Source organism: Pedobacter sp. HDW13 (assembly GCF_011303555.1).
Classification (GTDB): Bacteria; Bacteroidota; Bacteroidia; order Sphingobacteriales; family Sphingobacteriaceae; genus Pedobacter.
Genome location: NZ_CP049868.1, coordinates 6,284,902 through 6,342,572 on the forward strand (window position 1 = coordinate 6,284,902; position 57,671 = coordinate 6,342,572).

Consider the following 57,671-nt stretch of genomic DNA (forward strand, 5'->3'; position numbering starts at 1 on the left):
CGAAGATAAACTGTGCTTCGCAGCTGTTTTTGAGCTCGATGAGCAGGCGAACATCCAAAATGAATGGTATGGCAGAACAGTTATCCATTCCGACCGGAGATTTGCATATGAAGAAGCTCAGGAAGTGATTGAAAGTAAAACCGGCGATTACGTAACCGAAATACTGAAACTGAATGAGTTGGCCTATATTCTCCGCGACCGCAAGTTTAAAAATGGTGCCATCAGCTTTGAGAGTACCGAAGTAAAATTTAAGCTCGATGAAACTGGTAAACCTATAGGCGTGTATGTGAAAGAGCGTAAAGATGCCCATAAACTGATTGAAGATTACATGCTTCTGGCCAACCGCAAAGTGGCCGAGTTTATTGCCAAAAAGAGCAAGGGTAAGCAAAAATTAACTTTTGTTTACCGGGTGCACGATTCGCCAAACATGGAAACCCTTAACACATTTGCCAACTTTGCTTCCCGTTTTGGCTATAAAATCAACACCAAATCGGATAAGGAAATTGCCAAATCGCTAAACCATTTAATGAGCGAGGTGGAAGGCAAAAAAGAGCAGAATATTTTAACCTCACTGGCCATCCGTTCTATGGCCAAAGCAATTTATACGACTAAAAAAACCAGCCATTACGGCCTGGCTTTCGAATATTATACACACTTTACCTCGCCTATACGCCGTTACCCCGATGTGATGGCCCACCGTTTACTACAAACTTATTTAGACGGAGGAAAATCGGCCGATATGGAGTTTTACGAAGTTGCCTCTGTTCATTCATCGGCGATGGAGAAACGGGCTGCTGATGCCGAAAGAGCTTCGATTAAATACAAACAGGCCGAATATTTAGAAAACAATATCGGTACGGAATACAAAGGCATTATTTCGGGTGTCACCGAGTGGGGCATGTATGTAGAAATCGAAGAGAATAAATGCGAAGGTATGATCCGTTTACGCGATATATCTGACGATTTTTACGTTCTTGACGAAAAAAACTACTGTATTGTGGGCCAAAGAAAGAAGAAAAAATACCAACTGGGTGATGAAGTGATGATCCGTGTAAAAAAAGTTGACCTTTCTAAGCGTCAAATTGATTTCACCCTTATTCCTGATTAAAAAATTAAGACATTTGTGCCCGAAACACAGTGTTTAAACAAAGCATGCATACTACAGAACAATTACAGCAGATTTTAGATACAGCAATACAAAATTTAAAGTTCCCGGATCACCCCAAGCAACTTTATGATCCGATTAGTTACATCATTAACCTTGGCGGCAAACGAGTAAGACCGCTTTTGGTACTCATGGCTACCGAATTGTTTGGCGCAGATGCCAACAAGTCTATCCATGCCGCAATGGCTGTTGAGGTTTTCCATAATTTTACCCTTGTACATGATGATATTATGGATAATGCGCCACTACGCAGAGGCCAGGCAACCGTGCATGAAAAATGGAGCACCAATGTCGCCATTTTAAGTGGCGATGTGATGATGGTAGAAGCCAATAAAAATCTGGCTAAGGTAAATCCGTTTTTCCTTAAAGATGTGCTGGATACTTTTAATGCTACAGCACAAGGTGTTTGCGAAGGCCAGCAACTGGATATGGAATTTGAAGGCCGTGATGATGTGAGTATCGAAGAATACATCAACATGATCAGGCTTAAAACAGCTGTACTATTGGGCGGCGCGCTCAAATTGGGAGCGATTATTGCTGGAGCTTCAAAAAAAGATGCCGATCTTATTGAACAATTTGGCGAAAATATTGGCATTGCTTTTCAGCTACAGGACGATATTTTAGATGTATATGCCGATCCTGAAAAATTTGGGAAGCAGGTCGGCGGTGATATTATTGCCAATAAGAAAACTTTCCTGCTCTTAAAAGCACTATCGAAAACTAATTCTTTAGCACTTCAGGGTTGGATTAACAATAAAAACTCCGATATTCAGGAAAAAGTTCAGGCGGTTACAGCCATATATAATGAACTAAAGATTAGAGAAGAGGCAGAAAAAGAGATGATGAAATATGCAGCACTAGCTTTTCAAAACTTGAATGATATTGAAGTTCCTAAAGCAAATAAACATGATTTACACCAACTTGCAGAACAGCTATTGAAACGGAATAATTAAAAACAATATAAGTTAACCTCTCATGTACAAGTTATTACAGCACCCAACAACCTCTTTTCGTAGTAAATTCCATTTCGAATTATTTACCCTTACAGCCTTATTGCTAAGCCTTTTCTTCTTTGCAGGCTGCAGAGATTCCAGAGATGGAATGGCCGATTTTATTAAAGCCTACAATGAACAAGCCAGGTATGCCAATACTGCATCGGTAAGCAGTACTTCGGCAGAAGCAGATTACAAGGAAAAAATAATTAAAATAAAGGTGGTTACCACTTATTCTGCCAGCGATCCTGAAAGTAATTTTATAAAACAGGCCATGCCAGGAATGATGATGGAGCTATTAAGACAACAGCCATCCTCTAATAAATTGATTAAAGATGGCGTTAAATTCGAAATTACCTATTATACAGAAAAGCTATCCGAAATTTTATCGGCAACATTAGATAAAAAGAAAATGGAAGAGCTGAGCAAGGCTACTCCTGATGCCCTGAATAACGATCCTAGTTTTATAAATCCAAAAGCAAAGGCTCCATCTTCTCCTATTGAGCAGATATTAGCCGCACTGAACAAAAGCCTGCCTTATACCGATGCCTCAAACGGTGCAACTATCTTCAGAATAGACCAAAACAGGCTTGGCGATTTAGTTTATCATGTACGTACCCCAAAAGATCTTGCTGGCCCGTTGAAAACCAAGGCAGGTGTAGAACTGATGAAAAGCGAAATATTGCGAAGTGGGAAGCTGAAAAAATTGATGAGTGGTTTTAGAAAATTTCAGATTAATGCTGTGAAGTATGTCTATTACGATCAAAAAGGCAATCAGATTAATGAGCTCCGTTTAACTACTGCTGATCTAAATTAAGCCACATGGATGATAACGAAGAATACAGAGAAAGGCCTGTTTGGAGAACAGTGCTTAGTATCGCAATTGCTATTTTTGCAGTAATACGTCTTTTTGCAACTTGCAACAAAATGGATTCGAGGCAAAGTAACATACCAGACAGCAACATTTTAAATTTAACAGAGCAACGGTTTTCGAACCAAGGCTCCGTATCCTCATCCCCGCCTCCTAAAGCCTGGAACAGTCTGCTTTATAAAAGGTACAAATACCTTGACTCTTTAGACCTAACCCGGCTTAGAGACTTTTATATCGTTAAATTAACAAAAGACTCTCTTGTTAGTCTGGATATAAAGAGTCAGCTTAAAATAGAAAAAGGATGCTTTTTTCAAAACACACATGATGATTCTTTAAAGTTTGCATTTAAAACGCCTAAGAATCTAAATGTTTTTGTGCACGATTTCGAAGGTACTTCAACTGTTGATGCATCTTTTAAACAACTAAAATCTGGAAGTAAAATCAAAAACTACCGTGATTTTATTAAACTTAGCCCAAATTCAAAATTGGTTTCTTATAACATTACACAATCCGGCATTAAGTTTAAAGGTGTAGCTTACGCTTTTAAACAAGACAACTATAAAATGTTTATTGAGTTTGAAAGTAGTACACTTACTCAAATCAATTTAGAGCATCAGGCGTTAACTTATGTTTCTAAACACATTAAAGTAGTGCAATAGCAATAACTTAATCTAAAAAGTATTGCTATTGTGTACCAGTTTAAGCGCTTAATTTAATATTGATACGAAAAAAGTATAACTGAGAATTTTGCTTATCAGGCCCTTGCTAGTTTATACTTAATCCAGAAATCGGCTGCTTTACTGTTTGCTATGCCTTCGGCTGGCCGCTGTCCACGGCCTCCGCCGCCCATACCACCACCAGATCTTCCACTACCCATACCACCGCGGCCACCGCCCATGCCACCTCTCGACATACCACCGCCAGGTCTTTCACCTCCTTCCGGCCTACCTTCTTTATGCATAATGACTTTATTAGACTGGTTAATTTTAATATTATAAAACAAAGGATTTTTCATGTCCAGGTTAACAGCCAATTGAGCTAATGGGATACTCAATTCGTATATCATGTCTTTATTGGGATGAATGCTCATGCCAGTTTCAATTCCGCTCTCGTTATCAGCAGGTAAATCGCCATCCGGAATCTGCTTAAAGCCTGAGACATGAATAGCTTTGTGCATTGCCTGCTCATCGAGCATCATCTCGTTATGCTCATTGGGTTTCACCTCATGATGATCTGCCCATCTATCACTTTCATTTGGCATAGGCGGTCTTTCCATTAGCGGAAAAGTTAATTTCATACCATCTTTCTTTTTACCAACTGTATTAATATTTAATGTAATACCACCTCTTAACACGCTAAAGGTAGTTTGTGGATCTAAAGATTCGATAATAATGTACAGGTTCTGATCATCATTAGCCAGAGCAAAAGCCAACCGTGTAGCATCGTTATACTGATTAAGCGGTTCGTTCCATTCGTTCGAGATGCCATCGGCTTTAAACGGCTTTACCATACGGATATTTTCTTCAACCTCTTGCGCATATAATAACCGGACAGAAATTAGTAGCGGAATTAATAAGGATATTTCTTTCAGATTCATCGGGGATTAATTTTAAAATCAATAACCAAATCTACAGACCGGAAATGTTAATTTTTGTTATTTAACAGGGTTTAACAATTAAGCCGGGAGTCGACAGTCCGGAGTCAGGAGTTGGAAATCTGAAGTCAGCTAAGCGATGAAATGAACTAATGGCCAATTTTCAGTTGGATTATCTATTAATTATAAACCAATAACCAATTTTCAGTTATCAATTTCCAGCTTAATGAAGCTATTGACTATAAACCAATGACCAATACTCAGTTATCAATTTCCAGTTGGATTAAGCTATTGACTATGAACCAATAAGCCATATAACAAAAAAGGTCCTGATTTTCATCAGAACCTTTTTTATATTTTTGTTTCTTACTAATTATTCTGCAGCTGCAGCTTCTTCAGTAGATTCGTCTTTTTTAGCTGCTTTTTTTGCTGGTGCTTTTTTAGCAGGTGCTGCTTCAACTTCAGCTACAACTTCTTTCTTTGCAGTTGCTTTTTTAGCAGCTGGTTTAGCGATTGCTGCTTCGATTTCAGCATCAGTGATAGGAAGAATAGAAACGTATGATTTGTTATCTTGTTTCTTTTTGAAAACAACAGTACCATCAACTAAAGCGAATAAAGTATGGTCTTTACCAATACCAACGCCTTTATCAGGATGGTGTTTTGTACCACGTTGACGTACTAAAATGTTTCCTGCGATAGCTAACTGACCACCGAAAACTTTAATACCTAAACGCTTACTATGCGATTCACGTCCGTTTTTCGAACTACCGGCTCCTTTTTTGTGTGCCATGATTTTATATTTTGTAACCCGCCAAAAAGCGGATTATTGGGTTAACAATTAATTATAACGTGATGTCAGAGATCTGAATCTTAGTGAAAAACTGGCGGTGACCGTTTTTCTTTTTGTAACCTTTTCTACGTTTTTTGTGGAAAACGATTACTTTATCACCTTTTAAATGAGATACGATCTTAGCTGAAACTTTAGCACCTTTAACTGCAGGAGCACCTACAGTAATTGCACCACCGTTATCAACCAACAATACATTATCAAATTCAATACTAGCGCCTTCATCTCCTTGCAATCTGTGTACAAAAAGGTGCTGGTCTTTAGCAACTTTAAATTGCTGCCCTGCTATATTTACTATTGCGTACATTGTTTAAATATTAGTTTTTTAATTTTTATTTAACGAGGTGCAAATATAGAACAATTTCAATTAACACACAAATAGATATCGAAAATATTTTTCGTTAAAACATTCCCCTGGTCATTACCGCTGATTCGGCATCCATTTACCTACCTCAATTAAAGTTTTTCGGAAGACAAAGGTAAGCATTTTAACCCCCACCTGATTTGTAGCAGCCACTTTGTTCTAAACCCGATAGGAATGGAAAGCCTCAGCTTTTTCGGCAGTGCTTGTAGTGGATAGCGGGACTACAAGCTGCCAAGTACTCCTGTCTGCTCCTTTTCAAAATCATAAGACTGCCATCTGTTAAAAAATGTTAAACACCAATTTTATTACGAAAATTTCGTAGATTTACGAAAACTAAATAGATAACTAAAACCCAATATTATGAAACGAATTTTAACTACCTGCTTGGCTACCGCCATTTTACTTTCGGCCAAAGCCCAGGAACCGGATAAAGCACTGGCCAGGGTGCGTTATACTTTTACACACGTGAGAGACACCACCCAAAGAGACAAACCGAAAGTGGAAAACATGCTATTGGTAACCGGCAAAAACGCTTCGGTTTATACCAGTTACGATAAGCTGAACCAGGCGCTGAACATGCAAAAACAGATACAGGAACAGATTAAAAACCAAACAGGTAATGGTAACATGAAAATTGAAGTAAAAAGTGAAATGAAAGCTCCCCTAACCCAGGAAGATTATTTCTTTTTTGCCAACGAACATAAAATGATTACCAAAGAGCGCCTGTTTAACAATTACCTGGTTGAAGAACCTGCAGCCAAAATAGACTGGAAGATATTGAAAGATACAATGAGTTTTTCGGGGTTGCCTGCCAAAAAGCTACAGCACATTTTAAAGGCCGCAACTGGGTTGCCTGGTTTGCCAGCGAAATTCCGTTTCAAAGCGGTCCGTGGAAATTAAATGGCCTACCCGGATTAATTGTAGAAGCTTACGACGATAAAAAGGAAGTGAAATTTGAATTTGCCGGGCTTGAAAATGTAAAAGATGCAGATGCTACAGCGAACTCGGATGGCGATGTTAAAATAGCAGCTCCGAATGGCGGAGTGGGTGCAGTAAAAATTGTAGGTATAGATGTGAGTACCAGCTACCTTGGGCCAGAAATTAAATTGCCTGCCGATGCCATTAAAACCACCCGGAAAGAATTAGATAAACTTAAAGCTGCCCGTGATAAAGACCCACAGGGCTTTATGCAGGCACAAATGGCGGCAAGCGGCATGCAAGGCTCGTTCAGAACCAACCAGGCACCACGCCCGGCAGGTACAGCAGCAACTAAACCAGAAGTAAACAACCCGATAGAAATTGAAGACAAAAAATGAGAAAGCTCGGTTTAACCTGCTGGCTCCTGCTGGCAGCTTTTTCGGTTTTTGCCCAGAAACCACTTAAAGGCATGGTAAAAGATGCCAGCGGCAAGGCTGTCGAATCAGTTAACGTAACTTTAAAAGATGCTGAAGGTAACACCATCAACTTTACGCGCACCAACAAGAATGGTACTTTTAGTATTGAGCTCAAAAATGACCAGATTGCCGGTTACAAAATTGAAGCTTCGAGCATTGGCTTCAAAAAGCTGATTACCACTGTAACTGATATTGCTAAAAGTTACGACCTGACTTTACAACCCAGCGAAACCACACTGGAAACGGTTACCGTTAAAAACCGGCCATCGTTAACAGCCCGGGGCGACACCTTAAATTACCGCACTTCTGATTTTGCCGACAAGCAAGACAGAAGCATTGGCGATGTGCTTAAAAAAATGCCTGGTGTAGAGGTTGCCGAGGATGGCAAGATCAGCTACAATGGAAAATCGATTTCGAACCTTTATGTAGATGGTGATAATTTGCTAGACGATAAATACAATATTGGCACAAAAAGCATCCCTCATGGTGCGGTTGATAAGGTACAGGTAATCCAAAACGACCAGCCCATTAAAATGATGCGGAAAAATAACATGAGCGATGATGTTGCGCTAAACCTGGTAATAAAAGATGAGGCAAAGCTTAAAGTAATGGGCGATGCAACTGTTGGAGCAGGTATGCCCAACCGCTTTGACGAAAACCTTACCGCCATGCTGTTTAATAAAAAACTGAAGTTTATTAACAACATTAAGGGCAACAACATTGGCAGCGATCCAGGTGGCGACCTTACCGCGCACAATTTCTCTGATTACTTAAAAAAACTGGATAACGATAAACCCAGTGGACTCCTTTCAACAGGTGCTGCCGGGTGCCTTCGTTACCGCAAAGCCGATACCTTTTCAACAAAGCAGGACTGATTAACCTGAACAATTTATACAAGTTTAACCCCGATCTGCAGTTGAGGGCTAATATTTCATATTTATATGATCAGCGACGTCAGCAATACAATAAATTTTCGGAAACTTATTTACCCAATCAAACCATTCGCTATGCCGAAACGCAGAGCAATGCCATTAATCCGCAAAAGCTGAGGGCGCAGTTTAACTTAAACGGAAATGCTGAGCAGTACTACCTGAACAACAATCTGGTTGTGGAATATACACCTTTTAAAACCACATCGGGTTTTGTAATTAACAATGTAGCGGCCAACCAGGTACTTAAACAAGAAACCTTCGATTTGTCGAACGAATTTAATTACCGTAAAAAATTAAAATCAGACGATGTAATTAACCTCTACTCCTACTTAAACCGGACTACACAACCAGAAACACTAAATATTACACCCGGGCTTAATGCCGATATCTTAAACAATGGTAACAGTTATCTTGGTTTAACACAATACATTAAATTACCAACCTGGTACACCAACAATTATGCGTCTTTCGCTTTTGTAAAAAACAACTTCGTACAAACCTATAAGGCTGGTTTTAATGTACAAAAACAACAATTGAATTCGGAGCTATACCGTACACAAAACAATCAGCAAACGGAACCAGTAACAGGCAGTACAGTAAACGATCTCGACTGGTTAAAAACCAAACTCTATACAGAGGCAACCTATGAGTATACCAACGATAAGCTAAAAGCAGGCATAAGCTTGCCGTTAAGCTACAATCAGATCAATTATAGCGATGCCCTAAATCAATTGGATAACAAGCTGAACAAGTTATTTATAAACCCGGCACTTAACGTAAAATACCAAACCAGTACAGAAAACTATGTAACAGCAAATTATAGTTTCAGAAACGACCTTGGGGGAATTGATGATGTTTACCGCGGCACTATTTTAAAAAACTACCGCTCGCTATTTTCGAACGATGCACCTATTGCTGAATCCAAAACACATAATGTTGGGGCTGGTTTTAATTTTAGAAAGGCCATGCAAATGCTATTTGCGAATTTAACGGCTACTTACAGCGACACCGAATTGAGTACCATTTCTGCTTATAACTTAAGTAACAACATCCAACAGAAAATTGTATTGCCATTGAATAACCATATCCGCAGCCTCTCGCTAGCCGCAAATGCAAGCAAATATCTGTTTAGCTTAAAAAGCACGGTGAATGCCGGAGTAAGTTTTGCACAAAGCCGGTACAGTCAACTACAAAACAATGCATTATTGCCATTTAACACGCAAACGATAAGCTATAAAGCCGGCATTGAAGCTAAGCTTACAAACTTCATCAATTGGTCATATAACGCTAATTTTGCCATTACCGACAATAAAGCCATGATTGCTGATGGAATAGAAACGAACTTTAAGCAATTAAGGCAGCAGTCATCTTTAGCCATCACTACGGTTAGAAATGTGTATTTAAATTTATCGGCAGAACACCTTTTCACCCGGCAATCTTCACAGCCAGATTTGAAGTATCTTTTTGCTGATGCCAATATGCGGTACAAATGGTTAAAAATGAAAACAGATATTGAATTTGGGATAACCAACTTAACCAACATTAAAAGCTTTGATGCCATTTATCTTTCGGCTAACTCCCTTACCACCGGTACTTATTACATCCCCGGTAGGGTGGCCATGCTGAAGGCTACGTTTAATTTCTAAGTATTTTGGTCAGTGGGAAGTGATACACCATATCATTTCCCCGCTGATTTAAGGTGGCACACTAGGAGCAAATTGACAAGCATGAGGTTAAATCAAAATCTTTTCAAATCAGCGAAATCCGTGTGATCGGCGGAGAAAAAAGAATGATATTAAGGCTTGGTATTGATCTGAATAAACTGTCTATTTTTATCCATTTTTAGATCCATAATCATGTTGGGATTCAATTTATCGAGCTCTGCTTTGCTTATCTTTTTTCCATTTAAATAATAACCTGTGCTGGTAACCGACGATTCTTTTACTTCTGATTTATCGTTTACTGTTTCATCGGCATGTTTTGTATTGATGGTAGACTTCATAATAAAAACAGCGGTTACTTTTTTTCCTTTGGCATCAGGAACATTTCCTAATCCCATATTCGCCTGATCAGCCAGCATAATCTGCTCAATTTTTTCGTTAGTTGGAACAGAATCGGTAAAGGTGAAATGTTTAACAAAGGTTCTTTTGCTAAGATCGCCATCCGTTTTAAAATCGAACTTAACATTACCAACCATTTTTTTAACCACTTCTCTTATCTGGTGCGGTACCGAATCGCCCTCTTTGCCAGTCTGCTTAAAAACAAATGTCAGCTTGATTGCTGTGTCTATTTTTTTCACCAAAGGTGAGACTATCTTTTTCTTTTTTCTGGTTATTATACTGGTTTTGGCTTGCACAATAGATTCAGCTTCCTTATGTGGGATTACATTAACCACCATTTTAGTTAAGGGAGCTAAACTTTTCCGAACGGCTTTCTTATCAATAGTAAAAGCCAGCGTAACGCACAACAAAACCGGCAATACCAGCATATAGCGGGTTAAGTTCACTTTCGATGAACGTTTGGCATTCATCATTTTAATCCGTTTTTTCAGATCAGAAAGGTTGAAATTGTTAACAATAGCCACCGAAGGTTGTAAAGCACCTACATCCAGCAAACTGTATTGGTATGCCTTTTTATCGATTCCCTTTCTTAAAATGCGGGCATCGGTAATAAACTCAATATTTTCGCGCACGGCTTTTTTCATCAGCCAAACACCTGGATTAAACCAATAAAAAACCACGCAAATTTCGGCCAGAATAATATCTAATGTATGCCACTGCTCCACATGTACTTTCTCGTGTGCCAGGATATTGGGTAGATCTTCCTGCTTGTGCAGACCCGGATTAATGTAAATGGTTTGCCAGAAACTGAAAGGGCTTACCTCTTCAGTTAATATCCTTACCGGATACTGACTCAGCTTATCGGGCGAAGAATTTTGATGCATGCGATACAGGGAGATGAACTGCACCAGTAAACGCAGTGCCATTAAAACCACGCCTGCATAAAAAAGTATGGAAAGTATTTGCCAGATAAACGGTACAGCATTTTGTTTTACCAGCTGACTTACCTGTTGGTTCAACTCCGGAACAAATGCAGGTACCGACTTACGGCCGGCCAAAAAATCGGTAAGGTTGATAAAAGGATACGCAGAAGAAAAAATAATACCGAACACCAGAAAAGCCCTGTTGAGCGAGTAAAAGGTAAGCCTGCGCAATACCAGGTAATAGGTGGCCGAAAACAAAATCAGCACCAGGTTAATTTTTAATAAAAGGAGAAAGAAATGTGGCATAGCCTTTACTTTTCAGGGTTCTCGATTAAATTTATAATCTCTTTAAGTTCTTCGGCACTGATCTTTTTATCCTTGGCAAAAAAAGCGACAAGCTCTTTATAGGAACTTTGAAAGTAATTATTGACAAAGCCGCTCATAAACCGCTTTTTATATTCTACTTCTTTAACCTTTGCACTGTAACGGTTAGCATTGGCAAAACGCTCGCTTACCAGATAGCCTTTACGTTCCAGATTCTTAATTGTTGATGCCAGTGTAGTGTAAGGAGGTTTAGGCTCAGGCAGTACATCCATAAAATCTTTGATGAAGCCTTTTCCAATCTGCCAAACAGCCAGCATCGCTTCTTCTTCCTGCAATGTTAATTTTTCCATACTTACGAATATATCGTAAATATACGAAAACATCCTAAACAAAAAAGACCTTAATCTGCTTTGATTAAGGTCTTTTCGTTTGAAATTAAACCAATAAATTTACTTTACGCTTCTTTTTTCTGCCTGAAGTAAGGTTTGATCAATAACTTTACGCATCTGCACAGCAGCATCGAGTAATTTAGGATTGCCATCAAAATCACCATACATCACTACATGCTTTGTTTTTTCCTTGTATTTAAACAAAATATCATAGCGTGGTACTGCCATCGATTTTACGCTTTTCTTACCAATAGTATCCGGAAAATTCCAAAGACCAATTTCGTTGGCTTTACCGTGCATGTAAAGGATATCATCGCTCTTTAAAAAGATTTTCTTCTTAATTACCGAATCGGCGCCGTTAACATACTGGTACTCGCCTGTTGCTGAGTTGTAATGATTTTCTAAGGTGTCCTTAATCCCCCATTTATATTCCATCGATACGAAATCCTTTTTGCGGAAAGGTGCGTTCTGGATAATCGGTTTATAGTAGATGTAACAATAAATAATCATCGGAACGATGATGGTAATGGCTAAGAATATTTTTTTCCCTCTGCTTGACACTTTTTATATTAATTATTGAATGAACGAATTACTGAATTATTTAGTGAAAGAATGATCGTTTTTTTGAATGATTGCATGTTTCTGACTCAAAACTCCCGACTTAAGCCTCAGTACTCTCTTTAAGCTCCCCTTCCCATTTACTTACCACAGCGGTTGCAATACTGTTACCTACCACATTCGTTGCCGAACGGCCCATATCCAGTAAGGGATCGATACCGATTAACAAGGCTAAACCTGCTTCGGGAATGTTGAAACTGGCAATAGTACCAGCAATAACCACCAGCGATGCTCTAGGCACACCGGCAATCCCCTTACTGGTTAACATCAGGATTAACAGCATCGAAATTTGCTGTTCAAAACCTAAATGAATACCATAAGCCTGCGCAATAAACAATGAGGCAAAGGTCATGTACATCATCGAACCATCCAGGTTAAACGAGTAACCCAATGGCAATACAAAGCTTACAATTTTATCTTTACAGCCAAAACGCTCCAGTAACAGCATGGTTTTTGGATAGGCCGCTTCGCTACTGGCCGTACTAAATGCCAGAACCGCAGGCTCTTTCATATCGTTTACCAGGCGGAAAATACGTTTTTTCAGCACCAGAAAGCCCAAAAATATGAGTAAGCCCCAAAGAATGGCCAAACCAAAGTAAAACTCCCCTATAAAAATAGCATAGGTATTTAATACACTTAAACCCTGCTTAGCTATAATCGCCGTCATGGCGCCAAAAACAGCGAGTGGTGCAAAGTTCATTACATAGCCGGTCATTTTTAATATTACGTGTGCAATGGCATCAAAAGCTTTAATTACAACCTGTCCCATATCGCCAATGGCTGCCGTAGCTACTCCAAAAAACAGCGAGAATACCACAATTTGTAAAATTTCGTTGGTAGCCATTGATTCGGCAATACTTTTTGGAAACACGTGCGCAATAAAGTCTTTAACACTCATGGCTGCTTTTTGTATCCCGGTATCAACCAAATGATCAGGCAACGATAATTTCATGTGTTTTCCAGGCTCAAATAAGTTTACCAGGATCATTCCCAACACCAGCGACATTAACGACATGGTTAAAAACCAGCCAAGCGTTTTACCACCAATACGGCCTACCGCTTTAATATCGCCCACCTTAGCTACACCAACAACTAATGTGGTAAATACCAGTGGCGCAACAATCATTTTAATCAGGCGCAGAAAAATATCGCTTAAAAGGGTAAAAAACTCCAGTTTTTTCTCTCTTATTCCTTCGTTTTCTTTTTTGATTTTGGCGGCAGCTTTTTTATCAGCTTTAAGTTGAGTATAAACCGCAGTGGTTGTATCGGTCGTTTTTGCGATGTTTACCTCGATACTTTTAACCTTTGCATCGGCATTCAGGATATTCTGGTTGTAAACATTGATAGAGTTTACGTTTAAAATATAGCCTAGTGCAATACCTGCAATCAGCGCTATAAAAATAAAAAGCGTGAGTTTGTTTTTCTTCATGAATAAAAAAGTTTGTGGCACTCTTAATTCGGTAAAACTACGATATTTACCGCTTGTAACAAATTTTGATATCGGGAGGCATCAAAAAATATATCAACGTCACTTAATTAAGCTATTCAACAAAGCAGAAATAATTTAACCATAGATAAAAAGGATGCGCACACAGATATGAAAATGCGTGTTTATCTGCGAACATCCCCGCCTGACAAGCCGGACAGGTGTGGTTTAAATTTTTAACTCAATGACATTAAAAAATATATTATTTTCGCATTCTCGTGTAACAAAAAAAGTGCACCATCATCTAAAACGCAACTATAATTCCCTAAATGGAACAAAAAGACAAGTTATTTAAGCAGATCTTCGATTCGAATTCCAAAAAAATATTCCATTTATGTTATGGTTATACCGGCGATACCGACGCTGCAAATGATCTTTTACAGGAAACTTTCTTAAAGGTCTGGCAAAATCTGGATAAGTTCCGCAACAAATCTCTGATTTCTACGTGGATTTATCGCATCGCAGTAAATACCTGTTTAACTTACCTGAGATCGGAAAAGAGACAGGCTAAAGACGAATTAACTGATAACATTATAGAAAATAAAGTAGAGGAGTTTTCGGAGAAAAACGAGCAGGTAGCCCTACTTTATAAATGTATTTCTAAACTTGAAGAAAATGACCGTTTAATTATCACCATGGTGCTTGATGAACTTCCATACCACGAAATTGCCGATATCTCGGGAATAAGCGAAGGCAATTTAAGGGTAAAAATTCACCGTATTAAACAAAAATTAACAGAATTATATAGCCAGTATGCAAGCGTTTGATCAAATACAGGAATTGTGGCAAAAGCACGAGGTTGAAGTTAAGGTTTCTGCCGACGAAATGCTGCAACAAGCTAAGAAAGAGGTGAATGGATTGAAGCTTAAATCGGCTTTGAATATTGGAGGCATGCTGCTGTCTTTTATTGCTATTGCTGCCTTATGGATATTTTTCCATTTCGAATCGTGGACCACGCACGTAGGCATTAGCATTACTATTATTGCTATTGGTGTTTATACCTTAATTCTTTACCGCGATTACCGTTTAATTGCAAAGAATGATTTTACTGCTCATCCTAACGAATTTTTAAACAACTTAAAAACCTATCAATTAAATCGTTACAAACTATACAACTCGCTTTACTGGTTTTATATGGTTGCACTTTCGCTGGGGCTCATATTTTATTTTGTAGAAATACTGGCGCACTTTAATACTGCTCAAAAAGTAATTGCGGTAGGTTTAACTACCTTATGGATGATTTTCTGTTCAACCATATTACGAAAAGCAGTAATGAAACGGGAAAAAGAAAGAATTGCATTGCTGATCGAAAAATTTGAGCGCATCAGCGGACAGATTTCTACTCCCGAGTAATTTTAGGCACGGTTTTTTCGTTGTAAAATTCAACACACAAAATTGTTCTGGTTTGGTTAGCAGGAAAGCAACAAGACCAATACACTGTTGATACTAAATTTACAACATTGAAAAAACTTATTTTACCGATATTATTCTTCCTGGCGCTGCCCTTTTCTTTTGCTTTTAAGCAAGATTTTACCCAACCGGTGCAATTGGATTGGGAAACCTATTTTAAAGGGAAGGCCGATGAGCGCTCGCCTTTTTTTGCTTTAACAGCCATGACCTGGGAATACAGTTACAGCAGCACAGTGTACCGCAACCGTGTTGTAATTAAGCTTAAAAACGAAGTTAGAGTTGATAAAACGCGTTCGTGGGTAAAGTGGGATAAAATCAAAGATCCGGAAATCAGGGCCAGTTTATTACACCACGAACAAGGCCATGTTAATATTCAGTACATTCTGCTTTCTGAAGCCGAAAGAGTGCTCAAGAACCGCAATTATTCGGTTAGCAACTATAAAGCACAAATATCAGAGCTGGCCAACCAAATTAGCGAGTATTTCGATACCATGCAACGCAATTACGACGAAGAAACTGAACATGGCAGCAACCATAAAATGCAGGCTCGCTGGGACGATATTATCCAGGATAAAATGGAGGAATCGAGAACTGCTACGCTGGCCTTACAAAAATAATTTAGGGATAAATATAATTGAGCCAACTGCTACTGCTAAAAATGCGGCGACCAAAACCGCAGCAGCTGCCAAATCTTTTACTACCTTAATTTTAGGATGAATAGATGGTGAAACCACATCGGCCAGTTTTTCGATCGCCGAATTTAAAATCTCGGCTACAATAACCGCTGAGATAACGCCTAAAATGGAAATCCACTCTAATGGCGAAAGCTTGAGGTAAAAAGAAAGACCAATGGCAATAATTGCTGCAAAAAGATGAACCCTCCCATTATGATCGTGGATAAAAAACAGTTTTAAGCCATGAAAGGCATATTTAAAGCTTTTAATTCGATTGATAATTGAGAATTTCTGATTGTCCATTGTTTTAAATTTATGCTAATCGCAATAAAGATAGTCGTCATCTCAATCCGATAGCTATCGGATGAAGCGCAGCGGAATGCCTGCCCGTACAAGTGGGGAGAGATCTAAATCAAAAAGACTCTCTTCGAGATAGATTTCTCGACTTCGTTTCACTTCGCTCGAAATGACGGCTACTGGGATGGGTTTGCTTCGTACCTCGCAATGACGAAGCCTCTCCTTCTACCCGGCCTAAATCGTCATTCCCGCGAAAGCGGGAATCTTAATGTGCTAACACACTAAATTATTACGATTCCCTGTCAAGCTGGTAATGACGAATATCTATAATAAATCTCTACTTCTTGGCCTTGGTATTTTCTTCTTCCGGATTTACTTCACTGGTCGAAAAACTATTTCCACTTAACTTATACTGGTAGGTTTTAGTAACTGTTTTACTGCTATCGCCTGCATCTTTTGCCGGAAATGTGCGAAAAAGATCGCCATTTTTGATAAAAAACTTATCGTTGCCGGTATAACCTTTCTTTTGGTTTGCACTCAAAGAAGGGAAACTGATTTTGTTAAAATCGCCACCTGCGTACTCAAAAACATTCAGGTCGGAAACATTCTTTTTGCTCAACAATTGAATGTATAACTCTGGGTTTCCGTCGTTATCGAGATCCATATTCCAGGCGTCGGTAATTATACCTTTACGATCTACTGCCGCTGAACGGTAATTATTGCGAATAGAATCGGACATTAAAATCTGGTAACCACCAATAGAATCGACTCCCTTACCCCAGCTTACAATTTCGAAGTTTAATCCGGGTTTTACTTCAATATCTTTATAAAAAGGAAAAGGATTTTTAGTTGCTTTAGCTGGGGCTGCGACAACTTCTTTTTGTTTCTCTTCGGTGCATGCGAAACAAAACAGCATCCCTGTTATGCACAAGAGATGCTGTAATGTATATTTCTGTAGTTTCATTTTAATTCGGGACATTTTTGGTTGTCCCAAATTAAGGATTTTAGCCTATCAAAGCAATTATTTTTTATTTCTTAGCATCGGCTTTAACATCAGGTGCACCATTATTTAAAACCGTTTCAGTAGTTACACTTCTTCTACCGCTTGGCGCAACAACAATGGTTTTCAAAACTCTTTTCTCACCTTGTGGAACAGTAATTTTAACCGGTCCGGTGTATAAAAAAGCATTTTCTGAAGGGCGGGATAAATCAATCGAATAATAGATTTTACCTCCCTTAACCGGTACTTTTAAATCGATGGTAAATTCGCTACCGGTTAAAGTTTTATCGCTTTGACCAATTGGCGTTGGCACCCAATAGTTAACGTTCATTTTATCTAAACGAGCCAAATGTGCAGGTAAACGTTCTTCGCTAAAGTTTTTCAGATCTTTACGTTCAACCGGCGACCAGGCAATTTCTGATAAAGCCAATATGCGTGGGAAAGCATGATTTTCAGCTTTTTCAGGGGTTTTAATATATTCAGTCCACATATTTGCCTGTACACCTTTAATATACTTTCTCTGATCGGCTGTTAATACTTTCGGAACCGGATCGTACTCATATATTTTCTGATAAGGGGCAAAACCACCAATGGTAACGGGCTCATCAGGAGAATTAGATTGTTTGTGATCGATATACAAGCCCATCGAACCTGGCGTCATAATTACATCGTGATTTTGTTGTGCTGCAGCAATACCACCATCTTCGCCTCTCCAGCTCATTACAGTAGCATTTGGCGCTAAACCGCCTTCTAAAATCTCATCCCAACCAATAATAGAACGACCTTTGCCATTTACATGTTTTTCTATGGTCTGGATAAAATAACTTTGCAACTCGTGCTCGTCTTTTAAGCCTTTTTCTTTCATTAAAGCCTGGCAAAAAGGTGATTCTTTCCAATATGTTTTTGGTGCTTCATCGCCACCAATATGGATGTATTTTGAAGGAAAAATGGCAATCACCTCATCCAATATATTGTTCAGGAAAGTAAAGGTGTTTTCTGAGGGAACAAAAATATCATCAAAAACACCCCAGGTTTGTTGTACTTGTTTACCTTTTTGGCTACCTGCCCATGGAGTTTTATCACTGATAAAAGTATCACGATCTGGGAAACAGCTTAACTCTGGATAAGAAGCAATTGCAGCTGAAGCATGACCAGGCAATTCAATTTCAGGAATTACAGTGATGTATTTAGCAGCGGCATATTTAACAATCTGCTTAGCCTCTTCCTGAGTATAAAAACCTTTAACTGGTGTAAGGTAATTTCCGTTACCCGGATAATGTCCGATTACACTACCGTTACGTGATGAACCAATCTCTGTTAATTTTGGATATTTTTTAATTTCCAGTCTCCAGCCCTGATCATCGGTTAAATGCCAGTGAAAGGTATTGATTTTGTAAAAAGCCAGCTGATCGATATACTTTTTAACAAAAGAAACCGGAAAAAAATGACGGCTCACATCCAACATTGCTCCACGATAAGAAAAACGCGGATAATCTTTAACCGATACTATTGGTAAAGCGATTTTATCACCGTTTTTTTCAGGCATCATCTGCATCAGCGATTCAACGGCATAAAATAAACCGGCGCCCTTACCCACCAATGTAACTTGTTTAGCTGAAATATTAATATTATAACCTTCGTTAGGCAACTTATCGGCACCTGCCGAAGTTAATACAATAGCTTTTTGACCAGCAGTAGCTGTTTTTACCTCTCTTAAAGCAAAGCCTCCCCTGCCTACAATAAATGCGTTTAAAAGATCGCCCATCTTTGCTCCATCTGCATCAGTATGCACCAGTACAGTTGTTTTGTCTAATAGAAAGGTTCCGGCATTTTTGGTAATGGATACCGGAGCAGGAATAATGCCCAAATTGGAATCGCTCTGAGCAAACGCACTTGTGCCCATTAAGACTCCAATAAAAACCGATAATGTTTTGTTCATTTGTGTTTTAGTTTAAGGTTAAATTTTTGTTTTAGCACACCAAGATAAAGATTGTAGCAAGATTCTTAATCCCACATTCTTGTTACAATAGAAATCAAACGTTTGATTTTACTGTACTGACCGAATAAATTTTAAGTGGTAAAAATCCAATACACCTGCTTTATAAAAGATTAAGGCATAAAAAAAGAGAAACCACTATTGATTTCTCTTTTAAAATACGTTTAAGAATGCTTATGCTTCTACCGGATGCTCTTTTGCAGCCAGGTACCTTTCGGCATCGAGTGCAGCCATACAACCAGAACCCGCAGCGGTTACTGCTTGTCTATAATACATATCCTGTACATCGCCACAAGCAAATACACCTTCTATATTGGTTAAAGTAGAACCTGGTTTGGTAGTTAAATAACCAGTCTCATCCATATCCAACTGACCTTTAAAAATATCGGTATTAGGTTTATGACCAATAGCTACGAAGAAACCTTCAACAGCGATATCAGATTCTATACCTGTTTTATTGTTGATCACTTTTACTGCTGTTACATTTTTACCGTTACCTAAAATTTCCTGCGTTTCGGTATTGTAATGTACCACAATATTCGGTGTAGCCAACACACGGCTAACCATAGCTTTAGAAGCCCTGAATTCATCACGGCGAACCAATAAATGTACTGTTTTACAAAGTTTGGCTAAATAAGTAGCTTCCTCGGCAGCAGTATCACCAGCACCTACAATGGCTACATCCTGACCTTTGAAGAAGAAACCATCACATACGGCACAGGCAGAAACACCAAAGCCATTGTATTGTTGTTCGCTTGGTAAACCCAACCACTTTGCTGTGGCACCGGTTGCAATAATTACGGTATCGGCAGTAATGGTTTTAATTTCATCAACCACTACTTTATGTGGTGTTGAAGAAAAATCAACTGAGCTTACATAACCAAAACGGATATCTGTTCCAAAACGTTCGGCTTGTTTGCGGAAATCTTCCATCATTTCCGGCCCCATAATTCCTTGTGGGTAGCCCGGGAAGTTTTCTACATCAGTAGTTTGGGTAAGTTGTCCACCGGCTTGCATACCAGTGTACATAATTGGTTTTAAATCTGCTCTGGCGGCATAAATTGCAGCGGTATAACCAGCGGGACCAGAACCTATAATTAAACACTGAACGTGTTCGTTTTCTTGTGACATTATATGATGTATTTGAAATTCATTAATTGTAGCGCAAATCTAGTGCTTTAAATAATTGTTAACAAGCGCACATTGTCAACATAGTTTACTTATTAACAGTGAAACGCCGAGCGGAAAGCGCTTAGCGTTTGGCAAAAGGCCGTTAAATTCAGTTGATAGATAAAAACGCTAAGTCTGTATCACTCCCACATTAAACTTTTTGGTTATTGGCGATTGATTCGCAGCTTCAATCCCTCTCGAAATTACTTTCCTGGTTTCGAGCGGATCGATAATCCCATCTACCCAAAGCCTCGAGGCGGCATAATATGGTGTAGTTTGGCTATCGTATTTATCGGTAATTTCTTTTAACAATTCGGCTTCTTTTTCGGGTGTAATAACCTCACCTTTGGCCTTCAAAGATGCTTCCTGAATCTGCAACAGCGTTTTAGCCGCCTGAGAGCCGCCCATAACGGCAATTTTTGCAGTAGGCCAGGCATAAATTAACCTCGGATCGTAAGCTTTACCGCACATGGCGTAGTTACCCGCGCCGTAAGAGTTACCTAAAACAATGGTAAATTTTGGCACAACAGAATTGGCTACAGCATTAACCATTTTGGCACCATCTTTTATAATACCACCATGCTCTGAACGACTTCCAACCATAAAACCGGTAACATCTTGCAGAAAAACCAAAGGGATTTTTTTCTGGTTACAATTCATGATAAAGCGGCTTGCCTTATCGGCGCTATCAGAATAAATTACCCCGCCGAACTGCATCTCTCCTTTTTTAGATTTTACTACTTTACGCTGATTGGCAACAATGCCAACAGCCCAACCATCGATGCGGCCTAAACCACACACAATGCTTTGTCCGTAGCCTTTTTTATATTCTTCAAATTCAGAACCATCAACCAGACGGTTAATGATATCCATTATTTCGTAAGGTTTATCTCTGTTCTCAGGCAGGATACCGTAAAGTTCCTCTTCTTTTTCTTTCGGTTTAACGGGTGCAATGCGATCGAAACCTGCATTTTCAGGTGCCCCTAACATGCTCATGATGTTGCGGATAGAATCTAAACAGGCCTCATCATTAGGATGCTTATAATCGGTAACGCCCGAAATTTCGCAATGTGTAGTCGCTCCGCCCAGTGTTTCATTATCTACATCTTCGCCGATGGCCGATTTAACCAGATAGGAACCTGCCAGAAATACTGAACCTGTTTTATCTACTATCATGGCTTCATCGCTCATAATCGGCAAGTAAGCTCCGCCAGCAACACAAGCGCCCATAATGGCCGAAATCTGTACAATTCCCTCTCCCGACATGATCGCATTATTGCGGAACATCCTGCCGAAGTGTTCTTTATCGGGAAAAATCTCATCCTGCATGGGCAGATAAACGCCTGCACTATCTACCAGGTAAATTACAGGTAAACGGTTTTCCATAGCAATTTCCTGAGCACGTAGGTTCTTCTTGGCCGTCATCGGGAACCAGGCCCCTGCCTTTACGGTAGCATCGTTAGCCACAATCATACATTGCCGGCCACTTACATAGCCTATACCACAAACTACCCCCGCTGCCGGACAACCGCCTTGTTCTTTATACATTCCATCGGCAGTAAAGGCACCGACTTCTAAAAAATCAGAGCCTTTATCTATCAAATAGGCAATGCGCTCGCGGGCCAGTAACTTGCCCTTTTCTTTCTGTTTAGCCGCATTTTTTTCGCCACCGCCCAGGTATATTTTTTTGAGTCTGGTTTTCAGTTCGTACACCAACTGTTTATTTACATCCTCATTTTTATTGAATTCGATATTCATGGAGGCAATTTAAATTTAATTTTATAAAAACAGTATTGACCAAAACGGTTTCTGGTACAAAGCGTTTTTTTTACCACAGAGCAAACAAGAGAAATCACGGCGAACACAGAGTCTAAATGCGTAATTTAGGATTGGATTATCGTTTATGACTTCCTCTGTGGTTAATTATCCATTTAAAATGATATTTTTGGTTAAACCAAACAAATGGAACTAACCATCAATATCCCTGCATTACTTTTTCCGGCCATTAGTTTAATTATGCTGGCTTATACCAATCGGTTTCTGGCCCTTGCCAGCCTAGTAAGAAGTTTAAAATCTAAATATGAGGATGGTGATAAAAACGTAGCGCTGCACAAACAGATCGAAAACCTGCGTTACAGGCTAAGATTAATCAAAAACATGCAGGCTTTTGGTGTGCTCAGTTTTGCCTCCTGTTTGTTTTGTATGTTTTTTATTTATTTAACCTGGAATACTGCAGCTGAAATACTCTTTGCGCTAAGCCTTATCTTTTTTATGATTTCGTTAATCATTTCACTGATCGAAATCCAGATCAGCACCAAGGCTCTTGAGCTTGAACTGAGCAGCTTAGAGGCGCTGGATGATCCATCACTTGTTAGCAGATTAAAGAAGAAGTTTGATAAAGATTAATTTTGGTAAACCACACCATTAATGATTACCTTTTTCCAGTTGCCCGGATAACCTTTACCTTTGATGTATTTTATTGAATGAGGGTGCCCTTTTAAATTGGGATGATAAACAGCATCGAACGAAAAAGTCATCTCTGTATCGCTTTTTTGGATAACTGTAACTTGATTATCATTGTAGTCCTTATCCCCTGTGGTGAAAAATTTATCGCCCACATTGGCTTTAAAATCAGCTCTCACAAAGATTTTCAATGGAGCATCAGGATAGCTCTCAACCAGCCGGTTCTGCTCATCAATCCTCAGGTAATAAACTGAGAAAGCATCGCCACCGATCAAAGAAAAAAACTTGTAGAAAAGTTTGTTGTTTATCCTAACCGAGTCTTTAATTTCGGTGTAATTTTCACCATTTAAATACCACAGGTTACCAATTTGCATTGGCAAAAATGAATCGTTTGTAGCTGGCTCTACTTTATTTTTTTTACAAGCGCCAAATAAAATTAAAGCGAACAGCAACACAATAAGGCTTGCGTTTTGGTAAGTTTTTTTCATGAGAAGAGTTTATTTCTTACTAAAACGCAAGCCTGGATTAAAACGCTACAATAGCTAAGCGATTAGTTTATAAAGTGATACAAGAAAACAACCTCTCCATTAAAAGCAGGCTTTTTCTGGTCTTCAATTTCCATTTCGATACCCATGTTTACCTTAGTTACGCCACGCAGGTTGATGATTGAAGCCAGTTTAGCTTTTAACCTTACTTTACTGTTTACGGTAACCGCCTGCGCAAACCTCAAATTTTCAATTCCATAGTTAATCTCCATTTTCAGGTTTTGGATATCAACAATCTCTTTCCATAAAAAAGGAATTAACGATAGGGTTAAATAACCGTGTGCAATAGTTGCTTTAAATGGCCCTTCATTCTGTGCCCGCTCTTCATCAACATGTATCCACTGATGATCTAAAGTAGCATCAGCAAATTTGTTAATCTGCTCTTGCGTAATGGTATGCCATGAAGAAACGCCTAATTCCTTACCAAGGTATTGTTCAAATTCTGCGTGTGAAGTAATAATTTGCATTGTTTTAGTTTTAGTTCCTTTTAATAAGGTATTTCTTAATAATTTGTTTTTCTGTCAGCTAAAGATTGAGACTTTTGGTTAATGGTCTATAGTTAATGGCTAATGGCCTGATCGTCAATCCGACTATGTACTATAAACTACCAACCTTATCTCCTTCTAACTCAAATTCCTATCTCTGAACCAAACCTCATCGGGTATAGCCGAAAAATGATCCATTTTATCAATTAAAATACTGGCATCGGCTTCGTTAAAAACCAGATCGCGGTTGGCCGATTTCAGGAATTTACGCTGCACCATGATTTCCATCTGTGCAAATAACGGATCGTAAAAACCATCAACGTTTAACACCCCAATTGGTTTGTTGTGCAGGCCTAGTTGAAGCCAGGTAAGCACTTCAAAAAACTCCTCAAGGGTACCAAAACCTCCCGGCAGGATAACAAAACCGTCACTTAAATCAGCCATTTTTTGTTTCCGCTGGTGCATATTTTCCGTTACGATCATTTCGGTTACACCAGTATGCCCCACCTCTTTATCCATTAAAAATTGTGGAATTACACCAATAACCTGCCCACCGGCTTCGAGCACATCGTTAGCCAACAGCCCCATTACACCAACGCTGCCACCACCATAAATTAATTTGATTTCTTGTTTTACAAGTGTTTCTGCCAATTGTTTAATTGCAGTGCGTAATTGTAAATCGCCATTAAAGTTCGAACCACAATATACACAAACCGCTTTAAGCTTATTCATTTACTTTAAAATTTATCGAAGTTAAGGTTTTATATGGGCGCTCTAAACTTTAATTCTTCACAAAATCCAACGAGGAAGTGCCATCCCGTCCTAAAACAATGATATATAAAAAGCTTCGCTTTGCAAAATAATATGTAGCATTAAAAATGCATAGAAACAAAAAAAGCGCCGGATAAACCGACGCCTTTTAACCAAATATAAGAGAGAAAAGATTCTAATTAGAAAGCATAGCGTATAGTAGCTCCGTAAGTTCTCGGATCGCCAAGTACGCCTGCATATAAGCCTGAGTTGCCTGCTGCAGCTTGTAACTGCTCATAGTAATTTCTATTGCCAATGTTTCTGCTCCAAACAAACAACGAAAACTTATCTGATTTAAAGCCTAATCTGGCATTAAACAAACCATAGCCTTTAACAACCAACACACTTGATGGTGTTGGGTTTGAAGAATAATCTGAACGGTAACTGGCATCAGCAGCAACAAAGAATCTGCCCACTTTGGTCGCTAAAGTACCCGGTAAGCTAAACTCTGAACCACCTGAAATGTTCCATTTAGAAATACCTGGTAATCTACCGCCTGATGCATCTTTAAAGGCCACTTGCGTTGCTGTACCATTAATGATTTCAGTATGACCAGTTTCTTCTAACGGTAGTGGTGCATTCGTAAAAGTTACATATTTACCATCCAAATAAGCCACTGCTGCATTAAGGGTTAAAAATCTTTCCAACTGATAAGTACCATCAATTTCCAATCCTTTTACATTTACTTTTTCAGCATTAGCCAGGTATCCCCTGTTAACACCTAACTGTGGCGACTGTACGTTGGTTTGATAATCTTTAATATCAGTATCAAAAGCAGTTACATTTAATAACGCGCCCCTAACTGGTCTGGTTTTTAAACCTAATTCGTAATGCTGAACATATTCTGGTTTAACCACAGCAACCGATAAATCAGCAGCACCGGTTGAAGTTGTTGGCAATCCACCTACGTTAACACCTACAGGTTTATAAGCGGTAGAGAAAGTACCGTATATATTCAAATTAACATTTGGACGATAAGAAACTGTTAAGTTACCCGATAAATTATTATTATCTACGTTGGTTGTAAATTGTTGATTGCTGTATACTGCAGCTTTAAGTGCTAGTAAAGCGGCATCGTTGGTTTGTAAACCGCCATAAGTTACCCTGTCGTAGTTCACATCCTTTTTATCGTAGGTATATCTCAATCCAGGTAATACGTGGAAGTGGGTTAAAAACTCCCAGTCAACCTGTGCAAAAATTGCTGCACTTAACGATTTGATGGTTGAATTGGTTTTGATACCAAAACCATCTAACAAGCCTGGGGTCGAATATAAAGCCTGACTACCTGTATTGCTGGTTTGAACAAAGCGCCACTGATCTTTACCGACCTCTTCGGTTTGTGCAAGTCCTTTTAAATTTTGCGCCAATGCAAATACACCAATTACACCGCTTAATTTATCGGTAATGTTACCTGCATATCTTACTTCCTGCGAATATTGATCGTGGCGTGAGTTACCTTGCGATTTAGTTAATGCAGCTAACTCAGAGAAGTCCCTGTCGTTTGTTGGATCCCAGTTCCAGAATCTCCAAGCTGTGGTAGAAGTCAGCGTTCCGTTACCAATTTTATAATCTACGTTTAAAGATATACCTCCAATTGATTGATTGTGTCTCCATGGAGTATTTGTGTTGATCTCTCTCGAAAAAGGATCGATTTTGGGCTGCTGATAACCTAAATCAGACACAATTTTAGCGTATTGACGGTAAGCGCTTCGCTCGGTAGTGGTAACGCCTGCAATTACCAATGGATAACCTGCAGGGTGCTGAACACTTACATCGCCACTTAATAATATCTTTAATTTATCAGACGGTGTATAGTATAACTGACTTTTGAAACCCAGGTTGTTTTGTCCGCTATATTTGCGTTCTTCTCTGGTATTCCAGATGGTACCATCACGCTGCGTACCTGAGATTGATATTTTTGCGGCAAGGTTTTTTGCTAAACCACCAGATACTGATGTTTTTGCCTGAAGGAAATTATAGTTACCTACACTCAGTTCTACTTTGGCACTAGGTGTTTGGGTTGGTTTGGTAGTGGTAATGTTAAATGCACCAGCAGTGGTATTTTTACCGAACAAAGTACCCTGCGGACCACGAATTACTTCTATTTGCTCGATATCAAGAAAATCGGTAGAGGTAGCGGCCGGACGTGCGTGATAAACTCCGTCTACATAAAAACCTACTCCCGGATCGATACCATCATTGGTTAAACCAAATGTTGAGCCTAATCCGCGGATATTAAGTGTAGTGTTCCTGGCATTTGAAGCATATAACTGTACTGATGGAACCAATTCTTTTAAACGGTTAACGTTAAAAGCGCCGGCATTTTCTGCTGCCTGACCGCCAATTACAGTAATCGGAATTGGCACATCCTGTAATACTTCTGAACGTCTTCTCGATGTTACCACAATCTCATCTAACAATGCACTTTCAACAAGTACCAATTCAATAGGCGTATCCTGTAGTTTTATAATTTGAAAATCCTGCGGTTTATACCCTACCGAGCTTACCTGAATGTAAAAAGGAAGTTCTTGTTTTGTATCGATGCTGAATGCACCATTTTCATCGGCTATAACAGATACATTTGTACCTCTTATTTTTACAGTTGCACGTGGCACTTTAGTACCATTAGCTCCTTTTATGATCCCCGTTATGGGGTTTTGAGCAAAAATGGCTCCTGCTAAAAGTATTAAGAAAAAGATTATGGGTAAGCTTTTTTTCATGATTGGTTATTCGTATTTGATTTAAATATTGTTGATTAGTTTTGCGTTCGGTGATATTTCGTATGTGTTCCGGGATGGCAACAACAGTAAGAGCAGATTTTTTGATTGGTTTTCATAATTATTATATTAAATCTATAGATTTAGTCGACAAATATATTAAAAAAATATAACTGCCAAATTTTATTTTGCATTTTTTATATTTTTAAACCTTACAGATTCAAAAATCTACAAGGTTAACCACAAAAAAACGGGGCTATCGTAACCGATGCCCCGTTTAAATTCAATATATAAATTAGCCTACCTGGTATAATTAGGTGCTTCTTTGGTAATGGTAATATCGTGCGGGTGACTCTCGCGCATGCCCGCAGCGGTAATCTGCACAAATTGTGCTTCTTGTAATGCTTCGATATTGGCTGCTCCACAATAGCCCATACTTGCACGTAAACCACCGATGTATTGATACATTACTTCTGCCAATGTACCTTTAAACGGCACACGGCCTACAATACCTTCAGGAACGAGTTTTTTAATATCATCTTCTACATCCTGGAAATAACGGTCTTTCGATCCTTGCTCCATTGCTTCGATTGATCCCATTCCACGGTACGATTTAAATTTACGTCCTTCGTAAATAATGGTTTCACCTGGTGATTCTTCTACTCCTGCAAATAACGAACCTGCCATTACAGTACTTGCGCCAGATGCAATAGCTTTTGCTATATCACCGGTATGTTTAATACCGCCATCCGCAATAACGGGCACACCAGTACCTTTAAGGGCTTTGGCACACTCGTAAACAGCGTATAATTGTGGTACACCAACACCAGCAATAATCCTGGTGGTGCAAATAGAACCAGGGCCAATACCAACTTTAACTGCATCAGCTCCGGCATCAGCTAAAAATTTTGCAGCTGCACCTGTAGCAATATTACCTACAATAACCTGCAATTCAGGATATTTGGCTTTAACTTCTTTTAATTTATCTACTACACCTTTGGTATGACCGTGGGCAGTATCGATGGTAATTACATCAACACCTGCATGTACCAATGCATCCACACGTTGCAAAGTATCGGCAGTTACTCCAACAGCAGCACCAACACGTAAACGTCCGCGTTCATCCTTACAAGCTGCCGGGTAATTTTTAACTTTTGAAATATCTTTAAAGGTAATTAAGCCGCTTAAATAACCATCTTTGCTTACTACCGGAAGTTTTTCGATTTTATGGTTCTGAAGAATTTCTTCTGCTTGAACCAGTGTTGTACCTTCAGGGGCAGTAATCAGGTTTTCTTTGGTCATTACTTCAGAAACCGGTCTTTTCATGTCTTTTTGAAAACGCAGATCTCTGTTGGTAATGATACCTACTAATTTATTATCGCTACTCACTACCGGAATGCCGCCAATTTTATGTTCTTTCATAATTTTGAAAGCATCGGCAACCACTGCTGATTCTAATAAAGTAACCGGATCCTGGATCATACCACTTTCAGAGCGTTTTACTTTGCGAACTTCACTGGCTTGTCTTTCAATCGTCATGTTTTTATGTAACATGCCTATTCCTCCATTTTGCGCAATAGCAATGGCAAGCTCAGCTTCTGTTACAGTATCCATTGCGGCAGAAATCAACGGAACATTGAGTTTAATTTTTTTCGTTAAAAAAGTGGATGTATTTACTTCACGTGGCAGAATTTCGGAATATGCAGGTACCAAAAGTACATCATCATACGTCAAACCTGTGGCAATAAATTTTGTGGAATCGAGTTGCATAGCAAATAAATTAGGATTTATTATTTGCCAGGCAAAGATAAGGAAAAACCAGGAAAATAAAAATGTAAATGCGAATTTAGTCAAATATTAAGCTTTGTTGACAATTGGGATTTCAGAATTATAAAGACAACATGATTGTTTATAATCGCTCACAAATCATGAATAACAAAAAATATCCACCCGAAAAATATGCGGAATACATAGAGTTTTATAAAAAATTTATCAGGCTGATAAGCAAAAAGCTATTTTAGCAAAAACTTTATAATTAGACTATGATTACTGAAAACCAATATTTTGATGGTAACGTTAAATCTTTAGGATACGAAATAACCGAAGGTAAATCAACTGTAGGTGTCATCAATCCTGGCGAATATACCTTTGGCACTGCGCAGAAAGAAATTATGCACGTTATTGAAGGCCAGCTAGAGGCGCTTTTACCAGATGCTACCGAATGGCTAACCATTACCGCTGGCAACAGCTTTGAAGTACCTGCCAATGCTTCTTTTAAAGTAAAGGCAACTGTTCAAACAGCTTATCTTTGCCAGTACAGGTAAACAAAAAAAGAAGTCAGGTTTTTATCCTTCGTAATAGATACTGAAACAATTCAGCACGACGAATGAAGAAAAACCTGACTTCTTAGCTTAAATGCTTCGCTTTACTTCTTCCCGATTACCACTTCGGTAAAACTTTCGGTAGTGAAGTATTTATTGGCCAAAGCCAGCAACTCTTCGGCTGTAATGGTTTTTACAGTTTCAATGTATCTTGAATAATAATCGTAATCCAGGCCTGAGAAGTAAATGTTTTTAAACTTATCGGCGTGCGAGAAAACATTTTCTAAACTGCCAAGCATCGAGCCAAGCATATAATTGCGCACTAAATTAAGTTCTTCTTCCCCTATTAGTGTCGTTTTCAATAAATCGATCTCTTTATAAATTTCTGTTAATGCTGCTCCGCAAACATCAGCACCAACTTCTGTCGATATAAAAAGATAACCGGCTTGCTGCAACGACGATATGCCCGAACCAATGCCGTAAGTATAGCCCTTATCTTCACGGATATTGGCCATCAAACGCGATCCGAAGTAACCACCCAAAACTGTATTTAAGATCTGGAGTCCTGGAAAATCTTTATGCTTGCGGTTTATAGCCAGCTGACCAATCCTAATGGCCGATTGTAAAGCTTCAGGCTTCTCTTTATACACGAATTGTTTTTCGGTAGGATTAAAGCTAAATGTGTTTTTCACCACCTCACTTTTTTCCCAATTGTAACCAAAACTACTATCTAAAAGGTTAAAACCTGTTGTATCAAATTTTCCTGACACCACAATGGTACAATTATTTGGCGCGTAGGCTGCTTTAAAGTAGGTTAAAAGATCCACGCGTTTTAGTTCATCGTAATGTTGTGCTTTAATATCCACCCGTAAGCGGTCTCACCAAACAAAGCATGCGCAAATTCTTTCCGCGAAACGATATCGTTCTTTTTAAGGTTAACCTGAAGTTTTTGCTTCTGATTCTGAATATAAATATCCAATTCATTTTGCGGAAACTGGCTTTCTGTTAAAACATCCTTTACAATTGGCAATACCGAATGTAAATGTTTATTCAGCGTATACAACGAAACCGATGAATGATCTTGCGTATATTCGGTTTGGAAAAATGCACCGTAAAAATCAATTTTTTCGGCTATTTCTTTGGCCGATAGCTTGTTGGTTCCGTTATTTATTAAGGTATTTACAGCGATAGCCTGTAAGGGTTTTTCACGTTTCCAGTTAACGTTTTCAAAAATAAATTCAATCCGTACCAAATCCTGCTCACCCGAATAAATAGTAAAAACAGGTACACCATTGGCTAATAACCTTTTTTCAGGCTGGATAAAATTTATAGCAGATACCTGCTTAAAATCAGGCGCTTGTTGTCTGTTAAGCATGTTCTTCAGTTAAATAATATAAGGTTGATGATGATTTTTTGCCAAAGGTTTCGTTGGCAATCCTTTTAATGTCGGCTGATTGAACCTTTAAAAATTCGGCTGTTTCCATATTCAGTAAGGCTGCATCGCCCAACAATTCGTAATAAGCCAGATTCATCGCTTTATCAAGCAAGCTCATTTCCGAAAATACGAGGATAGATTCTACTTTGTTTTTCACTTTAGTAAGCTCGGTATCTAAAACTAGTTCGGTTTTTAATTTATCCAGTTCAGTCCATATGGCTTTTTCGGCTGTTTCTATGGCTACGCCTTCTACCAGTTTACCTTCAATAATAAACAAACCCGGATCTAAACTGCTCGAAATATAAGCGTTAATATCGCTAAAAAGCTGTTGTTCTTTAAGCAGGCTATTGTATAAACGCGACGATTGTCCGCGTGATAAAACGTCGGAAAGTAAATCGAAAGCATAATAATCATTATTCAATCTGCCAGGCATTTTAAAAGCCATATAAATGGCATTTAAGGGAACATTTGCTTTAATGGTTTCTTGCCTGGCTTCTGTTTGTGGTTCTTCCTGAACCAAATTCCTGTGGTATTTCTCTCCGGCCGGTATAGGCTCAAACCATTTCTCCGCCAGTTTTTTCACATCTTCGGTTTTCACATTTCCACCTACAACCAAAATAGCGTTCTGTGGGGTATAATGTTTCTTAAAAAATGCTTTCACATCATCCATAGTAGCATTTTCTATATGCGAAAGTTCTTTACCAATGGTTGCCCAGCGATACGAGTGCTTTTTATACGCCAGCGGACGTAGTTTTAACCAAACATCGCCATAAGGCTGGTTCAGGTAACGCTGCTTAAATTCTTCGCTTACTACATTGCGCTGCGTATCCAGGCTTTTTTCAGAAAAGGCAAGGCTCAACATCCTGTCGCTTTCCAACCAAAATGCTGTTTCGATATTTTCGGCTGGCAGCGTAATGTAATAGTTGGTAATATCGTTGCTGGTAAAGGCGTTATTTTCGCCCCCAACACGTTGCAAAGGTTCATCGTAGTTGGGGATATTGATTGATCCACCGAACATTAAATGCTCAAACAAATGCGCAAAACCGGTTTTATCAGGGTCCTCATCACGTGCGCCCACATCATATAAAATATTCAAAACTGCCATCGGAGTAGTTGCATCTTCGTGCACCAAAACTTTTAACCCGTTAGCTAGTGTAAAACGATTAAAATCTACCATTACCTAATTTTAGAGTGGTAAAGATAATTTAATAATTCATTTAGCAGAATGTGATTAATAAAGAGAATACAATTAAAAGATATTTTGGTCTCTGGCAATTCTATTTTTACTATTTTAGCAACAGATAATCAAGTAAACATGGGCGAGGAAACAGCAAAAAATTCATTCGGAATTTTAAACAGTTTAAAAAAATTAATTTTCGAAGACAGTGATGCACCTGGTTCCACGCAGGATCAGCAACCTGCCAGCATCAGCACAAAAACACCCGAACCTGTAACTAACCAACCACAGGTTAATCTAAAGGAAAATGTTAGCCCAATAGGTGTTACCGATGTTAAGCAAATGAAGGTAAAAGTTTTAGGCATACTGGAAAAAATGAATGAGCCGGGTCTCGATTTTTTTGAGGTCTGGAATGCAGCAGCAGAAATGGGCAGCATTGATGCTTCGACCATAAAAGCGGCTTATACATCTTTAAAATATGTAGAAAAAGACTTAAATAAACAAAAGCTGTTAACTACTGGCCGAAGCTATGCCACGGAGTTAAAAAAAGTTATAGAACAGGAAAGCAGCCAGAAACAGCAACAAAAACAAAACCTGGAAAACAGCCTGATTGATGAAAAAAACGATTTGATAAACGAAATTAAAACTATTGAACAAAACATTGCCGATCTGAAAGCCAAATTGCAAAATAAAGAACAAGATTTAAAGAATCTTAATGTGAAGTATGATCCGCAGTTGAAAGATATCGATCAGAAAATTGCTTTAGGCAATGCAGCTGTTAATGAGGTAATAGCCGATATAGAAAAAGCACTGAGTATTATTGAAACAAACATAAATTAACGATTAAAAATTAACGAAAACGTAATGGAAAACAAAAATCAGTATGTAAATATTCCAGCCGAAATTAAAAGTCAGCTGCCTATATTTCAGGTTTTAGGCGATCATCTTCCCAGCCAGATACAAACACCTGAAGGCAAAAAGGTAATGTCAAGTATCTTTTTTTGGGCGCTAATTTTGGGAGGTGCATTTGCATTTTTCAAATTTCTTCCAATTATGCTGGTTTATGCAGCCAAAAGTATTTTACTGGTTATTTTTAGTATTATACTAATTGTATTGCTTTTACTAGCTCCAAAAATTATTTCTTTATTACATAGGTTGGGTACAATTTTACTTTTTAAAGGCGAAAAAGCCATTATAAGAGGTAACCCGATTGAAACCTTGCAACTTTTATCAAAAGACGCAAAGGATACTTTAAAAAGGGTAAAAGATAAAATTGCCAATGTTGATGGTGTACGGATAGATATGGTACAAAGCGGAGAAACAGCTCAGAAAACTGCCGAAGAAAAATACACCTATGCTAAACGCTTTACCGTTGAAGCTGCAAGTTTAGATGAAAAAGCTAAACAGGAAACAGCAAACAACAACATCGAAAAGGCAAACGATTTAAACAGAGATGCAAAAGAAACGCGTACAAAAGCTTTCCTTTTAGGCAAAGAAGGTGAAGCAGAAGAACAAAATGCCCGTAGTTACGTACAATATGCCAACCAGTTTGCCAAAGTTTTAGAAGTTTTAAAAGATAACGAAAGCGCTGCCCGCATTTATGTAAGCACCCTGGATAGCAGTATTTCGATCATTTCTAAAAAACTGGAAGCAACCCAAAAAATGAAAAATGCAACTGAAGGACTTGCAGAAGTTTTTAACATTAAAGACGGATGGGCTTTTCAGGAGGCAATGAATGCAGCTACAGGAGCCATTAGCCAAAATATTGCATCTATCCGTTCTAACCTCGATTTCTTAGATCAGAATAATAACATTACTGTTGGTGGTGCACCATCGCAAAGCGAATTGGAAGAATTCATCAAAAAAGTAGACGACCGCAACCTTAAAATGCTTAATGTAAGCAGAATGACCGATGCTTCTTACGAACTTAAAGCTGAAGAAAAAGTAGACAAAGGCTTTTCATTATTAGACTAATCAAACTCTTAAATTAAACATATCACAATGGAAGAAAAATCTATCTGGGCAAGACTACGCTGGCCTATAAAAGCAATTATTATCGCAATCCCTATCATTGGCTTAGGTTACTGGGCTTTAGAATCGGGAAAAATTGATGCCGCAACCAACACTGAGGGAAGTAAAAAAGACAGTACAGAACAAGCATCTTCACCTGCTGCTGCTAAAAGCGAAGACAAAAGAAGTTTTAATTATACTCCCGAAAAACCTGTAAATGGTGAATATAAAGGTGTTGTAGAGGTTGGTGCCTCGGGTTTTAACTCTTTTGTAGTAAATATTGATAAAGAAAAACGCTGGGAAATTATCTCTAAAGATTTCGGAAAATCATTTGTTTACGAAGGTTTGGCAAATACCGCAGATATCAGAACCGGCCTAAAAGATTACATAGGCGCCATGTTTGATAAAGGCGTTAAATCTAAAAACATTCACTTTGTAATCAGTTCTGGCGCGCAAAAAGAGCCTAAAACAACTGCTATTGTTTCTGAGTTAAAGAAAATGGGCTTCGTTGTTAACCTTGTTACCGCAGAACAGGAAGGTAAACTGGCTTTAAAATGTGTTTTACCTGCATCTTATTATGATAATTCTTTTGTTGTTGACATTGGTTCGGGCAACACTAAAATTTCGTGGATGGATGGCGATGTTAAATCATCTGAAGCACCAGGCGCTAAGTATTATGAGAAAAACCTGAAAGACGATGCTGTATATGATCTTGTTAAATCTGTATCATCAAAAATCCCATCTACAAAACACGAAGTTTGTTTCATTATCGGAGGTGTGCCTTTTGAACTTGCAAAACAAACCCGTACCGGAGATGAAAGATTTACAGTTCTAAATGATCCTGATAAATACAATACTGATAAAATTAAAATCAAAAGTGGCGTTAACATATACAAAGCCATTAAAGATGCTACCAATTGCGATACTTTTGTATTTGACTGGGATGCCAACTTTACCATTGGTTTTTTATTAGCCCTTAAATAATTTTCTTTAAAAAGAGCGACTGTAATTAACCAGTCGCTCTTTTTTTATGTCAAAAATTTACTTTCCTGCCATAATAACTAAGCGTTGTTGTATAAACATTTTAGTATTTTTGCTTTATGAATACAGCCGATTTACTACAAAGGGCATTACGTTTTGACTTTTTGAGCCTTGAAGAAGGTGTACATTTATACCATAATGCCGATACCGCATCTTTGATGTTTGTGGCAAACGAACTGAGAAAAATACAGGTACCCAGCGGCAAGGTAACCTGGCAAATCGATAGAAATGTAAACACTACCAATGTTTGTATTGCCAACTGTAAATTCTGTAATTTTTTCCGCAGGCCTGGCCACGATGAAAGTTATATTACTGATATCGAAACCTATAAAGTAAAAATCGAAGAAACCTTTCGTTTGGGGGCGATCAATTATTGCTTCAGGGTGGTCATCATCCCGATTTAGGTCTGGCCTTTTATGCCGATCTTTTTAAAAAACTAAAAGAATTATATCCTGATTTAAAACTTCATGCTTTAGGTCCGCCTGAAATTGCACACGTTGCAAAATTAGAAGGCATTAGCCATACTGAAGTTTTAAAAGCACTAAAAGAGGCCGGTATGGATTCCTTACCTGGGGCTGGTGCCGAAATTTTAAACGACCGTGTGCGCCGCTTAATTTCTAAAGGGAAATGCGGTGGCCAGGAATGGCTTGATGTAATGCGTGCCTGTCATCAGTTAGATATTACCACTTCGGCAACCATGATGTTTGGCCATGTAGAAACCATTGAAGAGCGTTTCGAGCACCTGGTTTGGATACGCCAGGTACAGAGTGAAAAACCTGCTGATGCAAACGGCTTTTTAGCCTTTATACCATGGCCTTTTCAAGACGATGGTACTTTATTAAAAAGATTGCGCGGCATTAGCAACACCGTAACTGCCGATGAATATATCCGCATGATTGCACTTAGCCGTATTATGCTACCCAATATTAAAAACATACAGGCTAGCTGGTTAACCGTTGGTAAAACAACAGCACAATTGTGTTTACATGCAGGCGCTAACGATTTCGGGTCAATTATGATCGAAGAAAATGTGGTTTCGGCAGCAGGTGCACCACACCGCTTTACCGCAAATGGTATTCAGCAATCGATCAGGGCAGCTGGTTTTGAGCCACAATTACGTGGGCAAAAATACAACTACAGAGATTTACCCGAACATTTGGAAGAACAGGTAATTACATACTAAATAAAAAACACGCTCATGTTAAAAAAAACAACACTTATACTACTGCTGATAATTGGAGTTCTCAAATTAAACGCCCAAAACAAGTGGTTTAAACAACAGATTACCGAAAAGGTAAGTGTTAGCTTTCCCACCCAGCCAAGAAAAGTTAATGAGACTTCCTATGCAATTAAAGATTCTACAGGGATCATTTATGTTAGCTCCAGAGTTGACCTGCTTCCAATTACACAATTAGATTTAGCAACTTTGAATGCTGAAATTGAAAAGCAAAAATTTGCAGACGATTTTGTAGTAGGTATAAGCGGTTCATTTCCAAAATATAAATTTGAAAGTCCAAAGCTGATAATGGTAAGTGGCCAAAGGGCTTATGCTGTAGTGGCTCGCGATGAAGTAAACAAGCTTAGCCTTTTCATGAATGTTTGTTTTTTAGATGGCACCTCATATAGTTTTTCGTGTATCCTTCCCGATGGAAAAAGCGTAAAATATAAAGACATATTCCTGAGTACAATATGGTTTAAAAACTAGCGATTCTATTTGTATACCTCACAAAAAAAGGGAAACAGCCCAAACGCCGCTTCCCTACCTTAAACTAAACATTACCTGCTCAATAATCTATTTGGCTACGATAATTTTTTACCCGGTTGTAAAAACAAATTAGCAATTGTTATCACGCTAGCCCTATCTAAAGGTTCATCAAAACTTTCTACCGCGGCCAGTTTAGCGGCAGTTGCGTTCGGTGCACCGGTAATATTGGCAATGTTAACATTTGCCTGTACCGTTAAATCTTCACCAGCATATACTGCATCTACCTGTGGTACACCCGAATCATTTGCCTGACCTGAAGCACCAAGACTAACCCATGGTTTATAAACCGTTGTACCAGCTGCTGTACGCATTTGGCGAATGTGCGACGCATGACGGGCTTCTACCGAGTGAATCTGTAAAGCAGTTTGCAGTACGCCCGGACTAACCAGTAAGTTTCCTGCCTGGCCTTTATATGCCCTAACACCGGTATCTTCAAAACCCTGTGCTACTGCTAAAAAAGTATTGTAATCGGTGTAAACCGTAGCAAATGTACCACCCGCTCTAAAATCGGTATCGGCATAAGCAATAGGTGCACGCGCAGAACTTCCCAAAGCGCCTACCAACAAATCAACATGCGCTTTTTCATGATCACGAATGGTGGTAATGGCGGTTTTTGCAGCCGTTGTTGGGTAAGTAAAAGTAACATCAGTACCCAATAAAGCATGGTTATAAAAATGATATTCCAGATACTCTAACGATAAGGCAAAATTTAAAACATCAACTACTGCAGTTGGCAGCGCAGTTTGTCCATAGGCCTTCTGAAACATAGAACCCAAAGCCAGCGGCATTGCTGCCAATGAAATTTTCTTTCCCATGTTGAAAAAGCTTTTCATTGCGGCTCTTCTCGGATTTAACCTTTCATAGATTTCACCATCTACTTTTTCAATTTCTTCTAATATATTTACGATATTCATGATTTCAGTTTTAAGGGTTAAAGATTGACTACATTAATTTTGGTTTTAATATACTTGCCAGCTATTGCCAAAACCTTATCAGGTGTTAAAGCAGCATCCAGGCCTCCAGCATTATTGGCACCAAGTGGTGCAAGGCTATTCAAATCTGCAAATGATCCGTTTGAGATTAAATCGCGGATGTAAGCAGCATGGCGGGCTTCAACCGAAACAATTTTACCTGCTAACAATAAATAAGTACCATTTTTAATTCTTGGCCCGGCACCATTATAAGCCGAAACACCCAAATCTTCGAAAGCCATGGCGGCACCTAAAACACTGGTTGAGCTTGTAAAATCAATTGAGGAGAAATCAACTTCCAAACTGCCAATTGCAGCTGTACCTAAAGCCGCTTTGAAAAACTCACGGTGTGCAATTTCATGAAACTGAATATCCTGGAAGTATGCTTTTTGCGCTGTGGTAAAACTTGCCGGAGGTGCAGAAGCTACTTTAACATAAAATGCAGCTTCTAATTGTTCTAAAGCATAGGCATAATTTAAAACACCAAAATCATCTTTAAAATCTAAAGTTGCACCGGTGTTCATATCTGGATAGCCACGATCTTTTTTACAACCGGCAGCTACCAATGCAATACCGGCAGCTCCTGCACCCGCGTACTGAAGAAAAGATCTTCTTCCAACGGTTTTCTCAAACAAACTTTCTTCCCGAAGTTCATTTTTTGTTTCTAGTTCATTGTTTTTCATAGTAATCTATGTTAGTGGTTTTGAATTCGTTTGATGATACATACGTGACAATCAGAGCACTGGTTTTTTACGATTGTATTTTTTTTTGTTAGCCGATTTTAATACATTCACCATCGTATTGCTATGACGACCTTAAAAGCCATTATTGTTGATGATGAGGAATTTGCCCGATCATCGTTATTTTTTTTACTGCAACAGAATTGCCCACAGGTAGAAATTACCGGCATAGCAAGGTCTGTAGCGGAGGCAAAAGACATTTTAGCCCACCATCCTATTGACCTGATTTTTTTAGATATTGCCATGCCTGGCGGCAATGGTTTTGAGCTAATTCCTGATGCACAAAAGCACAATGCAGCGGTTATTTTTACCACCGCTTACGATCAGTATGCCCTCAAGGCAATTAAGGCAAATGCATTAGATTATTTATTAAAACCCATTGATATTGACGAGCTTACGGTAGCTGTAGAAAAGGTTTTCCAACACATTAAACGCTTTAAAGGGCAGAACGAAAACGACGAAAGAATCCATAATTTAGCTTCGAGTTTAAGCTCCAGAACAGAGATTAAAAAACTAACGCTGCCCTATGGCCAAGGCTTCAAAATGATCGACATTGACGACATCATTTATATCGAAGCAGATAGCAATTATTCAATTGTGCACTTAAATAATCACGATAAAATAACCGTCTCGAAAGTTTTACGAGAATTTGAAGAGCTTTTACCAACAGATCAATTCGTTAGGATCCATAAATCGAGTATTATTAACCTTAACCACTTAAAAGAATACAATTCTAAAAACGGGCTGCAGGTCTTTCTAAAAAATGGCGAAAGCATTAATATTTCGCGCCGCAGGGCCAGCGATTTCTTCGAAAAAATAAAACTATTTACAAAGGCGAACAGTGAGCATTAAATACCGCATAGCGTTCAGAAAACAAGCTAAAAACGCATTATTGAAGTTAAATCTCGGCCGATATTTCTCTGCACTTTGCCTTTTGTTTTTGATCTTTTCCCAGTCCAAAACACTACTTGCACAAACCACTTACCTACCCCACTACAATGCAAAAAGTGGCCTGGCCAGTAACAACTGTTACTACATTTTACAAGACAAAAAAGGCTTTATCTGGATTGCAACAGACAACGGATTAAGCCGCTTTGATGGCACAAATTTTCAGAATTTCACCATTGAAGATGGCTTGCCTGATACACAAATCCTCCAGATGAAAGAGGACAAAGATGGTCGCCTGTGGTTTTTTGCACTTAATGGTCAGCTAAGTTATTTAAAAGAAGGTAAATTTTATAACCGGAACAACGATCAGCTTTTAAAAAAACTAAGCTTCAATACTGTAATCGTCTCTTTTTTAATAGATAAGATCGGCAGGATTTGGCTGGGAACAAATGCGAATCTAATTGTTTGCTGGGATGGAAAAACGATTAAAAAATACATCTCGCCCAATCCTAACGACAAGTTTATCAATGCTTTTATCCATGAAGATGAACAGGGAAATATACTGGCCTATAGCGATCAAAGCGTTCAACAGTTTAATGGAAAAACATTTTCGCTTATCAAATCGAAAGTACTTCCGCTATCTTACATGGCTGCGGCCAATACTGCTCGCAAATCGATGTTCTATCTCGATAATGCCGGATTAAAAGAATTTAAGCATGGCCATATTAACGATTTAATTGCCATTCCACAAAACCTGATCAAAAATATGTCGGGCTATTTTTATTATGACAACAGTACCAAAGAAGTATGGCTATCCAATGCCAATGGTGCCTTTGCCCTAAATAAAAACGGAAAAACGGTACAATATCTTCAGGATATACCGGTAAACCAGGTAATTAAAGATAACAACCAGAACATGTGGTTTGCCACCACTCAGGGGATTTATATGCTGCCCAATGTAAACAACCGCCTGTCTATTATTGATGCTGAATCTGGTTTAAGCAGCAATGTAATTAAAAGCATTACCAAAGACGGAAAAAACAGGCTTTGGCTGGGCACCGATGATGCGGTAATTGATGTTTTAACCATTAACAACTACCAGGTTGATGAAATTGGTTTAGACGATTTTAAAAAGTACAAAACCATTAAACAGATTACTTTCGATCCAAAAGACCAATCAATTTATTTTGCCTCCGATTACGGCATGGGTGTTTTTAAAAACATTTATAACAGCACCGAAGAAGTAAATTATTTAAAAGAATCGAACAACTCCATGTTCGTAATTAAGCACTTTAGTGTTGGCGAAAACAACAATCATTTGGCACTGGCGCTTTCCTCAGGGGTTGTATTCCTGGCCGATAGAAAGAATAAATTCGAATTTAATGCGGCAAAATACCGCGAAAAGGAAGACTTTTTTAAAGACCGTTCCTACCATGTTTTTTACGATCGCGATGGCAATCTCTGGTTCTCTAACATCAATGGTCTTTCACAATTAATTAAAGGAAAATTAATCAAGCATTTTGAAAACCATCCGCTGCTTACCAAGCGGATCAACGATATCCAGCAGCTTGCTGATGGTACTTTGGTGCTGGCAACCGATGGTTACGGACTAATTTTTTATAAAGACAATCAAATCAGGAACCAGATAACCCAAAAAGACGGTTTAACTAATAATATCTGTACCAAAATTTTTGTAAAGAATAGTGAAATATGGGTACTTACCAACAAGGGAGTAAATAAAATTACCAGCTATCCCGATGAACCAAGTGTCGCCAATTTCGATTACGGAAAAGACCTTTTAAGCGACGATGTAAACAGTTTGTTTATTGATGATAGTACCGCCTACTTTGCGACTAACAAAGGTCTCATTCTCTTTAAATACAACAACAAAAACAGCATAAAAAACCTGCCGAAGGTATATGTAACCTCTATTATTAAAGACAATGAACGCTTACCTGTAAACCAGGGCAATTTCACCTTCGAAACCGGTAACAATACCATTCTGTTTACCTTTAGTGCAGTTGATTTTACCACCAGCGATATTACCTACCGTTACCGTTTGAATGAAAACCTGGCCTGGGTTGAAACCCGTACACGTCGCCTCGATTTTTCCTCCTTGCAGGCTGGCGATTATGTTTTTGAAGTAAGTGCCAAAAGCCAGAACGGCAACTGGGGCGAACCTGCAAAAATTGCTTTTACCATTAAAAAACATTTCTGGCAAAGCCTTTGGTTCCTGTCTATTTTAATTTTGCTGGTGGCCTATATTTTTTATAAAGTAGCCGTTTACATTACCCGTAAACAAAAAGACAAAGAACAGGAACAGTTGCTGCTAAAAAACAAAGTACTGATGCTGGAGCAACAAGCCCTGCAGGCTATGATGAATCCACATTTCGTATTTAATGTAATGAATTCCATTCAACATTACATTAATACCCAAAATACGGCTTCGGCAAACAAGGTTTTAACTGGTTTTGCGCGCCTGATCAGAAAGAATCTGGAAATTTGTACCAAGAGTTACATCTCGTTGGAAGAGGAACTTGAATATCTCAACCTATACCTTAAACTGGAAAAAAACCGTTTTGGCGATAAACTCGATTATATTTTTACTATTGACCAAAATATCGACCAGGAAGAAACCTTTATTCCTTCTATGTTATTGCAGCCTTATGTGGAAAACGCTATCTGGCATGGCATTATGCCTAAAGAAACCGGTGGCGAAATTCAGATCAACATTAAACTGCGGGATGCTTTTTATTTAAACATCGAAATTATTGACGATGGTGTAGGTATTGATAACTCTTTAAAGAATAAAAAAGAAACCCATATTAGCAAAGGCATGCAGCTTACCAAAGAAAGATTGCACCTTTTAGGTCAGATTGGAGCAAAACCTATACACTTAAGTGTACGTCAAAACACTACAAATGGTACAACAGTATCTATTTCTATACCGTTAAAATAGGAAATTTACCGTTTACTCAATTATTAATACCACTCACTAAATAAGAGTTTCACAGAAGCCCGATTAGCCTTAAACTTGTGATAGAAATAAACGATAGTGTTTATCAAAGACGTTCTTATAGAATTGATATAGATATTTAATAACCTAACCTAAAACTATATCTTAATTCAGGTTTCATTTGTGTGTTGAAAGCGGTCTTGTTTTTAGAAGCGAGACCGCTTTTTTTATGCCCAAAAATTTTATTTTTGCATATGCCCAATTCCAATATCACCAGGCACATCGAAGCCCTGGTATTCTCGTCCGTTCAAAGCATAGGCGTACAGGAGATTATACTTGCCTTAAATGCTGTTTTCGAAACAGAACATATCGAAACCCAGGTTTTCGAAAGCATTGATCAGATTAAAGAAAAATACAGTCACGACGATTTTGCTATAGAGCTGGTGTATTTAAACAATGGTTATCAGTTCCTCACTAAAAAAGATTACCATGAAACCGTTAACCAGCTGCAACTACACCGCTCAAAGAAAAAACTTAGTCAGGCTGCTATGGAAACGTTGGCCATCATTGCCTATCGCCAGCCCATTACCAAACTCGAGATCGAACAAATAAGGGGAGTAAATTCTGATTATTCAGTACAGCGTTTACTCGAAAAAGAACTGATCAGTATCGATGGAAAAGCAGAAACTCCGGGCAGGCCTATTCTTTACAGTACCAGTCCTTTATTTATGGATTATTTTAGTTTAAACAGCTTAAATCAGCTTCCGCAGCTAAAAGATATAGTAAAAGAGGAAAATACAGTAGGCGAAAATGTTGAATAAATAATTTAATTTCTTTGCTTCCAGATTGTTATTAAAAAAAGTTTTTTTGTAATTTTAAAGTATAAAAGCAATTTTTATTTTTGTGTTATGAAAGCGCCAAAGAAACTCCCAGCAAAGCCGACTACCAAGAAACAGGTAGACGAAGACGATGATCTTGAAGATGACGATATTCAAACTACGAAAAAGAAGTCTCAAGACGATGATGACGACGATGATTTTGACATGCCGTTAGACGACCTTGATAACTTCGATAATTTCGATGACGATGACGACGATTATTAATATTTAAAAAACATATATTTGAAAAGCATCCTACCGCTTGGTTGGATGCTTTTTAATTTTAAAATCTGTTCATGCAAATTATACCAGTAAGCAGCCCATCTTTAAAAAAAGACTTTCTCAATACACCCAAATTTCTTTACAAAAACGATAAAAACTGGATCTGTCCGCTGGATAGTGAAGTAGAAAACGTGTTCAACCCAGATAAAAACAACTTTTTTGCTCATGGAAAATGTACACGCTGGGTTTTAAAAGATGATACCGGAAAGCTAATTGGTAGAGTGGCTGCTTTTATTAACGAAAAAAAGGCGCATAAGTACGAACAACCTACCGGTGGAATGGGCTTTTTTGAATGCATTGATGATGAGAAAGCGGCATTCCTATTGTTCGATACAGCTAAAGCCTGGTTAACCGAAAACGGCATGAAAGCAATGGATGGCCCAATTAATTTCGGCGAGAACGATAGTTTCTGGGGCCTACTGGTCGAGGGCTTTACCCCTCCTTCCTTTGGTATGAATTATAATTTCCCTTACTATCAAAAATTCTTTGAAAAGTATGGTTTCGTTACCGAATATGAGCAACTAACCAACCATATTAACCTTACCATCCCCTTTCCTGAGCGTTTTACAAAAATTGCCAATTGGGTAAGAAATAAACCAGGCTATACTTTCGAGTATTTCAGCAAAGCCAATTCAGAGAAATACATTAACGATCTGATGGAAATCTATAACGATGGCTGGCAGGATTTTGAAAACTTTGTGCCGATAAAAAAAGAAACCCTGCAGGAAAGCTTTAAAAGCATGGAGCCCATTATGGACGAGCATTTAATCCAATTTGCGTATTATAATGGCGAACCAGCCTCATTTGTGGTACTTATCCCAGATGCAAACCAGATGATTAAAGGTTTTGACGGAAAACTAGGCTTGCTAGAGAAATTGAAGTTTGCTTACAGGCGTTGGGTTGGCGTAAACAGAATGCGCGCAATTGTAATGGGTACAAAGTCGAAATTTCAGAAACATGGCTTGGAGTCGGTTCTTTTTATCCGTTTAGGTGAGTATGTATTACCCAAAAACCAGTACAAAGAACTGGAATTAAGTTGGGTTGGCGATTTTAACGAACAAATGATTGCTATTCATAAAGCTACAGGCGCAACCTTTGGTAAAAAACACTTAACCATGCGGAAGATATTTTAATCTTAATACCGTCCTTTTGATCCGATAGCTATCGGATCAAAAGGACGGTTCTTGTTAGTTCAAGAAAACATTTTACTTCTATCACATTACAAATGTGATCCTCGTTACAAACGATAACTATATTGTGTTAAAAACAACCTATGCGTTTTTATATTTCGGCAGGTTAATCAAAAGCACACTTCCTAAAATAATAGCCAGGCCAATCACCTGTGTTACACCAATTACTTCGTTAGTAAAAGTTAAACTCAATAAAACAGCCACCACAGGGTTTACGTAAGCATAAGTACTTACTTGCGTAGCCGGACGCACCTTTAACAGCCATACATAAGCGCTAAACGCAGCTATTGAGCCAAATAAAATGAGATAAACGATAGACAACCACGCATCGAGAGGAATACTTTCCCAATCAAGCGTTTTAAATTCTGATTTAATGAAACTACCGGGTAAAAAAGCAACACTCGCCATTAGCATTTGCCAACCCGTATTTACCGAAACTGAACTACCGGTTGTAGGATGATATTTAGAATAAAGTGAGCCCCCAGCCCAAGCAACCGGTCCGAAAACAAGTAACACCATACCAATAATTTGCAGATTACTCTGTGGCTTATCAAGTGCTTGTATGAGCTGGTTACCAAAAAGCAACACCACTCCTAAAAAACCAATTACAAGTCCTGATACAATGTATTTATTGCTAAGGTTTTCTTTCCAATGCGATTTATCTAAAATAACAAACCAGATTGCAGCCGAAGCCACCATAATAGCCACTAAACCGCTAGGAATAAACTGTTCTACCCAAATTACAATACCATTTCCCAACCCTAACATTAAAACACCACTTACCGTGGCAATTTTGATGGTTTTGAGGTTAAAAATATCTTCTCCCTTAAATTTACACCAGCCCAACATTAAAATACCAGCTATAAAAAACCTGACTACTCCCAAAACAAAAGGTGGAAAACCGGCCAGTGCCTTCTGGATAAAAAAATAGGTGGAGCCCCAAACTATATATACGATCGCAAATGCCAGGTAAACCATTACCGGCGATGCTTTTTTGTTTAAATCTGTCATGATGTTATTTTTCTGGGATTACTAATTTTTGCTGTTCTTTTACCGTTTCCAATACGATGGTAGTTTTAACGGAAAGAATATTGGGTACCTTACTAAAAGAATCGCGCAGCAAAGCCATCAGTGAAGCTGAATCGGCCGTTCGTACTTTTACCAGAAAACAATCATCACCTGCAATTACATGTACCTCCTGCACATCCGCAATTTTAGCCAGTTCGTTCGCCGTATCGCTGCAGCCTAAACTTTGCGATGATTTTAAAGAAATAAAAGCCAGTAATTTTAGTCCGACTGCATCCGGATTGATCCGGGCATTGTACTGCGTAATTACATTTTTCTTTTCAAGTTTCTTTACCCGCTCCAGCACAGCTGATGGAACCAGCTCAAGCGCCTTTGCTAAATCGACATTTGAAATACGTGCATTATCCTGCATCAATCTGAGGATAGCCAGATCAATATGATCGAGACTAAAATTGTTTTCCGTTACCATATTATAAAACTACAAACATTTAGAATAAAAATCATTATTAATTAACAAAAAATGAATTTTATTCAGAATAATAATTTTAACATGACAAATAGTCAAAATTAAACAATTTCACATCCCCAGTTTATCATACAGATCAATTACCTTTTTACGTAGTTTATTGATTTCTTCATCTTTTTCCATCAGTTCTTTTTTTAGCATAGCCAGCTCTCCAGCTGTATCAAGAGCTGCAGACAATCCAAGCAACTGAGCTACAGGAACTTTAAAGACTTTTGAAATTTGTTGTAAGCGGGAAATATTAAGGTCGGTTTGACCTGTTTCGATTTTACAAAAGGCCGGAGTAGAGATATTCAGTTTCTTAGCGGCATCGGCCTGACTTAAATTTAAGGAATGCCTGCATTGCTTAATGTTGTCTCCTATGCTTTTTATCTGATTAGACATGAGATACTGGATTTGAGATATGAGACACTGGGTATAGATTTAAGTGGTTAGACATGAGATCTGAGAAGACTACTGGCTTAAATCTCCTCTCTCAAATCTCACATCTAATATCTATTTATTTAATGCAGCTGCCAGCTCGGGCAAATCAAAACCAGCATAATTACCAGAACTCATCATTAATAAGTTGGTATCGGCATAATGCAGGCTCAGTAAGTAGGCCTTTAGTTTTTCAGCATCGTTAAAAAATTTCAGTTTTGGATTATGGAAGGCATTTTGAACATCATCTTCTGAAAATGGCTCCATCTGCTTCTGCTCAAAAGATTTAACATCGATAAACACAATGGCATCATCGGCTTTATCCATAGCACCGGCATACTCTTTTAAGAAATCCTTATTCAAACTACTAAAAGTATGCAATTCGATACAGGCCACCAGCTTACGATTGGTAAATTGTGTTTTAACGGCATCAATTGTAGCTTTTAATTTCGATGGCGAATGTGCAAAATCTTTATACACATTGGTCGAAGCATCGACTGAAATAACTTCTAGACGTTTTGCAGCACCAGTAAAAGAAGAAATAGCGGTATTAAACTCAGCTTCGTCTATTTCCAGTTGTGCACACACCAGCCTGGCAGCGTTCAGGTTCATTAAATTATGGTCGCCAAAAACTTTTAAAGCTGTGTTTTCAGGAAGCAAATAAGTAATTCCATCCTTAATTTCATGTTCAGGAATGGCGTAACCAATTTTATTTACCTTAGCCTTTGAATGGCTTACAATCTCATTTAAATCAGCATCTGCTTCACAATAAATCAGGGTACCATTTTCTTCAATTGTATCGATAAATTTATCAAACTGTGCAGTGTAATCGGCATAGGTAGGAAAAACATTGATATGATCCCATGCAATACCGCTAATTACAGCAACATTGGCTTTATAGAGGTGAAATTTAGGCCTTCTATCAATCGGCGACGATAAATACTCATCACCTTCAATAATCATTACTGGCGCTTCTGCTGTTACTTTCACCATGGTTTCGAAACCAGCCAGTTGTGCACCAACTAAGTAATCAAAATCACGATTATAATAATTTAGCACATGCAAAATCATGCTGGTAATGGTTGTTTTACCATGACTACCGCCAATAACTACACGTAATTTATTTTTGCTTTGTTCGTAAATGTACTCGGGATATGAATAGATTTTAACGCCCATTTCCTGTGCCTTCAACAACTCAGGGTTATCGATCCGGGCATGCATCCCCAAAATAACCGCTTCCAAATCGCTGGTAATGCGGCTATCATCCCAACCCATTTCGGCCGGCAACAAGCCATATTTATCCAAACGGGATTTCGCAGGCTCAAAAATCACATCATCCGAACCGGTAATCTGATAACCTTTTTTATGCAGGGCAATAGCCAGATTGTGCATCGCACTTCCACCTATTGCAATAAAATGTATACGCATATTTTTAATATTTTAGATTTGAGAGGTTAGATTTGAGATATGAGAACAACTATTAAATTTTCTGCTTTCCACCTTAAACCCTCAACCTTCCATCCTTCTACCTTTTCTCAAATTGTGCCGCTACCCACTCACCATTTTGCTTATGGTCGATATATTTAATACCATATTTAGCGCATTCAGCAGTGATCATACTTAAATCCGGATCGAGATAAAAACCGCTGAAGAAAATCTTGCCTGATGGTTTCAATACTTCGGCATAGCGGTGAATCTGATCTAAAAGGATATTCCTGTTGATGTTGGCAAAAATAACATCGTACACTTCGTCCGGAATCACTTCTTTACTGCCGCAGAGTGCTGTTAAATTGTCTACCTTATTAAGCGCAGCATTTTCTATAGCACTTTGATAACAAATATCATCATAATCGATAGCTACCAGACTTTTTGCACCTAATTTAGCAGCAAGGATAGCCAAAATGGCTGTACCACAGCCCATATCTAATACGGCTTTATCTTTTACATCGGCAGCCAGAATATACTGCATCACCATCGTTGTAGTTTGGTGGTGACCGGTACCGAATGACATTTTCGGATCGATTACGATTTCGTACGGGAAAGATGGCTGTGGCTCATGGAAAGTTGCCCTTACGTAACACACATCATCAATTACCAGCGGACTAAAATTTTTCTCCCATTCGGCATTCCAATTTTCATCTGCAACATCTTCTAAAGTATAATCTGTTGTAAATTCATCACTATAATTAGCCAGCAAATCTTTCAGTTCCTGCTCGTTAAAGTTATCCTTGATTACGAAAGCTGTAAAACCTCCCTCGCTATCTTCGAAAGTATCGAAGCCTAAATCGGCAAGATCGCTAATAAGCAAATCCTGCTGATAGTCTTCGATACTTTTAAATGTAAATATTGCTTTTGTATATTGCATTAGCTGTTTAATGCTTTAATAATATCTGTAAAATCGCGCGATTTTAATGATGCACCACCAATAAGACCACCATCGATATCTTTTTGGGCAAACAAGCTTGCTGCGTTACCTGGGTTACAGCTACCGCCATACAAAATAGTTGTATCATCAGCCACGTTGAAACCATATTTTGCATGAATTTCGCTACGTATAAAAGCATGAATATCTTGCGCCTGCTCTGGTGAAGCGGTTAAACCTGTACCAATAGCCCAAACCGGCTCGTAAGCGATTACAATTTTCTTGAAATCTTCTTCAGTTAAACCGAAAATACCTTCTACCAATTGTTTTTTTAATACTTCGTAGTAACTTCCGTTGTTACGCTCGTCTAAAGTTTCGCCGATACAAAAAATTGGCGTTAAGCCGTTAGCTAAAGCAACTTTAGTTTTTTCTGCTAATAAAGCGTCGCTTTCAGCAAAATACTGTCTGCGCTCTGAGTGACCTAAAATAACATATTCTGCACCAACAGATTTAACCATTTTGGCAGAAGTTTCGCCTGTATAAGCACCACTTTCTTTATCGCTGATATTCTGAGCGCCAATTTTAACATCATTACCACCCAATTTTGCCAGGCTGTTTAAATGGATAAATGGTGAACAGATGATTGCTAACTGATCGCCCTTGCGCTCATCTCTAACCATATTTACGATTTCACTGAATAACGAAACACCTTCGTTATAATCTAAGTTCATTTTCCAGTTACCGGCAACAATCTTTTTTCTCATTTTGTATTATTTAATGGTTGGTTGATCTTTTTCAGATCAGATTTTATATTAAAATCGTCTATACGATTCGGTTAATTCAAATACTTTTGTCAGGATGTTTTTTTCTACCTCATTAAAGGCCACATCCTTTCTTGCAAACACCTTTTCGGTTGTTTCGAACATTTTATGCAATTTATAAGCCTCGAAACCAGCAGCACCACCCCAACTAAAATCGGCAATGTGGTGTGGAGGAAAACCGGCACCAAAAACGTTAGCTCCAATTCCGACTACAGTACCAGTGTTAAACATGGTATTAATACCGCTTTTGGCATGATCGCCCATAATTAACCCACAAAATTGAAGGTTGGTATTGCGCATTTTTTTGCTTTCATAATTGTAAAGCTTTACTTCAGCATAATTATTTTTTAAATTCGAGTTGTTGGTATCGGCACCAATGTTGCACCACTCGCCCATTACCGAATTACCCAGGTAACCTTCGTGACCTTTGGCTGAGTTGCCCCAAATTACCGAATTATTAATTTCACCTCCAGCACGGCTGTTCGGACCAATGGTAGTACCTGAATATATTTTAGCACCCATTTTTACCGATGAATTTTCGCAAAGAGCAAAAGAGCCTCTTATTAAACTGCCTTCCCAAACTTCGGCATTTTTACCGATATAAATGGGTCCGTAACCACTATTCAATACGCTACACTCTACCTTAGCGCCTTCCTCCAGAAAAATATCGTTCCCTAACAACTGGTTGGTACTGCTTAATTTTGCCGAGGTACGACCTTCGGTTAACAACTTAAAATCTTTTCTGATCTCGGCAGGGTTATTCCCAAAAATATGCTCGGGGTAGCTAATCCTGGTGAAATTTAATTGATAATCAACCGGCTTTAACTGCATTTGAGCCTGCTGATAAGTTAATACCTCGCTATTCCTAAAAGCCAAAACAACATCGCCAGCCAATAATACTTCACCGCTTTTAAGCACAGTAATGGCATTAAGCAAATCATCATCAGGGCAAACCGACCCGTTTATAAACAAACTGGCGTTAGATTTTGGAGCAAATTTTACGGAGAGGTAGTCCTGAGTTTGAAAGCCAAAGTCGGCTTTTAAGTGTTTCGCCCATTTTTCTGCAATGGTTAAAATACCAATGCGCAGATCGGCCACAGGCCTGGTAAACGTAAGCGGACGTAAAGACATCCAGCTGGCATCATCAAAAAGATTGATTGTCATAAGCAACAAAAATAAAAAAAGTCCCGATGCTTTTGGCAAAGGGACTTTAAAAAATGCTTTTTGTTGCTAAAATTATTTCTTAGCGTAACGGTTTTTGAATTTATCGATACGTCCTGCAGTATCAACCAATTTCATTTTACCAGTATAAAAAGGGTGTGAAGTATGAGAGATCTCTAATTTATAAAGAGGATACTCATTACCATCTTCCCATTTAATAGTTTCTTTAGTATCTACGCAAGATTTTGTTAAGAAAGCATATTCGTTAGACATGTCTTTAAAAACAACTGGTCTGTAGCTTGTTGGGTGCAAATCTTTTTTCATTTGAATATTATTTTTAGTTATTTGTGTGAAAGCATCAAGAACATTTTTGCAATTTGCTGGCAACAACGCTTATGACATTTCCTATTAGTCTTTCTACCTCTATTTTAGAGGATGCAAATATCTTAATTTTATTTTTGATTTACAAGCCTAATGCAAGAATTTTAAATCATAAGCCTTTTCACAACGAGTTCTGGTCTAAAAACCTTTGAAATAATGTCAAATAGCAGCTTTTAAACTAATCTTTTTTCTGACTATATTTTTTCCAGGTTTCTATTTTGGCCTTTTGTCTGACGATGTAAGCATCGGCAATTACTTCAGCCGAGCTCGAACCTTCAACCGTCTCAAGTAATTCCTTTAATTTATACTGATCTACATCTGCCTTGTATAAAATCTGAATCAATTTCGGAAAATCATTATCAATCAGATACGCAAATGCATCAACCATCACCTCCCGCAGTTGATTTTCGGAAAGGTTTTCGGGCACATCGAAATCTTTACTGATGATACTAATTAATGACATCGAATAGGATTTATAAGATTTTAGAGTTTAAAGATTTTTTTTGCAAAGTTTTCATTAAGCGAAAAACAATAGTACAAAGTTAATGATGTTTAGATTAGCTCCCTCATTCATTTTCCATTTCCCATCTTATCTCTTCCATCACATCTCCCATCTTACATTATCCATCCCCCCCTCTACACCCATTTTATCTCCTGGCAAAGCTCTATTAGTACGCCGTTTGTTTGTTTAGGATGAACAAAACACACCATTTTATTATCGGCACCTTTTTTGGGTGCTTCGTTTAACAACACAAAACCACTGGCCTTTAAGCGTTCCATTTCGGCCAGGATATCATCAACAGCAAAAGCAATATGATGAATCCCCTCCCCCTTTTTCTCCAGAAAGCGTGCAATAGCACTATCATCGGATGTAGCTTCGAGCAACTCAACCTTGTTATCGCCGGCTTTAAAAAACGCTGTATTTACTTGTTCTGCCGCTACGGTTTCGGTTTTGTAGCACGAAGTATTAAGCAAAAGCTCGTAAAGCGGAACCGACTTATTTAAACTGTTTACGGCAATTCCGATATGTTCTATCTTATTCATCGATTTAAAAGGTTGGTTAAATGTAAAAATGCAGGTTTTCTCTATAACCTCATAGCTATTATTTATAATTGTTAGAAAACTTTTTTCGTATCTTTGTATCAATAATCAACAGAATAAAGATGAAACAGCCGATATATTTAGATAATAATGCTACAACACCGTTAGATCCGAGAGTGTTGGAAGCAATGCTACCTTACTTTACTGAGAAATTTGGAAATGCCGCGAGCCGCAATCACGCGTTTGGCTGGGTGGCTGAAGAGGGTGTAGATTATGCTCGTGAGCAAGTAGCCAAATTAATCGGCTGTACTGAAAAAGAAATTATTTTTACATCAGGTGCTACCGAGGCTGATAACCTGGCCATTAAAGGTGTATTTGAAATGTATAAAGAAAAAGGTAACCACATTATTACTGCGGTTACTGAGCATAAAGCGGTTTTAGATACCTGCAAACACTTAGAAAAAAATGGTGCACGTGTTACTTATTTAGGTGTTAAAGAAGATGGTTTAATTGATTTAGCTGAATTAGAAGCTGCCATGACACCAGAAACAATTTTAGTTTCTATCATGTATGGCAACAACGAAATCGGTGTAGTTCAACCAGTTAAAGAAATTTCGGCGATTGCACACAAACACGGTGCTTTATTTATGACTGATGCTACGCAGGCAGTTGGTAAAATTCCGGTTGATGTAAATACTGATGGGATTGATTTAATGGCTTTCTCCGCACACAAAATGTACGGACCAAAAGGTGTTGGTGCACTTTATGTACGTCGTAAAGGTCCAAGAGTTAAAGTTACTGCCCAAATGGATGGTGGTGGTCACGAACGCGGCATGCGTTCAGGTACCTTAAACGTTCCGGGTATTGTAGGTTTAGGTAAAGCCTGCGAACTTTGCCGATTAGAAATGGAAAGCGAAGCCGTTCGTTTATCAGGTTTACGTGATAAATTAGAATCGACTTTAAACAAAATGGAAGAAAGTTATGTTAATGGTAATACACAACACCGTTTACCACACGTAGCGAACATTTCATTTAAATATGTTGAAGGTGAAGGTTTAATGATGGCTATGAGTGATTTAGCAGTGTCTTCGGGATCGGCTTGTACCTCTGCCTCTTTAGAACCATCATACGTTTTAAAAAGCTTAGGTTTATCTGATGACCTGGCTCACTCTTCTATCCGTTTCGGTTTAGGAAGGTTTACCACAGAAGCAGAGATTGACCAGGCTATTGCTGTTACCGAAAAAGCAGTTAACCACTTAAGAGAACTTTCTCCGCTTTGGGAAATGTTTAAAGAAGGTATTGACCTGAGCAAAATTGAGTGGGCAGAACACTAAAACCAGTTTGGAGTTAACAGTTGGCAGTTTTGAGTACACGAACTGGTAATTGATAGCTGAAATTGAAAACTAATTAAAAATTTGCTCCTTAGGGAGATTAAAAAATAAAAACATGGCATATTCAGAAAAAGTAATTGATCATTACAACAACCCGCGTAATGTAGGTACTTTAAATAAAGAGAGTAAATTTGTAGGCACTGGGTTAGTTGGTGCACCAGAGTGTGGCGACGTAATGCGTTTACAAATAGAAGTTGGAGAAGACAACGTTATTACCGATGCTAAATTTAAAACATTTGGTTGCGGTTCGGCTATTGCTTCTTCATCTTTAGCAACAGAATGGTTAAAAGGAAAAACAATTGACGAGGCATTAGCTATCGATAACATGGATATTGTGGAAGAACTGGCTTTACCTCCGGTAAAAATTCACTGTTCTGTTTTGGCAGAAGATGCAATTAAATCGGCTATTAACGATTACCGCGTTAAAAATGGTTTAGAAGCAATTGTTTTAGAGAAATCGCACCACTAAAATAGATGTGAGAGGTTAGATATGAGATGTGAGGGTTAAGTACCTGATCTCAAATCTGAAATCTCAAATCTCAAATCTTATTAGAATGATTACAATAACCGATAAAGCAAAAGACAAAATTGATCACCTGATGCAGGATTCTGCAATGGGTTCTGATTACTTTTTACGCGTTTCTGTAAAAGGTGGTGGTTGTTCTGGTTTATCATACAATTTAGATTTCGATAACGAGGAACAAAAAGGTGATCAGTTTTTTGAAGATAAAGGAATTAAGATCGCATTAGATATGAAATCGTTCCTTTACCTGGCCGGAACTGAGCTTGATTTTACTGATGGTTTAAACGGAAAAGGTTTCAACTTTGTAAATCCAAATGCGAGCCGTACTTGCGGCTGTGGCGAGAGTTTCTCTGTTTAAACAAATTAAAATATTTAACAAAAAGGTTTCATGCTTATGAAACCTTTTTTGCGTTTATCAGATTTTATTTTTTAGGCAATTACGATTCGTTTCCCACAGATTTCACTGATTTAAATCCGTAGGTTCTTATTTCAGTCTTTCATAAATATTCAAGTAAAAAATCTTTCTTAATCTGCGTTGCTTTTATACTTAATCTGTGGAGAAATAATATGCAAATAATCTAATTCGCAAGCAAAACCTGCCTGGCAACATATCAATTTGTATTTTTAAACCAAAAAGCGTTATAATTGTTAAAATAACGAACACACCAAATTACGAGCATGCCACTAATTAACGAATTTTCAACCGTTCCTACCCTATTAAGGAATGTTGTAAAAAATATACATAAACCAGAAGAAACTTTCTTAATCCACAAACAAAGTAACGAGTGGCTGGAAGTTTCTTACGAAGATACCCTTAAAAGAGCCGATGCTGTTTCAGCATTCTTTTTAGAGAAGGGAATCAAGAAAGGAGACCGCCTGGGCTTAATGATCGAAAACTCTCCTGAATATGTGTATTACGATCAGGGCATACAGCAAATTGGTGTAATTAATGTTTCTATTTACCCTACCCTTTCTGAACAGGAAGTAGCCTATATCATTAACGATTCTGGCATTAAGGCCATTTTGGTAGGTAACAATTTCCTGTATCGTAAAATATTAAAAGTAGCAGCCAATTGTAAGGAATTAAAATACATTATTCCCGCTTTTAAAGATTTCGAAAAAGTGACCATTCCGGCAGATGTAAATGTTGAAGTAATTGCTTTCTCCGATATTTTAGCCCTTAAACACCAGATTACGGCAGCTGAGCGAGCTGAAATAGATCAATGCAGAAATTTGGTTATACCTCAGGATGTATCCTCGTTAATTTATACTTCGGGAACTACAGGCACGCCAAAAGGTGTAATGCTTACCCATTATAATTTTGTTAAAAACGTAGAAGTTTGTTTGCAACAGATCCCGGTAATCGATCAAACAGAAACTTTCCTTTCATTTTTACCATTATCACACGTATTTGAACGTACAGCTACCTATCATGTATGTTGCGCGCAAGGCTGTAAAATCGCTTTTGCACAAAGCCTTGAATTATTGGCCAAAAATATGGGCGAGGTTCGTCCGACGGTGATGAGCTGTGTACCGCGCTTACTGGAACGCATTCACGATAAAGCCATTAAATCGGGTACAGCAGGCGGTGGTACAAAAGCTAAAATATTTACCTGGGCGCTGGAAACCGGCAATAAGTACCGGGTAGCCAAAGAAGCAGGCAAAAACCCAGGAATGATCTTATCGGCCAAAAAAGGAATTGCCGAAAAACTGGTATTTAGTAAGATTAAAGAAAAAACCGGTGGTCGCTTAAAATTTATGATTTCGGGCGGGGCAGCTTTACCTAAAAATGTGGGTGAGTTTTTTGGCGACCTGGGCATTAAAATACTAGAGGGTTTCGGCTTAACCGAAACCTCACCGGTAATGTCGGTTACTGAATACCACAGGCAGGTTTATGGCACTGTTGGGCGCATAATCCCAGGCATTGAAGTGGCCATACAGGATGTCGAGAGCAAAGAAATGATCAGCATTCAAACCCACAATACTTTTAATGAGGAATTTGAATGCCCCGAAGGAGAAGTAATTGTGCGTGGCCATTGTGTAATGAAAGGTTATTTTAACAAACCTGCAGAAACCGCCGAAGCGATAGATAAAGACATGTGGTTCCACACTGGCGATATTGGCCGTTTTTATAAAGGTAACCTGCAAATTACAGATCGTTTGAAAAACATGATCGTAAATGCATATGGAAAAAATGTTTACCCTACCCCGGTAGAAAATATTTACCTGAAAAGCCCAAAAATTGACCAATTGTTTTTAATTGGCGATAAACGCGAATTTATTACGGCCATTATTATCCCGAACAGGGAAACTTTAGAAGAAACCTTTAAGCTACAGCCGTCATTTTTCGAAGATGCCGATCCTTTTATCGGCAATCAGGAAATTATAGACTGGATGGAGCAGGATATCAAGAAAATATCGAATGAACTGGCCAAATTTGAGCGTATTAAAAACTTTAAGATAAAACGTAATCCTTTCAATATAGACGAAGGAGAAATTACGCCTACCATGAAAGTTAAGCGCCGCATTGTAGAAAAGAAATATGCAGAGGCCATTAATCAAATGTACGAAGAAGGCATAGAAGCGGAATCTTAGCTAAAACCAGATTATTTTCCACATCATTATCAATTAAAAAAATCAATTTCTATTGCTTTAAGATCGCTTCGTTTCACGCAATGACGAAGTAAATCATTACTTTTGCAAAAAATACCCGAAATGAGTATAGGATTATCAGAACAAGAGCAATTACGACGTGAGTCGTTAAAACAATTACGCCAGTTAGGCATAGAACCTTATCCAGCAGAAGCTTACGAAATTAACGTAACAGCAGCCGATATTTTAG

At 38.4% G+C, this 57,671-nt stretch carries 58 protein-coding genes and 2 pseudogenes (2 of these 60 only partly in view); 28 read left to right on the forward strand and 32 right to left on the reverse strand.

Features of this window, described 5'->3' with window-relative positions; translation table 11 throughout:
- The 4 genes in view from rnr to G7074_RS25995 are tightly spaced (at most 44 nt apart) and all read left to right on the forward strand, a layout consistent with a single transcriptional unit that may run on beyond the window.
- Nucleotides 1-1,108, forward strand: the 3' portion of a protein-coding gene (rnr, locus tag G7074_RS25980; RefSeq protein ID WP_124558505.1) for a ribonuclease R. 1,025 nt of this gene lie to the left of the window's left edge; 1,108 of the gene's 2,133 nt are visible here — the last part of the coding sequence; the start codon falls outside the window, past its left edge; its stop codon occupies nt 1,106-1,108.
- A 44-nt stretch (nt 1,109-1,152) separates the two neighbouring features.
- Complete coding sequence (locus G7074_RS25985; RefSeq protein WP_124558506.1) at nt 1,153-2,118, forward strand: polyprenyl synthetase family protein; 966 nt, start codon at nt 1,153-1,155, stop codon at nt 2,116-2,118.
- A gap of 22 nt (nt 2,119-2,140) precedes the next feature.
- Nucleotides 2,141-2,974 carry a hypothetical protein gene (locus G7074_RS25990; RefSeq protein WP_166212211.1) on the forward strand — a complete coding sequence of 278 codons (834 nt, stop codon included), beginning with the start codon at nt 2,141-2,143 and terminating at the stop codon, nt 2,972-2,974.
- A gap of 5 nt (nt 2,975-2,979) precedes the next feature.
- Entirely contained in the window at nt 2,980-3,687 is a 708-nt protein-coding gene (locus G7074_RS25995; RefSeq protein WP_166212214.1) for a hypothetical protein, read from the forward strand.
- Between the two features lie 95 nt (nt 3,688-3,782).
- Here G7074_RS25995 and G7074_RS26845 read toward each other — a convergent pair whose 3' ends face one another.
- The 3 genes from G7074_RS26845 to rplU form a co-directional block, all read right to left on the reverse strand.
- Nucleotides 3,783-4,625 (reverse strand): hypothetical protein, encoded by an 843-nt coding sequence (locus G7074_RS26845; protein WP_205944127.1) that lies wholly within the window; start codon nt 4,623-4,625, stop codon nt 3,783-3,785.
- A gap of 370 nt (nt 4,626-4,995) precedes the next feature.
- Nucleotides 4,996-5,412, reverse strand: a complete 417-nt coding sequence (rpmA, locus tag G7074_RS26005) for a 50S ribosomal protein L27 (RefSeq protein WP_124558509.1) — start codon at nt 5,410-5,412, stop codon at nt 4,996-4,998.
- Nucleotides 5,413-5,464: 52 nt separating this feature from the next.
- Complete coding sequence (gene rplU / locus G7074_RS26010) at nt 5,465-5,776, reverse strand: 50S ribosomal protein L21 (RefSeq protein ID WP_039476071.1); 312 nt, start codon at nt 5,774-5,776, stop codon at nt 5,465-5,467.
- Nucleotides 5,777-6,609: 833 nt separating this feature from the next.
- On the opposite strand from rplU, the pseudogene G7074_RS28045 reads away from it, so the two are divergent.
- The 4 genes and pseudogenes from G7074_RS28045 to G7074_RS26025 form a co-directional block, all read left to right on the forward strand.
- Nucleotides 6,610-6,771, forward strand: a pseudogene (locus tag G7074_RS28045) (GLPGLI family protein); the annotation flags it as partial.
- 9 nt (nt 6,772-6,780) lie between these two features.
- Nucleotides 6,781-7,149: a hypothetical protein gene (locus G7074_RS26015; RefSeq protein ID WP_240916417.1), complete on the forward strand. Its 369-nt coding sequence runs from the start codon at nt 6,781-6,783 to the stop codon at nt 7,147-7,149.
- On the forward strand, nt 7,146-8,102 hold the full coding sequence (locus tag G7074_RS26020; RefSeq protein WP_166212217.1) for a carboxypeptidase-like regulatory domain-containing protein: 957 nt from the start codon (nt 7,146-7,148) through the stop codon (nt 8,100-8,102). The genes G7074_RS26015 and G7074_RS26020 overlap by 4 nt, the downstream gene beginning before the upstream one ends.
- Entirely contained in the window at nt 8,054-9,805 is a 1,752-nt protein-coding gene (locus G7074_RS26025) for a hypothetical protein (RefSeq protein WP_166212220.1), read from the forward strand. Before G7074_RS26020 ends, G7074_RS26025 begins: the two co-directional genes overlap by 49 nt.
- Nucleotides 9,806-9,954: 149 nt before the next feature.
- Here the strand turns inward: G7074_RS26025 and G7074_RS26030 are convergent, their stop codons facing one another.
- From G7074_RS26030 to G7074_RS26045, 4 genes are all read right to left on the reverse strand, one after another.
- Nucleotides 9,955-11,448: a M56 family metallopeptidase gene (locus G7074_RS26030; RefSeq protein WP_166212222.1), complete on the reverse strand. Its 1,494-nt coding sequence runs from the start codon at nt 11,446-11,448 to the stop codon at nt 9,955-9,957.
- A 5-nt stretch (nt 11,449-11,453) separates the two neighbouring features.
- Entirely contained in the window at nt 11,454-11,816 is a 363-nt protein-coding gene (locus G7074_RS26035; protein ID WP_124558513.1) for a BlaI/MecI/CopY family transcriptional regulator, read from the reverse strand.
- Nucleotides 11,817-11,915: 99 nt separating this feature from the next.
- A complete protein-coding gene (locus tag G7074_RS26040) occupies nt 11,916-12,416 on the reverse strand; it encodes a hypothetical protein (protein WP_124558514.1) in 501 nt (166 codons plus the stop codon).
- A gap of 100 nt (nt 12,417-12,516) precedes the next feature.
- Nucleotides 12,517-13,902 (reverse strand): dicarboxylate/amino acid:cation symporter, encoded by a 1,386-nt coding sequence (locus G7074_RS26045; protein WP_166212225.1) that lies wholly within the window; start codon nt 13,900-13,902, stop codon nt 12,517-12,519.
- Nucleotides 13,903-14,228: 326 nt separating this feature from the next.
- On the opposite strand from G7074_RS26045, the gene G7074_RS26050 reads away from it, so the two are divergent.
- From G7074_RS26050 to G7074_RS26060, 3 genes are all read left to right on the forward strand, one after another.
- Nucleotides 14,229-14,726 (forward strand): RNA polymerase sigma factor, encoded by a 498-nt coding sequence (locus tag G7074_RS26050; RefSeq protein WP_039476083.1) that lies wholly within the window; start codon nt 14,229-14,231, stop codon nt 14,724-14,726.
- The gene (locus G7074_RS26055) at nt 14,713-15,312 is read left to right on the forward strand and encodes a hypothetical protein (RefSeq protein ID WP_124558516.1); all 600 of its coding nucleotides are present in this window, start codon (nt 14,713-14,715) and stop codon (nt 15,310-15,312) included. Before G7074_RS26050 ends, G7074_RS26055 begins: the two co-directional genes overlap by 14 nt.
- A 107-nt stretch (nt 15,313-15,419) precedes the next feature.
- On the forward strand, nt 15,420-15,986 hold the full coding sequence (locus G7074_RS26060) for a DUF922 domain-containing protein (RefSeq protein ID WP_124558517.1): 567 nt from the start codon (nt 15,420-15,422) through the stop codon (nt 15,984-15,986).
- Here G7074_RS26060 and G7074_RS26065 read toward each other — a convergent pair.
- The 5 genes from G7074_RS26065 to G7074_RS26085 form a co-directional block, all read right to left on the reverse strand.
- On the reverse strand, nt 15,975-16,346 hold the full coding sequence (locus G7074_RS26065; RefSeq protein ID WP_124558518.1) for a diacylglycerol kinase family protein: 372 nt from the start codon (nt 16,344-16,346) through the stop codon (nt 15,975-15,977). The two genes, G7074_RS26060 and G7074_RS26065, sit on opposite strands and share 12 nt — an antisense overlap.
- A gap of 331 nt (nt 16,347-16,677) precedes the next feature.
- Nucleotides 16,678-17,304 (reverse strand): hypothetical protein, encoded by a 627-nt coding sequence (locus tag G7074_RS26070; protein WP_124558519.1) that lies wholly within the window; start codon nt 17,302-17,304, stop codon nt 16,678-16,680.
- Between the two features lie 64 nt (nt 17,305-17,368).
- The gene (locus G7074_RS26075; protein WP_166212228.1) at nt 17,369-19,279 is read right to left on the reverse strand and encodes a beta-N-acetylhexosaminidase; all 1,911 of its coding nucleotides are present in this window, start codon (nt 19,277-19,279) and stop codon (nt 17,369-17,371) included.
- A 231-nt stretch (nt 19,280-19,510) separates the two neighbouring features.
- On the reverse strand, nt 19,511-20,467 hold the full coding sequence (gene trxB, locus G7074_RS26080) for a thioredoxin-disulfide reductase (protein WP_124558521.1): 957 nt from the start codon (nt 20,465-20,467) through the stop codon (nt 19,511-19,513).
- 168 nt (nt 20,468-20,635) lie between these two features.
- Nucleotides 20,636-22,264 carry an acyl-CoA carboxylase subunit beta gene (locus G7074_RS26085; RefSeq protein ID WP_124558522.1) on the reverse strand — a complete coding sequence of 543 codons (1,629 nt, stop codon included), beginning with the start codon at nt 22,262-22,264 and terminating at the stop codon, nt 20,636-20,638.
- A 204-nt stretch (nt 22,265-22,468) separates the two neighbouring features.
- Between G7074_RS26085 and G7074_RS26090 the strand changes: the two genes are divergently transcribed.
- A complete protein-coding gene (locus G7074_RS26090; protein WP_124558523.1) occupies nt 22,469-22,912 on the forward strand; it encodes a DUF2721 domain-containing protein in 444 nt (147 codons plus the stop codon).
- Here G7074_RS26090 and G7074_RS26095 read toward each other — a convergent pair.
- From G7074_RS26095 to guaB, 5 genes are all read right to left on the reverse strand, one after another.
- Complete coding sequence (locus G7074_RS26095; RefSeq protein WP_124558524.1) at nt 22,909-23,457, reverse strand: hypothetical protein; 549 nt, start codon at nt 23,455-23,457, stop codon at nt 22,909-22,911. The two genes, G7074_RS26090 and G7074_RS26095, sit on opposite strands and share 4 nt — an antisense overlap.
- Before the next feature lie 62 nt (nt 23,458-23,519).
- Nucleotides 23,520-23,981, reverse strand: a complete 462-nt coding sequence (locus G7074_RS26100; RefSeq protein WP_124558525.1) for a MaoC family dehydratase — start codon at nt 23,979-23,981, stop codon at nt 23,520-23,522.
- A 156-nt stretch (nt 23,982-24,137) separates the two neighbouring features.
- Nucleotides 24,138-24,731 (reverse strand): TIGR00730 family Rossman fold protein, encoded by a 594-nt coding sequence (locus tag G7074_RS26105; RefSeq protein WP_124558526.1) that lies wholly within the window; start codon nt 24,729-24,731, stop codon nt 24,138-24,140.
- Nucleotides 24,732-24,949: 218 nt separating this feature from the next.
- Nucleotides 24,950-27,529: a TonB-dependent receptor gene (locus G7074_RS26110; RefSeq protein ID WP_124558527.1), complete on the reverse strand. Its 2,580-nt coding sequence runs from the start codon at nt 27,527-27,529 to the stop codon at nt 24,950-24,952.
- 297 nt (nt 27,530-27,826) lie between these two features.
- Entirely contained in the window at nt 27,827-29,296 is a 1,470-nt protein-coding gene (gene guaB / locus G7074_RS26115; protein WP_124558528.1) for an IMP dehydrogenase, read from the reverse strand.
- A 272-nt stretch (nt 29,297-29,568) separates the two neighbouring features.
- Here guaB and G7074_RS26120 point away from each other — a divergent pair, with 272 nt between their 5' ends.
- Nucleotides 29,569-29,850: a pyrimidine/purine nucleoside phosphorylase gene (locus G7074_RS26120; protein WP_124558529.1), complete on the forward strand. Its 282-nt coding sequence runs from the start codon at nt 29,569-29,571 to the stop codon at nt 29,848-29,850.
- A 101-nt stretch (nt 29,851-29,951) separates the two neighbouring features.
- Here G7074_RS26120 and G7074_RS28050 read toward each other — a convergent pair whose 3' ends face one another.
- From G7074_RS28050 to G7074_RS26130, 3 genes are read right to left on the reverse strand one after another with little or no spacing between them, the layout of a single operon-like run.
- Nucleotides 29,952-30,674, reverse strand: a complete 723-nt coding sequence (locus tag G7074_RS28050) for a M16 family metallopeptidase (protein WP_370526579.1) — start codon at nt 30,672-30,674, stop codon at nt 29,952-29,954.
- A gap of 5 nt (nt 30,675-30,679) precedes the next feature.
- The gene (locus G7074_RS28055; protein WP_370526580.1) at nt 30,680-31,222 is read right to left on the reverse strand and encodes an insulinase family protein; all 543 of its coding nucleotides are present in this window, start codon (nt 31,220-31,222) and stop codon (nt 30,680-30,682) included.
- The gene (locus G7074_RS26130) at nt 31,215-32,459 is read right to left on the reverse strand and encodes a pitrilysin family protein (protein WP_166212231.1); all 1,245 of its coding nucleotides are present in this window, start codon (nt 32,457-32,459) and stop codon (nt 31,215-31,217) included. Before G7074_RS26130 ends, G7074_RS28055 begins: the two co-directional genes overlap by 8 nt.
- A gap of 138 nt (nt 32,460-32,597) precedes the next feature.
- On the opposite strand from G7074_RS26130, the gene G7074_RS26135 reads away from it, so the two are divergent.
- The 5 genes and pseudogenes from G7074_RS26135 (at nt 32,598) to G7074_RS26155 (ending at nt 37,215) form a co-directional block, all read left to right on the forward strand.
- A complete protein-coding gene (locus tag G7074_RS26135) occupies nt 32,598-33,299 on the forward strand; it encodes a hypothetical protein (protein WP_124558532.1) in 702 nt (233 codons plus the stop codon).
- 24 nt (nt 33,300-33,323) lie between these two features.
- A complete protein-coding gene (locus G7074_RS26140) occupies nt 33,324-34,433 on the forward strand; it encodes a hypothetical protein (protein ID WP_124558533.1) in 1,110 nt (369 codons plus the stop codon).
- 27 nt (nt 34,434-34,460) lie between these two features.
- Nucleotides 34,461-35,453, forward strand: coding sequence for a hypothetical protein (locus G7074_RS26145; RefSeq protein ID WP_124558534.1), 993 nt, complete (start codon nt 34,461-34,463; stop codon nt 35,451-35,453).
- A gap of 116 nt (nt 35,454-35,569) precedes the next feature.
- Nucleotides 35,570-36,693: pseudogene (locus tag G7074_RS26150) on the forward strand (CofH family radical SAM protein).
- 15 nt (nt 36,694-36,708) lie between these two features.
- On the forward strand, nt 36,709-37,215 hold the full coding sequence (locus G7074_RS26155) for a hypothetical protein (protein WP_124558536.1): 507 nt from the start codon (nt 36,709-36,711) through the stop codon (nt 37,213-37,215).
- A gap of 95 nt (nt 37,216-37,310) precedes the next feature.
- Here the strand turns inward: G7074_RS26155 and G7074_RS26160 are convergent, their stop codons facing one another.
- Complete coding sequence (locus tag G7074_RS26160) at nt 37,311-38,189, reverse strand: ferritin-like domain-containing protein (RefSeq protein ID WP_124558537.1); 879 nt, start codon at nt 38,187-38,189, stop codon at nt 37,311-37,313.
- 17 nt (nt 38,190-38,206) lie between these two features.
- Nucleotides 38,207-38,929 carry a ferritin-like domain-containing protein gene (locus G7074_RS26165; RefSeq protein ID WP_124558538.1) on the reverse strand — a complete coding sequence of 241 codons (723 nt, stop codon included), beginning with the start codon at nt 38,927-38,929 and terminating at the stop codon, nt 38,207-38,209.
- A 123-nt stretch (nt 38,930-39,052) separates the two neighbouring features.
- On the opposite strand from G7074_RS26165, the gene G7074_RS26170 reads away from it, so the two are divergent.
- The 5 genes from G7074_RS26170 to G7074_RS26190 all read left to right on the forward strand — a co-directional run bounded on the left by G7074_RS26170 (nt 39,053) and on the right by G7074_RS26190 (nt 45,123).
- On the forward strand, nt 39,053-39,838 hold the full coding sequence (locus tag G7074_RS26170) for a LytTR family DNA-binding domain-containing protein (protein ID WP_124558539.1): 786 nt from the start codon (nt 39,053-39,055) through the stop codon (nt 39,836-39,838).
- 40 nt (nt 39,839-39,878) lie between these two features.
- Entirely contained in the window at nt 39,879-42,833 is a 2,955-nt protein-coding gene (locus G7074_RS26175) for a two-component regulator propeller domain-containing protein (protein ID WP_233603801.1), read from the forward strand.
- 251 nt (nt 42,834-43,084) lie between these two features.
- Complete coding sequence (gene scpB / locus G7074_RS26180) at nt 43,085-43,651, forward strand: SMC-Scp complex subunit ScpB (RefSeq protein ID WP_124558541.1); 567 nt, start codon at nt 43,085-43,087, stop codon at nt 43,649-43,651.
- An 87-nt stretch (nt 43,652-43,738) separates the two neighbouring features.
- A complete protein-coding gene (locus tag G7074_RS26185; RefSeq protein ID WP_124558542.1) occupies nt 43,739-43,933 on the forward strand; it encodes a hypothetical protein in 195 nt (64 codons plus the stop codon).
- 71 nt (nt 43,934-44,004) lie between these two features.
- Nucleotides 44,005-45,123 carry a GNAT family N-acetyltransferase gene (locus tag G7074_RS26190; RefSeq protein WP_124558543.1) on the forward strand — a complete coding sequence of 373 codons (1,119 nt, stop codon included), beginning with the start codon at nt 44,005-44,007 and terminating at the stop codon, nt 45,121-45,123.
- Between the two features lie 138 nt (nt 45,124-45,261).
- Here G7074_RS26190 and G7074_RS26195 read toward each other — a convergent pair whose 3' ends face one another.
- From G7074_RS26195 to mce, 10 genes are all read right to left on the reverse strand, one after another.
- The gene (locus G7074_RS26195) at nt 45,262-46,191 is read right to left on the reverse strand and encodes an EamA family transporter (RefSeq protein ID WP_199748274.1); all 930 of its coding nucleotides are present in this window, start codon (nt 46,189-46,191) and stop codon (nt 45,262-45,264) included.
- Nucleotides 46,192-46,195: 4 nt separating this feature from the next.
- Nucleotides 46,196-46,675 carry an Lrp/AsnC family transcriptional regulator gene (locus G7074_RS26200; RefSeq protein WP_124558544.1) on the reverse strand — a complete coding sequence of 160 codons (480 nt, stop codon included), beginning with the start codon at nt 46,673-46,675 and terminating at the stop codon, nt 46,196-46,198.
- 108 nt (nt 46,676-46,783) lie between these two features.
- Nucleotides 46,784-47,113, reverse strand: a complete 330-nt coding sequence (locus G7074_RS26205; protein ID WP_124558545.1) for a helix-turn-helix domain-containing protein — start codon at nt 47,111-47,113, stop codon at nt 46,784-46,786.
- A gap of 111 nt (nt 47,114-47,224) precedes the next feature.
- On the reverse strand, nt 47,225-48,577 hold the full coding sequence (gene murC / locus G7074_RS26210; protein ID WP_124558546.1) for a UDP-N-acetylmuramate--L-alanine ligase: 1,353 nt from the start codon (nt 48,575-48,577) through the stop codon (nt 47,225-47,227).
- A 97-nt stretch (nt 48,578-48,674) separates the two neighbouring features.
- Entirely contained in the window at nt 48,675-49,514 is an 840-nt protein-coding gene (prmA, locus tag G7074_RS26215) for a 50S ribosomal protein L11 methyltransferase (RefSeq protein ID WP_124558547.1), read from the reverse strand.
- Nucleotides 49,514-50,275: a triose-phosphate isomerase gene (gene tpiA, locus G7074_RS26220; RefSeq protein WP_124558548.1), complete on the reverse strand. Its 762-nt coding sequence runs from the start codon at nt 50,273-50,275 to the stop codon at nt 49,514-49,516. The genes prmA and tpiA overlap by 1 nt, the downstream gene beginning before the upstream one ends.
- A gap of 48 nt (nt 50,276-50,323) precedes the next feature.
- On the reverse strand, nt 50,324-51,496 hold the full coding sequence (locus G7074_RS26225) for a putative sugar nucleotidyl transferase (protein ID WP_124558549.1): 1,173 nt from the start codon (nt 51,494-51,496) through the stop codon (nt 50,324-50,326).
- Between the two features lie 72 nt (nt 51,497-51,568).
- Entirely contained in the window at nt 51,569-51,817 is a 249-nt protein-coding gene (locus G7074_RS26230; protein ID WP_025142617.1) for a type B 50S ribosomal protein L31, read from the reverse strand.
- 235 nt (nt 51,818-52,052) lie between these two features.
- Nucleotides 52,053-52,337 carry a hypothetical protein gene (locus tag G7074_RS26235; RefSeq protein ID WP_124558550.1) on the reverse strand — a complete coding sequence of 95 codons (285 nt, stop codon included), beginning with the start codon at nt 52,335-52,337 and terminating at the stop codon, nt 52,053-52,055.
- Between the two features lie 173 nt (nt 52,338-52,510).
- Nucleotides 52,511-52,918: a methylmalonyl-CoA epimerase gene (gene mce / locus G7074_RS26240; RefSeq protein ID WP_124558551.1), complete on the reverse strand. Its 408-nt coding sequence runs from the start codon at nt 52,916-52,918 to the stop codon at nt 52,511-52,513.
- A gap of 119 nt (nt 52,919-53,037) precedes the next feature.
- On the opposite strand from mce, the gene G7074_RS26245 reads away from it, so the two are divergent.
- From G7074_RS26245 to lysS, 5 genes are all read left to right on the forward strand, one after another.
- Entirely contained in the window at nt 53,038-54,249 is a 1,212-nt protein-coding gene (locus G7074_RS26245) for an IscS subfamily cysteine desulfurase (RefSeq protein WP_166212234.1), read from the forward strand.
- A 112-nt stretch (nt 54,250-54,361) separates the two neighbouring features.
- Nucleotides 54,362-54,775 (forward strand): Fe-S cluster assembly scaffold IscU, encoded by a 414-nt coding sequence (gene iscU, locus G7074_RS26250; RefSeq protein WP_124558552.1) that lies wholly within the window; start codon nt 54,362-54,364, stop codon nt 54,773-54,775.
- An 85-nt stretch (nt 54,776-54,860) separates the two neighbouring features.
- The gene (locus G7074_RS26255) at nt 54,861-55,187 is read left to right on the forward strand and encodes an iron-sulfur cluster assembly accessory protein (RefSeq protein ID WP_039476203.1); all 327 of its coding nucleotides are present in this window, start codon (nt 54,861-54,863) and stop codon (nt 55,185-55,187) included.
- A gap of 320 nt (nt 55,188-55,507) precedes the next feature.
- Complete coding sequence (locus G7074_RS26260) at nt 55,508-57,424, forward strand: long-chain fatty acid--CoA ligase (protein WP_124558553.1); 1,917 nt, start codon at nt 55,508-55,510, stop codon at nt 57,422-57,424.
- A gap of 120 nt (nt 57,425-57,544) precedes the next feature.
- Nucleotides 57,545-57,671: the 5' end (the start) of a lysine--tRNA ligase gene (gene lysS / locus G7074_RS26265; RefSeq protein WP_124558554.1), read on the forward strand. The gene runs 1,583 nt beyond the window's last position; 127 of the gene's 1,710 nt are visible here — the first part of the coding sequence; its start codon is at nt 57,545-57,547; its stop codon lies beyond the right edge, outside the window.

What these genes read in the sequence shown, in the direction of transcription:
- G7074_RS25985 (WP_124558506.1), top strand. Translation starts at nt 1,153, where the DNA reads ATGCATACTACAGAACAATTACAGCAGATTTTAGATACAGCAATACAA.
- G7074_RS25990 (WP_166212211.1), top strand. Translation starts at nt 2,141, where the DNA reads ATGTACAAGTTATTACAGCACCCAACAACCTCTTTTCGTAGTAAATTC.
- G7074_RS25995 (WP_166212214.1), top strand. Translation starts at nt 2,980, where the DNA reads ATGGATGATAACGAAGAATACAGAGAAAGGCCTGTTTGGAGAACAGTG.
- G7074_RS26845 (WP_205944127.1), bottom strand. Translation starts at nt 4,625, where the DNA reads ATGAATCTGAAAGAAATATCCTTATTAATTCCGCTACTAATTTCTGTC.
- rpmA (WP_124558509.1), bottom strand. Translation starts at nt 5,412, where the DNA reads ATGGCACACAAAAAAGGAGCCGGTAGTTCGAAAAACGGACGTGAATCG.
- rplU (WP_039476071.1), bottom strand. Translation starts at nt 5,776, where the DNA reads ATGTACGCAATAGTAAATATAGCAGGGCAGCAATTTAAAGTTGCTAAA.
- G7074_RS26020 (WP_166212217.1), top strand. Translation starts at nt 7,146, where the DNA reads ATGAGAAAGCTCGGTTTAACCTGCTGGCTCCTGCTGGCAGCTTTTTCG.
- G7074_RS26030 (WP_166212222.1), bottom strand. Translation starts at nt 11,448, where the DNA reads ATGCCACATTTCTTTCTCCTTTTATTAAAAATTAACCTGGTGCTGATT.
- G7074_RS26035 (WP_124558513.1), bottom strand. Translation starts at nt 11,816, where the DNA reads ATGGAAAAATTAACATTGCAGGAAGAAGAAGCGATGCTGGCTGTTTGG.
- G7074_RS26045 (WP_166212225.1), bottom strand. Translation starts at nt 13,902, where the DNA reads ATGAAGAAAAACAAACTCACGCTTTTTATTTTTATAGCGCTGATTGCA.
- G7074_RS26050 (WP_039476083.1), top strand. Translation starts at nt 14,229, where the DNA reads ATGGAACAAAAAGACAAGTTATTTAAGCAGATCTTCGATTCGAATTCC.
- G7074_RS26055 (WP_124558516.1), top strand. Translation starts at nt 14,713, where the DNA reads ATGCAAGCGTTTGATCAAATACAGGAATTGTGGCAAAAGCACGAGGTT.
- G7074_RS26065 (WP_124558518.1), bottom strand. Translation starts at nt 16,346, where the DNA reads ATGGACAATCAGAAATTCTCAATTATCAATCGAATTAAAAGCTTTAAA.
- G7074_RS26070 (WP_124558519.1), bottom strand. Translation starts at nt 17,304, where the DNA reads ATGAAACTACAGAAATATACATTACAGCATCTCTTGTGCATAACAGGG.
- G7074_RS26075 (WP_166212228.1), bottom strand. Translation starts at nt 19,279, where the DNA reads ATGAACAAAACATTATCGGTTTTTATTGGAGTCTTAATGGGCACAAGT.
- trxB (WP_124558521.1), bottom strand. Translation starts at nt 20,467, where the DNA reads ATGTCACAAGAAAACGAACACGTTCAGTGTTTAATTATAGGTTCTGGT.
- G7074_RS26085 (WP_124558522.1), bottom strand. Translation starts at nt 22,264, where the DNA reads ATGAATATCGAATTCAATAAAAATGAGGATGTAAATAAACAGTTGGTG.
- G7074_RS26090 (WP_124558523.1), top strand. Translation starts at nt 22,469, where the DNA reads ATGGAACTAACCATCAATATCCCTGCATTACTTTTTCCGGCCATTAGT.
- G7074_RS26095 (WP_124558524.1), bottom strand. Translation starts at nt 23,457, where the DNA reads ATGAAAAAAACTTACCAAAACGCAAGCCTTATTGTGTTGCTGTTCGCT.
- G7074_RS26100 (WP_124558525.1), bottom strand. Translation starts at nt 23,981, where the DNA reads ATGCAAATTATTACTTCACACGCAGAATTTGAACAATACCTTGGTAAG.
- G7074_RS26105 (WP_124558526.1), bottom strand. Translation starts at nt 24,731, where the DNA reads ATGAATAAGCTTAAAGCGGTTTGTGTATATTGTGGTTCGAACTTTAAT.
- G7074_RS26110 (WP_124558527.1), bottom strand. Translation starts at nt 27,529, where the DNA reads ATGAAAAAAAGCTTACCCATAATCTTTTTCTTAATACTTTTAGCAGGA.
- guaB (WP_124558528.1), bottom strand. Translation starts at nt 29,296, where the DNA reads ATGCAACTCGATTCCACAAAATTTATTGCCACAGGTTTGACGTATGAT.
- G7074_RS26120 (WP_124558529.1), top strand. Translation starts at nt 29,569, where the DNA reads ATGATTACTGAAAACCAATATTTTGATGGTAACGTTAAATCTTTAGGA.
- G7074_RS28055 (WP_370526580.1), bottom strand. Translation starts at nt 31,222, where the DNA reads ATGCTTAACAGACAACAAGCGCCTGATTTTAAGCAGGTATCTGCTATA.
- G7074_RS26130 (WP_166212231.1), bottom strand. Translation starts at nt 32,459, where the DNA reads ATGGTAGATTTTAATCGTTTTACACTAGCTAACGGGTTAAAAGTTTTG.
- G7074_RS26135 (WP_124558532.1), top strand. Translation starts at nt 32,598, where the DNA reads ATGGGCGAGGAAACAGCAAAAAATTCATTCGGAATTTTAAACAGTTTA.
- G7074_RS26140 (WP_124558533.1), top strand. Translation starts at nt 33,324, where the DNA reads ATGGAAAACAAAAATCAGTATGTAAATATTCCAGCCGAAATTAAAAGT.
- G7074_RS26145 (WP_124558534.1), top strand. Translation starts at nt 34,461, where the DNA reads ATGGAAGAAAAATCTATCTGGGCAAGACTACGCTGGCCTATAAAAGCA.
- G7074_RS26155 (WP_124558536.1), top strand. Translation starts at nt 36,709, where the DNA reads ATGTTAAAAAAAACAACACTTATACTACTGCTGATAATTGGAGTTCTC.
- G7074_RS26160 (WP_124558537.1), bottom strand. Translation starts at nt 38,189, where the DNA reads ATGAATATCGTAAATATATTAGAAGAAATTGAAAAAGTAGATGGTGAA.
- G7074_RS26165 (WP_124558538.1), bottom strand. Translation starts at nt 38,929, where the DNA reads ATGAAAAACAATGAACTAGAAACAAAAAATGAACTTCGGGAAGAAAGT.
- G7074_RS26170 (WP_124558539.1), top strand. Translation starts at nt 39,053, where the DNA reads ATGACGACCTTAAAAGCCATTATTGTTGATGATGAGGAATTTGCCCGA.
- scpB (WP_124558541.1), top strand. Translation starts at nt 43,085, where the DNA reads ATGCCCAATTCCAATATCACCAGGCACATCGAAGCCCTGGTATTCTCG.
- G7074_RS26185 (WP_124558542.1), top strand. Translation starts at nt 43,739, where the DNA reads ATGAAAGCGCCAAAGAAACTCCCAGCAAAGCCGACTACCAAGAAACAG.
- G7074_RS26190 (WP_124558543.1), top strand. Translation starts at nt 44,005, where the DNA reads ATGCAAATTATACCAGTAAGCAGCCCATCTTTAAAAAAAGACTTTCTC.
- G7074_RS26195 (WP_199748274.1), bottom strand. Translation starts at nt 46,191, where the DNA reads ATGACAGATTTAAACAAAAAAGCATCGCCGGTAATGGTTTACCTGGCA.
- G7074_RS26200 (WP_124558544.1), bottom strand. Translation starts at nt 46,675, where the DNA reads ATGGTAACGGAAAACAATTTTAGTCTCGATCATATTGATCTGGCTATC.
- G7074_RS26205 (WP_124558545.1), bottom strand. Translation starts at nt 47,113, where the DNA reads ATGTCTAATCAGATAAAAAGCATAGGAGACAACATTAAGCAATGCAGG.
- murC (WP_124558546.1), bottom strand. Translation starts at nt 48,577, where the DNA reads ATGCGTATACATTTTATTGCAATAGGTGGAAGTGCGATGCACAATCTG.
- prmA (WP_124558547.1), bottom strand. Translation starts at nt 49,514, where the DNA reads ATGCAATATACAAAAGCAATATTTACATTTAAAAGTATCGAAGACTAT.
- tpiA (WP_124558548.1), bottom strand. Translation starts at nt 50,275, where the DNA reads ATGAGAAAAAAGATTGTTGCCGGTAACTGGAAAATGAACTTAGATTAT.
- G7074_RS26225 (WP_124558549.1), bottom strand. Translation starts at nt 51,496, where the DNA reads ATGACAATCAATCTTTTTGATGATGCCAGCTGGATGTCTTTACGTCCG.
- G7074_RS26230 (WP_025142617.1), bottom strand. Translation starts at nt 51,817, where the DNA reads ATGAAAAAAGATTTGCACCCAACAAGCTACAGACCAGTTGTTTTTAAA.
- G7074_RS26235 (WP_124558550.1), bottom strand. Translation starts at nt 52,337, where the DNA reads ATGTCATTAATTAGTATCATCAGTAAAGATTTCGATGTGCCCGAAAAC.
- mce (WP_124558551.1), bottom strand. Translation starts at nt 52,918, where the DNA reads ATGAATAAGATAGAACATATCGGAATTGCCGTAAACAGTTTAAATAAG.
- G7074_RS26245 (WP_166212234.1), top strand. Translation starts at nt 53,038, where the DNA reads ATGAAACAGCCGATATATTTAGATAATAATGCTACAACACCGTTAGAT.
- iscU (WP_124558552.1), top strand. Translation starts at nt 54,362, where the DNA reads ATGGCATATTCAGAAAAAGTAATTGATCATTACAACAACCCGCGTAAT.
- G7074_RS26255 (WP_039476203.1), top strand. Translation starts at nt 54,861, where the DNA reads ATGATTACAATAACCGATAAAGCAAAAGACAAAATTGATCACCTGATG.
- G7074_RS26260 (WP_124558553.1), top strand. Translation starts at nt 55,508, where the DNA reads ATGCCACTAATTAACGAATTTTCAACCGTTCCTACCCTATTAAGGAAT.